The following is a 54,216-nucleotide window of genomic DNA, read 5'->3' as shown; positions in this document are numbered from 1 at the left end:
CGGAGGTCTGATGCTGGGAATCGCCGCCCTCGGAGGCGGGTGGCTCCGGCGGCGGAAGAAGGTGACGAGTGCGGAGATGGCTCGCCGGCGGCTGCGCCCCAGCTGAGCACCGACATCAGGCGGTATGCGCGATCCATGGCCAGTCCAGTCACTTCTTCGAGCGCGGCTTGATCGCCTTTCGCCTATCGCAGCCGAGGTCCTGGGCCTCCATCGGTAGGCCGGCGCGCGCGATTCGCATTGGCTCGGGCTCGCCAGAAATCGTGACGACAACCCTGGTCCAACCGTCGGTCGTTTTCCCGAAAACTGCCGTCCCCTCGACGCCAGGGGTGCGCACGGAACGCAGGATCCTCACGTCGTTGACTTCGAAGTCCTCCGGCGCATAGACGAAGGGAATGGTCTCGGTTGCGCTCATGGGAACCCGACTACGAGTGCGGTTGGGACCATCTGTTCGATTTGCCGGGGCTCCATCTGCCGCATGCTATGCGACGTTTCAGGGCGTGGAAAGTGGACGAATTCCGCCTCTAGCGCGGAGAGGAAAAACATGGCAAGTTCCCCTTTCCAGCGGCCGGATTGCGCCGCCGACACGAGGAAACCATGGCCGCTCGTTCCATCGCATCACTGTCGCTCAGCTTCGGCCTGGTCTCGATCCCGGTGAAGCTCTACTCTGCGACCGAGTCCTCGGAGGCCATCCGCTTCAACATGTTGACGCCTGAGGGCGGGCGTGTGAAGCAGCAATACGTGGCCGAAAAGGACATGAAAACGGTCGTGCAGCGTTCGGAAATGGTCAAGGGCTACGAGTTCGAGAAGGACCAGTACGTCCTTTTCAAGCCCGAAGAGCTGAAGGCGCTCGAAGAAGGCACAAGCCATGTCATCGAGATCGTCGCCTTCATTCCCGAGAAGGAAGTCGACCCGATCTATTACGACAAGGCCTATTTCCTGGCCCCCGACAAGCGCGGCGGCAAGCCCTACAGCCTCCTGCGCGCTGCGATGCGCGAGAGCGGCCGGTGCGCGCTGGCCAAGTGGTCCTGGAAGGGCAAGCAGTACGTTGTCCAGGTGCGGGCTGCCGAGGATGGGCTTGTCCTGCAGCAGCTGCTGTACGCGAACGAGGTGCGCTCAATGGCCGACCTTGGCATCGAGAACGTCGAACCGTCTTCGGCTGAGCTGAAGCTGGCGCTGCAGCTCATCGACCAGATCTCGCAGGACACCTACGACCCGACGATGTTCGAGGACGAAGAGAAGAAGCGCATCCTGGCCGCCATCGACGCGAAGATCGCGGGCAAGGAGGTTGTCGCTGCGCCGCATGCGGGCGAGCAGGAGACCGCCCAGGTCATCGACCTCACCGAGGCGCTTATGGCGAGCCTGAAGCGGCCCAAGCCGGAGACGAAGGCGCCTGCGGCTAAGACCGCCGCCGCGGGCAACGTTGCCGACCTGGGCGCCAAGGAGCGCAAGGGCGTGCGCAGAGCTGCGAAGACCGAGGAAGCGGTGGCGACGCCGGCCCGCACCCGCGCGAGGAAGTAAGCTCGCCCCTCAGTCCGTTGACGGGAGGTTGGTCTGGAGTCGCACACGCTTCGCAGCGTTCAGGAGATGCTTGGCCTCTCCCGCAGCGCGATCGTTCGCCTGGTCGAGATGGGCTTCGTGAAGCCCAGGAGAGGGCCACGCCTGGCCTATCTATTTTCCTTCCAGGACGTCGTGGTGCTGCGCACGGCGCACGAGTTGCGCGCCGCGAGCATCCCCACTGCCAAGATTCTTCGCTCACTGCGCCGCCTGAAAGACGAACTGCCCGCAGAGGCTCCTCTCTCTGGCCTGCGCATCACCGCGGTGGGGAACGACATCGCCGTGCGCAATCGGGATGCTCAGTGGGCGGCCGACACCGGTCAGCTGCTTATGGACTTCGAGATCGGCGCGGACAGCAAGGGCGGGGGCGTGACCGTGCTGCGGCACGTGGAGGCCACCAAGCCGTCGGCCACGGCAGCTTCACCGGAGGAGTTGTACCTCCGGGGTGAAGCCCTGGAAGGCATCGACGACGCCGAGGCGATGCGCGCCTACAGGCAGGCGCTGGAAGGAGCTCCAGACTTCACCAACGCATCCCTGAACCTGGGCGCGCTGCTCTGCGAGAGCGGTGAGTGCGACGAGGCCGTGCGCCTGTTCACCAAGGCGATCGCGCAGCGCCCCGATGAACCGCTCCTGTATTACAACCGCGCCGTGGCGCTCGAAGATCTGAACCGTTTCGATGAAGCGCTCGACAGCTACGACAAGGCGCTGCAGCTCGATCCCGAACTCGCAGACGCCCACTACAACGCGGGCCGCATACACGACGAGCTGGGCCACGGGCAGATGGCCATCCGGCACTGGAGCGCGTACCGGCGGCTGTCCCGGTAGTGCCGGTCACTGCGCACGAACCGAGTCAGCCGGGCGGAACAGATAGGTCCACGACGACCGGAAAGTGGTCCCCGATGGAATTCCATGGCTCGCCCCGCTCGACGCTGGCGGTGATTCCTTCATTGCACCAGGTCTGCGGGACGAAGCAGAAGTCGATGTGGAACGGGCGCTCCGGATTTCTCAGAAAGTGATGGGTCGGGTAGAGCTCGCCACCGTAGTCGACCTGCCTAGCGTGGTGATAGGCGCTCACAGACCCGAGGTCGTTGATGCGTGTGAACGTGTCATCCCACTTGTCCCGTGCGAAGGGCTTGTCGTGGATCGGGTTGCCATTGAAGTCGCCAGCCACCACCGTTGGACCTTCAGTAAAAAGCTCCGCATAAGTCTCGATGCCGTTCGCGATCGCGCCCAAGTACGTCGGTGCTGGCCAGGTCCAAACTGCGAGCAGGTTGAACGCGGTTGGGCCAGACACCCTCACAGGGTTCACGCAGGCAGGTAGCCCCGCCGCGCGCGGCAGCCGCTCGATCCTGTATGGCCCATAGGAGCGAACCTGAATGCCAAGCTTTGACTGTCCCTCTTCGGTGGGGAACCAGAGGACGCGGTCGCTCGGATCTGGTGGCGCTGGCGTTTCGCACACGACCGCGATGTCTGGGTGGAGCGAGTGCAACGCGGTCAGTTTCCTGTCCAGAGGACCACGAGCGCAGTTCCAAGAGACGATTCTCATCGGTTGTTCTTTCGCAAGCATCGCTTCGGAAGCCCGCAGGCCACTCGTACGCCTCGGCTCCCGATCTCAAGGGCTTGCTGGCCGCTTATCAGAAAAAAGCGGTGCGAACGTGCGAACATTTCAAAGCTTGCATCCCATGCGATCGGCGATTTCCATTTCCCTCACCCACTCCAGTCGGATGCTTTTGGTGCAGTCGAAACGCGGGTCGAACTCGAGCTTCCGGACTTTGACCATCTGGCGGTAGCACGCTGTACCTGGCTTGTTGTTGTTGGTGTTCAACTTCGGATCGACGGGGGCATAACACTTCTCCGCGTGGCTATCCGCAGGAGTAACCACAGCAGCTATGAATAGAGCCGCGATCGCGAACACCGCCGGAAAAGCAAGCCTTGTAGCCATATGTGCCCTTCGAAAAGTTCGGTCAGGCTACTGCGAATCGCAATTGCATTCATGGTACTTCTGTCATGTTCAATGCAGGATCTTTCGCCCGGCACAGATTCAGCGGTCCTTCCCTCGTAATTTTCGGGAGCTACGACGACGAGACGCGCGGGCCCGTTACTGGCGATGCCTTGCCCAGGGCCATCAGGCGCTCGGTCCCTTGCCGCAGCGCATGGGTCCAGCTGTCGTAGCTCCCTTCAGAGGCCTCCAGCTCCTGGTAGACGGATGCGTCTTCGGTGCTTTCCATGAGCACCCAGTGGAAGACGCCGGGGTCCGGCTCGTCAACGGTCACAGCGATGGATCGAAGGCGGTCGGTCATGTGCGGGGAGCCTCTGCGAAGTAGGTTGATGGGGGACGGCTAGTCGCCGCCGAACCCCATCCTACTTCTGAGGCCCGCGTGCGCGTGGTGCTGCGTCCTGCCCGGGCGGGAGTCGTGGTTGGTATTCGTCAGTCCAATGTCGCTCAAAAAGGAACGCAGGTACCGATGTAGGCCTCGGCGTTGTCCGTGAAGAGGAACGGCTTCTTCGTCGCGGCATCGAAGGTGTTGACCACCAGGACATACACGTTCGAGCCTGCGCCCGCGCCTTGGTCGCGCCGCATCGTGGTGACCACCTTGAAGCTGTTCTGGTCGCCGCCGATGTCGATGACCTGCGGTTGCGTCGTCGAGTGCATCTTCTTCACCCCCGCCATCACCCCCGTTTTGCGCTCCACCGTGAATTCCTTGCCCACGTAGGAATGGCGTAGAAAGTCCAGTTGGGCCTGAGGGAGTGCGGGAGCGGGCACCACGCGATCGATGGTGCAGCGGAAGTCCGTCAGAGCCTGCGCTTGCGCAGCCGTGCCGACGAATGCCAGCACGAGGCACGCAAGCTGCCCAGGAGCGTAGATCCCGCTGATGTTCATGGTCCGCTACCTTGAGTTTGTGACGGCGGCGATTCTTGCACGTCGCCCCGGGCCGATGCCGCCCGCCGGCTCGCCGGAACCGGATCCGCTCGCTAGGCTTGCCGACCCTTCATAGCGCATTCCGCCTGCATGGGACCACCTCTGCGGTCGTACATTCCGCGAATGGCCGAGCCGATCCCGCTTTCAAAGTACAAGGCGAAGCGCAACTTCGCCGTCACGCCCGAGCCGGCTGAAGGCGGCCAATCAGCGGCCGCCGGCCTGCAGTTCGTAGTCCAGAAGCATTGGGCCACCCGACTGCACTACGACTTCCGACTCGAGCTGGACGGCGTGATGCTCAGCTGGGCGGTACCGAAGGGCCCGAGCTACGACACCGCCGACAAGCGCATGGCAGTGCACGTCGAGGACCACCCCATCTCGTACAACGCCTTCGAGGGAACGATCCCGCCGAAACAGTACGGTGCTGGCAAGGTAGTGATCTGGGACAAGGGCGTCTGGGTGCCAGTCGGCAACCCGCGGGAGGGCTACAAGGACGGCAACCTCAAGTTCGAGCTTCGCGGCCACAAGCTCCGGGGCAAGTGGGCGCTGGTGCGCATCAAGAGCAGGGACGAGAAGCAGAACGCCTGGCTGCTCATAAAGGAGCGCGACCAATTTGTCCGCCCCGCCAGCGAGTTCAGCGTGGTCGACGAAATGCCGGACAGCGTGGCCGGGCTCCCGCCTCCCGCCGGCGCGGCCGTCCCGACCGAATCGACCGGCGTTCTGGAAGGCGCCAAGAAGACCGCCCTCCCCGCCAAGATGGCGCCCGAGCTCGCCACCCTGGTCGACGGACCGCCGAGCGCGGGCGACGACTGGATCTTGGAGATCAAGTTCGACGGGTACCGAATGCTGGCGCGCGTGGATGACGCTGGCGTCCGACTCTTCACGCGCAACGGCCACGACTGGACGAAGAAGCTGCCGCACCTGGCGCGCGACCTGGCCGCCATGAAGCTCGCGCCGTGCTGGCTAGACGGTGAAATCGTCGTCCTCAACGAGCAGGGGCTGCCTGACTTCGGCGCCCTTCAGAACGCGTTCGACAACGCCAAGGCGAAGGACATCACGTTCCACTTGTTTGACCTGATGCATCACGATGGCTTGGACCTGCGCCAGGTGCCGCTGGTCGAGCGGCGCGCTCGGCTGAAGTTGCTTCTCGAACACGCGTCCGATTCGCTACGGTTCAGCGAGGCCTTCGCCGGTTCGCCGCGGGATGTTGTCGCCTCGGCCTGTAAGCTGGGCTTGGAGGGGATCATCGGGAAGCGCAAGGACAGTGCCTACACGTCGAGTCGCTCCCCCGACTGGATCAAGCTCAAGTGCCGGCAGCGCCAGGAGTTCGTGGTCGGCGGCTGGACCTTCGTGCGTGGCACAAAGTCCGGCATCGGGGCACTCCTACTCGGCGTGCACGACACTGCAGGCGACCTGGTCTACGCGGGCAGCGTGGGCTCTGGGGTCAGCGGCAAGGTCATCCCCGTCCTCCAGGAAATGCTCGCTCCGCTGGCTGCGCCGAAGAGCCCATTCAAGGGTGCGACGGATGCCGCAGCGCGCGGCGCCCAATGGGTGAAGTCCAACCTGGTGGTCGAGGTGAGCTTTGCCGAATGGACGAAGAGCGGCCACGTTCGGCATCCAGTCTTCCACGGCCTTCGGGAGGACAAGCCGGCGAATGCCGTCGTGCGCGAGGTACCCCAGCACCTGCGCCCGGCCGCCGGCGCCGCGGTACAGCACACGCTGCCTGCCAAGTTCCGAGTCTCGAACCCTGAGCGGGTGATCGATCCCTCCACAGGCGTCACCAAGATCGAGCTGGTGCGCTTCTATGGGCTGGTGGGGCCGTTGATCCTCGAACACCTGAAAGGCCGCCCTGTGTCGCTTGTGCGCGCGCCGGCAGGCATCACGGGCGAGCTGTTCTTTCAGAAGCACCTCGATAAGGGTGAGATCCCCGGTGTTCGCCAGCTCGATCCAGCCCTCAACCCAGCGCACGCCCAGCTGCTCGAGGTGGCCACCGCGCAGGGGCTGCTTTCGGCGGCTCAGCTCAACGTGGTCGAGTTTCACACCTGGAACGCGGTCAAGACGGCAATCGGCAAGCCAGACCGGATGACCTTCGATCTCGACCCGGGCGACGGCGTGAAGTGGGCGCAGATCCAGCAGGCGGCCGAGCTCGTGCGCGTGTTCTTGGAGCAACTCGAACTCGCGTCGTTCGTGAAGACCAGCGGGGGAAAGGGGCTGCACGTCGTGGTGCCGGTCAAGCGGCTGTACGACTGGGACACCGTCAAAGATTTTTCGCAGGCGATCGTCGTGCACCTGGCGCGCACGCTCCCTCAGCTCTTCGTGGCCAAGAGCGGCCCGACGAATCGGGTGGGCAAGATCTTCATCGACTACCTGCGCAACGGATTCGGCGCTACGACGGCCTCCGCCTGGTCGGTGCGCGCGCGGCCGGGGCTGGGGGTGTCGGTGCCGATCGCGTGGAACGAGCTGGCGAAGGTCACCAGCGGGGCGCATTGGAACGTGCGGAACATCCACGCTCGGCTAGATAAGGGGAACGATCCTTGGGCGGGGTATGCGAAGTCGGCCCATTCGCTCGGCCGCGCTATGCAAACTCTCGGGTGGGTACCTTAGAGACGTCCATCACCTTACGAATCCGGCGATAGGAGTTCTGCGATCCGACGAAAGTCGTTCGCCAAGCCATCGTACAACCTGTCGATCGCCAATCCCCAGCCTGCCGCATGCGCCTTCACGTCAATTGAGAAAACCTCACACTGCGGCTGCATCTTGTCGGAGATGCCCCTGTCACTGCGATGTGCATCCAAGTTTCGTAGCTGACCTAGTGCAAACAAAGTCGCCATAGCGGGTATGCGGCGGGTCGAATCCCATTGAGCTATGACGGCATCGGCGTCACCGGGCCATTCATGCCCACCCTCTTTGGCGAGCGTTGCGACCTGGCACAGCGTTCCGAGCAATTTAAGGGATGCGAAAGCCTTGGCGTCGCTTTTGGGTATGCCAACGGCCAGCACCATGTTGCGGAGCGGCGCTGGCTGTAGCGCCTCCACTAGTTTCTGCAGCAGGACGCAACGGCTGAGGAAGTCGTCCTGACTTGCGCTCAACGGCGCAGTCAAGCCGAGCTCCGTCAAGCCTGGCGTGCCCCACCAACACCTGTACTTCACCTCGGCGCCGGTGTACCTGCCTATGTCGCCCTGCGAGAAGGTCAGCGAAAGACGATCGCCGGCTGCCTCCAGAGCCGTGGTCATTGCAAGATACCCATCGACCAAGTCGTGGGCTCGGGTGCCGATGTTCGCGGTGCCGAAAGCATCGCGGTCCGCCTCGGCCGTGGCTTGATCAACGGCATACCGATGCCAGTTGGCAATGACGCCCGACGGACATCCCTCGTACAGTTTCTTCAGCTCGACGCGGATGAAATTTCGTCCGATCCGGTCGGTGTTCGTGACTGCCCACTGACCACGATAACTCACAGCGCCGGATTCAGGATAGATGTCGAACTCAGGTCGGCTCTGATAGTCGAGAAGGACCTCATCAGACACGTACCCGTACAGCCAATCGGCGGCTGCTCGCTGAATTGTCATGATCCCTGAATGACCTGGCCACGCCAGGGTTGGTTCCGGCGCCGCGCTGACGTCGCGTTCGCCGGTCCTGAGGACAATCGTTCGACCCCAAGCTTGGGCGAAAAGGCCACTCGGTGTACGTCCGCCTGAGTGGCGCTGCATGTTCAGAAGCCTTCCCGGAAGATGGAAATCGCGCGAGCTTTCGCTTCCCAAGGCAGTGAGAATTGACTCGTCACCGTCCGACCAACGTTCCTCGAAGTAGAACGCCACGGCTGAGCACCCCTTCAAGCTGCAGTAGTCGGATAGATACTCGCGGCGAATCTCAACGAAAGCTCTAACCTCTGCCTTTGCCCAAGTGCCAAGATCGACGGCGCTTCGAACGCGAAGGACGTCGTAGACCGGCCCGTAAGGGTCGTCCCAACAAACGATGCCACCGTCGAGGTGGCGCGGGACCAAGCCGTAGACCATCAGGAGGTTGTTGTCCGGCATGATCACCTCCCGGTTGTCCGCGGACCAGGCATTAACCAGTGGCTCGAACCTTTCGTCCCTGCCCTCCCCTTCAATCCAGAAACCAGCGTTGTGAACCTCCCCCGGATCGACGATCGGGCGGGGCCCGTGGGAATCGACTTTCCAGCCTGTTGCCGCAGTCCCCTGAACAAGTTCAACGGCGCGGGCCTCGGGCACAAGGGCGACCGAGACAACTCGCGCTCCTTTGGACTCTCGGCAAGGCAGCGTGCTGTATTCGCCGATGACGACCCAGGGGCTTCCTCCGTTGTCATATGGATCGCCGAGATGAGCCAGAGCCCGGGGCCAGTACGAAGCTAGTTCTGAGGCGCCGTCGATGCTGGACAGCCCTGGCTTGTTCTGGGAGCGCACTGATAGTTCCTTTTTCATCGCGCCGAGTGTGCCGCCTTCGGACGTTGCGCGCTGGCTGAGATTCCTCGGGACCGAATACCTATGCCCACTGGATCAGCTCGCTCGCGCAGCCTGGTCAAGCAAAAGGCGCGTCAGGCCGCTCGGCGTCGCGAGGGATCTTGAGACTGTCGAACTGACGAGTGGCGGTGAGCACGCCCGGCATGGTAAGTCGAGTGCCGCTTTTGTCCATGCCACGGCCTCCGGTCGCGGCCCTAGCGACCTCCAGAGGAAGGCGATCAACCGATCGCTTGACGATCGTCTGCGTCATGGGCCTCCCGATGCTGACGGTAATCCGCGATCATCTAAGGGTTCAACTCTGAACGCCTTCTATGGGCGAAGCCGAAGAATGAAAGCAAGTTACACCTTCCGATCAATCGCCGAACTTGCGCAGGTCGCCGAGGCGGATCTGCCGTCGTGCCTTGCGGCGCTCCATCGGAGCCTGGTAGAGGCTCGGAGACAACACGCTGCGGCGTTGCGAGGGCAGTTGATCGCACCGAACGCCCCGTTCGAATTCCCGGCGTTTACCTGGAAGCCCACGGGCGCTCGCAGCGATCCGTTCCCGGCGTTGGCAGCAACGCTCGGCCCGGAGACGCCGATCAATGAGTTGCCAGTGCGACCGCGCGTCCGTTTCGTCCTTCATCAGCGGAACGTGTTCTGTCTTGAGGACCTCGCAGCGATCAGCGAGAACGAGTTGTTGCGCGGTGACGGGGTCGGGGTGAAGACGGTCGGGCGCCTGAGGGAGATGCTGCAGGCCGTCGGGCTGAACTTCCTGCCGAACCCAGATGAGCGTGGTCGTGAGTTTGACGAAACCCGCGCCCTTCGAGCGCTACCCGAGGAAGCTCGGGACGCGACGCTTCTGGGGCTTGCCGATGATGCACCTGTGTCACAGCTCGCCCTGCGCCCGGTGACCTTGCGTCGAGCGCAACGTGCCGGCTTCAGGACGGTGGGCGAACTGCGCGCAACGAACCCAGTTGGACTTGCGGGGCGCTTCGGCCCGGCTGAGCGGCGCGAGATCTACGGGCGCCTCCTCCAAACGGGTCAAGCTTTTCGAGAGGGACATCCGGTCGCGGAGTTGTGGCGCTACGGCCTGATTGAACGCGACAAGATGCAGTTCCCCGAGGACCCGGGCACACCCCTATCCGAGCTAAGGCCCTGGCTCGAGGGGGCGTTCAAGCCCCTGAAGAAGCGCGGCGTCGCGGATCTTGGGACTTTGCGAGCCCTCGCCGAACAAGGTGAACTCGCGGAGGTCAGTGGCATCGGCGAGTTCACCGCGACGAGGCTCGCCGTGATGTTGGGGATGGCGGCGCCTTCGACGGCCTCCAGCGGACGTCAGACGGCTCAAAACGAGCTATGGAAGGTACTTTCTCACGATCCTAAGGCTGGTCGGCGCTGACGCAGCGACTACCATCACCGCAAATCAAAATGAGGAGCGGGAATGAGAAGGTCACTTGTAGCGCTTGTCGGAGTCGCAATCCTGGCCGGCTGCGCTCCGATGGTATGGAACAAACCCGGCGCAGGCCAGGACGACTTCAGTCGCGACCGGTACGCCTGCCTTCAGGAGTCCCAGCAAAGGGTCGGCAGCGCGGCGGTGAATCAGTTTGGTGGAATTGCGTCGAACACGGTGGTGACCAACAGCGGCCTCTTCGGGTCGTGCATGAACGCCCATGGGTGGTACCTGGGGCCGCGGGAGACTGCGCGGCGTTCAACTATGGAGGCGCCGGCGGATATGGCGGTTTCTCGCAAGCCGGAGAAAACGCCCCTGGACATCGAGCTCGGCCAGCTTGATATTCAGTGGCAAGCGCGTGAAGTAACGCTCTGCTTCGACGCCAAGTATGCCTCCCTCTATGCGAAGGGCAGCTGCAAGGTAAAGGACATCACGCCGACGCAGATCCTGGACACGTCCAAGGCGGACCCTGCGGAAAAAATGCTTCTCGTCCAGCTTAGGAGCGACCTCGGCGCTTCAATCAACAAGCTGGCTGGCGCGTACCGTCAGGCCGGGCGCCCGCAGGACGTCGCGATGGCCTCAGCACTGGACGCCATCCGCGGACGAGCGGACGGCAACATCGACGCCTTGATTCAGGAATCGATCAATTGGGGGCAGTACAACAAGGCGCGAGCTGAGAACGCCAAACTCGCCGAGGATGATCGCAAGCGGGCGCGCCCGAGTTCCTGAGACATCGCGGAGCACAGGAGGGCCTGTGGCCCCATGTTGCCAAAACGCCTCGAAGCCTCATCACACAACGACGAACTTCAATGCCTCACATCCTTGCCAATCTCTCACTTGCTGGCGCGACGCTCACCGCGTCAGCGGTAGTTGTCGCTAGCGGCGCCGATGCTTCGCCCTCCGAGTACCAAAAGCTCGAGCGTGGCGCTATGGCTGGAAACTACCAGGACCAGCGCAATCTAGCTTACTGGCTCACTGGAGGGTACGGGGGCGCAGCGCCGCAGAATGCGATCCTCGCATGCGCGTGGCGGCAAGTCATCCTAGCTTCCGGCGATCGCCAAGTCGATCAAGGAGACGTGTCCAACAAGCAGCTCTACTGCGACAGGCGGCTAGATTCGGATTCTCAGAAAGCGGCGAAGGCACAAGCTGAGAAGCTGATGGCGCAGATCAAAAAGCGGAAATAGATATCCGGAGCTAGTACTTTCCGGCCATCGTGGCCCGCTTCTTCTTCAGGTAGTTGGCATACGCCCAACGGTTTCTGATCTTTGGCTTCCGCGCGCGCGAGGTCGAAGCCTTGCGTGGCGCGCGCGCCTTTGACGTCCCCGAACTGGTGGTCTTCGATCCGCGCTTGGGTTTCGGCGCGGAAGCTCCTATCCAGCGCAGGTCGGTCGGTGCGAGCCCGAGCACTTCGCGCTTCAAGGTTCCTGGTGTCAGCGTATCGAATCGCGCCACAACGCGCGCAGCGGATGCCGCGTACCCGTCTCGGATCGCTTCGGGCTGACCCACCAACCACTGAAGGTCGGCGAGCGCATGGACGTTTGCTATCTCGATGCCGAGTTCGCGCGCCAGCTCGAACGCCGGTCGTTGGTCCGGGCCAGAGCGCATCGCTTCGAGCAAGTCGTAGGGCATCCGCTCGTCCGATCCCGTGCACCAGGCGATTACGTCCTGCAGCGGAACGCCCGAGAGAGCAAGCGACATGATCTCGACCCATTCCTCTGAGCCGTACTCGAACTCGAAAGCACCGATGGCGCTGACGCGCCGGAGAACCGATACCGGCTCGCGTTGCAGTTCCTCAGAAATGTCGTGAACGCTCAGTCCGCCGTTGATCGCGGTGAGGAGCTTCTTGTCATCGGCCTTGATCCAGGCATTGAGGGTGCGTGGGCAATCGAGAACATCTGCATTCATGCGAACCATCTTGCGGAAGCGGCTCTTCATTCGTCAAGGACAGACGAAAATAATCCGCTGCCAACCGTCCTCTCCTCTTCAAGAATGACCGCTTCCTCTCCGTCGAACACCGAACCAGACGAAGGTGGAATCGCGGGCCTTCTCGAAGCGGCCTTTGAAGCCGAAGGCTCCAGCGTCTTCGGAGCGATCGCGCGCGAAGTGGGCCTCGCGGACGTGGCGCTCACGATGAAGGGCCTGCAGCTCTTGTACTGGCTTCGGTCTCAGCATCCGCTGACCAGACCGGTAATGGTTAGGGGCCTTGCGCAGTGGCGCGGCAGCGGACGAAACGAAATCGCCCAGTTCGAGCCCGCGCATTCAGCGCCGGCGCTGCTGGACCGCATGGTCAAGGACGAACTGCTGTGGGAGATGGGCGGGCCCACGAAACGCGTTCTCGTCTCGCCGAAGTGCATCGCGCTGTTGTCGCGGCTGCACCCGGCCTGCGAGGATCTGGACCTGCCGTGGCGGCTCGCACGCTGGGAAGGCAATTGGCCTGCATCGGAGAACGAAGCGGAGCGGTACGTCAGATCGTTCGTCTCGAGGCAACGGAGCTACTTATCTCCGTAGGATTGTTCAAGCGGTGCGCATGAGCGAGCACTAAGCCGTTCAGATAGTTGCGCGCGGCGCGATGGGCGGATCTTCCTCGGCAACGGGGTCCTCCTCACCGATCTCGTCGGCCATGAGTGCCTTGATTCGCATCGCATATGTTTGGCGGATCGTTGCATCGACTGCGGCCGCGTAGTCGTCGACCATCCCACGGACCGCAGCTTCGTCGAGCCCTGCGGGAATCGTTGCGAAGCTGGTGGACAGAGCGTTGTTCCCCTCGCTCCAGTACTCGGCGGTCAGCAGGTGATTTCCAGGGTGGTCACTACTGGGCCTGCAGTAGATCACTGCGGTCCGCCCGCCGGCGGCAGTGTCGTAGTCCCTGCTCGCGACGTCGCGGCACACGCGGTCTGCATACCAGCCCCGCGAGATCAGCTGACCGACGACTTGGGCTTGGATGGCCGTGGCTTCAGTGCGATTCATTCTCGAAGTTTCCTCAGTTCCAAAGCCCCAACGATGCCATCGGGGCTCGCGAATCGGGGATATTTTTGAGGCGACTGCGATCGTGCACCCTTCTGCACGACGCCATGGCCGGCGACGGTTGCCCGCTGGTAGTGCTGGAGGTGCGGCAGCTCTGATAAGAGGGCGAAGCTGGACCGACAAAGTGAATCAGACTTGTCATCGAAAGTCTCGGCTCGGCGCTCGTAGTGTTCCAAGTAGCTTCGTGTGATCTACGAGCTTCATGGCCACAAGCGACTGCACGCCCTTCTCGCTCTGCCAGGTTCCTTCCACGCTCAGCAGCTTGGCGCCGAGCAGCACGCCGCGCTGCTCCTCTGCCACTTGCGGCCAAACGATGATGTTCACGGTACCGGTCTCGTCTTCGAGCGTCGCGAACACGACCCCCTTTGCGGTGCTGGGCCGCTGCCGGTGCGTCACGAGCCCGCTGGCGCGAACCTTCTGGCGATCCTTCGCGCGGGTGCGCAGTTCCTCGGAGGTCTTGATGCCCCACTCGGCGAGCTGGGGCCTGATGATTGCGAGCGGGTGCCTGCGCAGGCTCAGTCCAACGGAGCCGTAGTCATCGGCGATCTCGGAGCCCTCCTCGGGCGTCGCGAACGTGATCGCGTCCTCGAAGGTCCGTGCCTCGCGCAGCATCTTGGTGGGCCGGGTGTCGACACCCTTGGCCGCCCACACCGCATCGGGCCGCCGGCCGGCCAGGCTGAGCAGTGCGTCGGCACTGGACAGGCACTTGAGATCGTGCGCATCGAGCTGCGCGCGCATGGCCAGGTCCTCGACGGATGCGAAGGGCGACTGAGCGCGCGCGGAGACGATGCGCTTCGTTGCCTCCTCGCGCATGCCGTTGATCCGCGACAGACCCAGGCGTACGGCGCGCAGCGGTTGCTCGTAGGTGCTGTCCCAGCGGGGCGATGCGGCGCCCTGAGAGGGCTCTTCAAGGGTCGATCCCCAATCGCTGATCGTGACGTCGACCGGCCGAACCACGACGCCGTGCTCACGCGCGTCGCGCACCAGCTGTGCAGGCGCATAGAAGCCCATGGGCTGCGAGTTGAGCAGACCTGCCAGCATCGCGTCCGGATGGTGCCGCTTCAGCCAGCAGCTCACGTAGACGAGATGAGCAAAGCTGGCTGCGTGCGACTCAGGAAATCCGTAGCTGCCGAAGCCTTCGACCTGCTTGGCCAGGCGCTGCGCGAATTCCTCGCTGTAGCCCTTCTTCAGCATCCGGTCGATGAGCTTGCGCTGGTGAACCTCGAGGCCCCCGCGCTTCCGCCAGGCTCCCATCGCGCGGCGGAGCTGGTCGGCCTCGCCGGCGGTGAAGTCTGCCGCCAAAATTGCCAGTGACATGATCTGCTCTTGGAACAGTGGGATTCCGAGCGTCCGTTCGGTTGCCTGGCGGAACTCATCGCTTGGGTACTCCACCGCCTCTTCGCCCATGCGCCGGCGCAAGTAGGGATGAACCATGCCGCCCTGGATCGGACCTGGCCGCACGATCGCGACCTGGATGACCAGGTCGTAGAAGGTGCGCGGTTGCATGCGCGGCAGCATGCTCATCTGCGCGCGACTTTCGATCTGGAACACGCCGACGGTGTCGGCCTTGCAGATCATTTCGTAGGTGGCTGGGTCCTCGGGTGGCACGTCCTGCATACGCATCGGCGGGCCGCCGACCTTCTCGCCGGCCATGTCGAGAGCTCGGTGTATGGCGCTCAGCATGCCGAGCGCGAGGATGTCGACCTTGATCAGGCCCGTCGAATCGAGGTCGTCCTTGTCCCATTGGATGATGCTGCGGTTCTCCATCGCAGCGTTCTCGACCGGAACGAGGCGGCTCACCTTGTCGCGTCCGATGACGAAGCCACCTGGGTGCTGGCTGAGATGGCGCGGGAAGCCGCGGATCGTATCGGCCAGCGTGAGCCACTGGATCACGGCTGGATCGTTTGGGTTGATTTCGTTCTCGATGAGGCACGCCTCGCTGATCCACTTCTCATCGGTGCCGTAGGCGGTCTTCGCGAGAGCCTCGACCTTGTCCATCGGGATGCCCAGCGCCTTGCCCACGTCGCGCAGTGCGGACTTCGTGCGATAGCTGATGGCGACAGCTGTGAGCGCGGCGCGGTCGCGTCCGTACTTGTTGTAGATGTACTGCATCGCCTCTTCACGTCGCTGGTGTTCGAAATCGACGTCGATATCGGGCGGCTCTTTCCTTTCGACTGAGATGAAGCGTTCGAAGAGAACGCTCATTCGATCCGGGTCCACGTTTGTGACCTCGAGGCAGTAGCAAACTGCGCTGTTGGCCGCCGAGCCGCGTCCCTGGCAGAGGATGTTCCGGTCGCGCGCCCAATGCACGATGTCAGCAACTGTCAGGAAGTAGCTGTCGTACTCCAACTGCGCAATGATGTTGAGCTCGTGCTCGATCTGCTTGCGCACCTTGTCGGGCAGACCCTTCGGATATCGGCGCGTCGCACCCTCGTAGGTGAGCTTGCGCAGATGCGACGTGGGCGTCTCGCCATCAGGCACGACTTCGCGCGGGTACTCGTACTTGAGCTCTTCCAGCGAGAACGTGCACATGCTGGCGACCGTGACGGTTTCTGCCATCCACTCGCCGGGCACCTGGGCCATCAGCGCCGCGCGGCCGCGCAGGTATGCCTCAGCGTTTGTCTGGAGCGCGTACCCTGCGGTCGCGACCGTCTTCCCAATGCGCACCGCGGTGAGCACGTCCTGGACCTTCTTGCGCTTGCTGGTATGCATGACCGGGCTCGAGCTGGCCAAGATCCGGATGCCGGTTCGCTGGGCGACCTGCTCGACGATCCACAGGCGCAGCTCGTCGTCCATCAATAGCGGCCGCGGCGCCACGAGCCAGGCGCGGTCCGGGAACCAGGTCTTGAGCCACATCGCCTGCGCGAACAACGATTCGACAGTAGCGTCGGGCTCAGGTAACAGCAGCGCCAGGCAGCCGGGCATGCCGGCCAGGTGCGGCGCCTGGATGTTCTTGCCCTCGATGTCCGTCACCAGGGCGCTGTAGCTGCCCTTGGCCGCCCGCCGGCGCGCGAGCGTGATGCATTCGCAGAGGTTGCCCCATCCGCTTTTCGTTTGGGCCAGGAAAACGATCCTGGCGTGCTTGTGTCCGCTCTGCGTGGTGAGCTGGATCTCGCTGCCGCAGATGAAATGGATGTTGGCCTCGCGCGCCGCCAGGTGGCCACGCACCACGCCCGAGACGGAGCATTCGTCCGTCAGGGCCAAGGCCGAGTACAGCTTGGCCGCGGCACGCTCCACCAGTTCCTCGGGCTGGGAGGCGCCCACAAGGAAGGTGAAGTTCGACCGGCAGTGGAGCTCGGCGAAGGGCGGCGGCTCGGTACTGTACATAAAACCAGTATCGCAGAGAGTCCCTGTCGCGTTTTTTGACCCGGTTGGCGTCCTGCCTATGCCAATGTCGGGGTTTTTTCGCCCCGATTGCTCGGGATGCGCTCACTGCGAACCGTGGTTTAAGCTTGATGAAAACATTGCATATCAGGCGTAAACATAGATAATGCTTCCTATGGCAAGTATTCCAACCTCAGATCCCGATGCGGTCGTGGACCGAGTCCAGCGCCTGGGTCAGCGAATCCGTGCGGCGCGCACGCGCCGGCGGCTGCGGCGCGAAGACTTTGCCCAGCGTGCGGGCGTTTCCCGATCGACCATGGAAGCCATCGAGCGCGGAGAGCTGAACACGGGAATCGGCGCATACGTCAAAGCGCTCTGGGCGCTCGGTCTCGACGAAGAGGTTGATCTCCTCGCGGATCCGGGATTGGACCGCGACGGCCTGGCGTTGGAACTCTCGACCCAGACCAAGCGGGTGCGCGTGGGAACGAAGGTCGACAATGACTTCTAAGCGCGATCAACCCCCGTCGAATCAGGCATACGTTTGGGTGTACCTCCCAGGCGACGTCCATCCAACCTTGTGCGGGCGATTCAACAATGAAAAGACCTCCGCCGGCGGCGTCGGCAAGTTCGTTTACGCCAAGTCCTATCTGGCCCTAACCCACGCGCGTCCGATCGATCCCGTGATGCTTCCGCTTCGGGACGGCGAGCATCCGACAACCGCGCAGCTCGGTTTCTTTGGCGTGTTCGTCGACGCATCGCCCGACGATTGGGGCCGCGGGGTGATCGACCTGATGTACGGCAAGCCCGAGTCACCGGTCGGATACCTATTGCGCAGCCAGGGCGACCGGGTGGGGAATCTCGATTTCAGCGAAGCGCCAGACGTGCCGCCAGTGCAACGCGGCCTTTCCGGGCGCGACGTGCTCAAGGCCGCGGTCGGTGTTCTTGCGGGGATCGAACGTGGACGCAAGGAAGACCCCGCGCTCGAGAACTGGGTCCGCCCGAACACTGCGATGGGCGGAGCTCGACCAAAGCTGACGATCGCGGACGATGCGTTCCAGTGGCTTGCGAAGTTTCCCTCACGCCACGATGACCCGGAAATTCCGGTGGCTCGCCTCGAGCATGCGATGCACGCGCTCGCCAAGCGCTGCGGCATCGATACGGTGGATTCGGAGATCGTCACGATCGACGGCGCCGAGCTCCTACTCGTGAAGCGATTCGACCGAACGGCCGTGAAGAACAGGGACGGCGTCACAGCGTGGTGCCGCGACGCATTCGTGAGCGGACGGACGGTCCTCAGGTCCTCAGGCGTCAACGAGAACTCCTACACCGGAAGCTATCCCGGCCTGGCGCGCGATCTGACGCGGTGGAGCGCCAAGCCGCTCGCGGACAAGCACGAACTGTTCGGACGCATGGTGTTCAACTGCGTCGTGTCCAACACGGACGACCACGACCGCAACCACGGCTTCGTCGCCGATGAAATGGGCGTCGGCTTCCGTTTGTCAGGTGCTTACGACATGGTCCCTCGGATTCCGACAACGCAGAGGCGCGTTCAGGCAATGCGCGTGGGCGACGACGCGGAACCGACCCGCGACAACATCCTCAGCGAGTGCGCGAGCTTCGACCTGTCGCGAACACAGGCAGCCGAAATCCACGACAGAATCCAGGCGGCCGTTCGACAGAACTGGCGAGAATGCTTCGCCCAAAGCGGCCTGAGTGAGGCCGCGATGGAGAAGTTTTCCAGTTGCTTTCCGCCGACGCTGAAACAGGTCGTCAGCCGAGCGGCTCGCTCTAGCCTGGCAGATGCCGAGGAAGCTGAAGGAAGTCCAAGAGAGGAACGCACGAGCGGCGGGTGAGTACTTGAACGCCCATTGGCGTGAACTTCTGCACGCTCAACCTAGCGCGATCAGCATCGGAGGTGACAGACTCGTCGGATCAAAACTCTGAATCCTGATCGATGAACTCGAAGTCTCTCGTGTTGGTTGCTGCGGCCTCCATTCTGTTCACCGGCTGCACCATTCAACCCCGAGCCGCGGCGCCAGCTCCCGCAGCACCGGTGGCGACTGCACCCTCCTCCCCCGGCCCAGCTCCTGCGCTCGCACCCACATCGAAGGCCGATGCCTCGAAGAACGCTCGCCAGAAGGGATCAGCTTCTGCCGGCGCTCCCGGCACGCTGGACTATCAGGCGATCAAACTGGCGATCAAGAAGGAGAAGGGGGGTGGAGGCTCGGACTGGCTCCGTGGGAAGGTAGCCAAGCTTGATGCCAAGAACCTGGGCAAAGAGGGCTTCTTTCACATCAACAAGCGCGACAAGATCTACTTCACCTGCACCACTCGCGCTCCTGGCTTCAAGGCCGGCCTGATGACTGGCACGATCCTTGGCCCCGAGTTCTATGACGACGGCTCGAACGCGGTCGTGGTTTCTCTTCAGAACTGCGCCGCGGCTTGATCCGATTCCGAAGCTGATGCCGAAGCGCGTGTGGCTACGATCTTAACTTCTGCGAACTCGTGCGGGCAGACGGACGGGGCGCGGATCGGCAGAATGGCTCGATATGAATGAACCCTCTGAAGCGTTCGCCGCCCACCCGTACATGCTGAACCTCGAGCGCATCGTCCGCATGGCCCCGAACATGACTGTCGAAGAGCGCGACGCGCTCGCCGAATGGGCAGAGGAAGCCCTCGAAAGCTCGAGCCCGTTCGACACGACGACCTGGCCAGGATGGCGCGCCGTCGCCAGACGCCTCTCCCACTGAACGAAGCAGTCATCATGACATTGAACGAACTGGCCGCGGCCATCTTGGTCGGTACCACGGGAACCTGCGTCTGGTCGATGCTGAAGGACAGAAAGAGCTTGGCGATTATTCAGGTGCTGCTCGGCGCGGGCTGCGCGCTTGGCGTGCCGGCTTTGAGGTAGGCCATCGGGCGTGCCTGCAAAGGTTCACCTGGCCGACCCCTGAGCAACCCCAGCTCGTCCGTAACAAAGCTGGCTTGCCGCGGGCCTCGATGCACAAGCAAAATGTCGCGCATGTGCTATTCCGCCCAGATCCGAGCCGAGTACAAGCAGTTCGTGCGCATGTTCGGCGGCGTGCTCAGCATCCGAGCCTTCTCGAAGCTCTACTTCGAGCGGCAGAGCGACCCGAAGATCAAGATCCCGAAGGCCGTCGACGCGCTATTCCTGGATCCGCAGACTGACGAAGAGCGCGAGATCAAGGGGCTCATCGACGCCTTCAACGCCGAGCAGGCGACGAAGCTCGAGCAGGAGCTCTTCAAGCAGCGCAAACGCCTGGCGGATGCAGAGCGTAGCCTGCTGGTCAAGACCACGAAGAAGGCGACCGACGACGTGCGGATCGCCACCGACAAGATCGAATGGGCCCGCGGCAAGCTCGCTGACCTGAATCGCGTGGAACCTAAGGAACGCGACGCCCGGATCTTCCCTGGCGTGTATGCCCCAGTGATGATCTGGGAGGATGGCCAGCGAGTCATCAAGCCCATGCGGTATCAGTGCAGGCCGGCTGGCAAGCCAGTGCGATATGACAGCGCCTATCCGGGCACGTATAACGCCAGGCGTGACAACCTTGAAGGCTTCTGGAAGGACCTGTTCGGTTTCTCCCACGGCATCATGGTCGTGAACGCCTTCTACGAAAACGTGGATCGAGATGGCAAAAATGTCGTGTTGGAGTTCAGGCCCCGACCCGAGCAAGACATGCTCGTGGCATGCCTCTGGTCACACTGGCGCGCGCCCGATCAGCCCGACCTGCTGTCCTTCGCCGCGATCACCGACGAGCCGCCGCCCGAGGTCGCAGCTGCTGGCCACGACCGCTGCATCATCCCGATCAAGCCCGAGAACGTCGACGCCTGGCTGAATCCGGACCGGTCGAACCTGGCTGCCCAGTACGCGATCCTCGACGATCGCGCGCGGCCGTACTACGAGCATCGGCTGGCGGCATAGAGCGCGCGTCAATTCATCGCGGCGGAGAGTGATCAGGGCTCCAGCTGGTCGTCGAATTGCCGATACCACTCATACGTCCCTTTCTGAGGCTCGATCGCGTAGCGTCCAAACTGCCCGCCGATTCGAACTGCCTCCGACTCGTATCGAACATCTTTGGTCTCCCAGACGGCCGGCGGCTCGCCGGACCATTCGACGGGAAATACAGCTTCGTCAGCAGAAGAATCGCTCGCTCGAAACAGCACGATGTTCACGCCCTCGGCGCGCTGCACCGAGTTAAACATAAGGCCGTCGAAACCAGGCCGGCGGACGAATGCAAGGTACTCGGCTAGGGCCTGCGTAATCAAGTAGTCATGGTCTCTGTCTGGCAAGACGGGGCGCGCGATCTGATGGTGTAGCTGGTTGAGGAGCAAGCGGTCGTGGGCCTTGGTTGCAAATTCGGGATCGAGGTAGCTCAACGGAAGCGTGGATTCGGCGAGCCCGAAGCGGGTGAAGTTCAATATGCGCAGGTGACGCGCAGCACGGTATCTCCCGATCACAACCCTCTCCCCAATGCCTGGCCGCATCTCTGCAAAACAGGTTTCGGGATCGCCCGCCCCGTAGAAGGCAGGGATTCCCTTCGCATTCATCCGGCCTGCGGACGCGAGATGAGCTGGGGGCGCACCCAACCAGGTCGGCGCTGCATCGAAGATCCCCTCCATGGACCTCGTTTCCGACGATAGACGTCTCGCACGAAAGATGCTGGCGCCGGCGGTGATCTCGTGTACCACCGGCGATGGCGTATCGTCGATCAACCCGATGGGCGGCGTTTCCATGACCTCCAGATCTGCGAAGAGCCGATTGAAGAGGCTCAGGATCTCTTCGCTGAAGAATCTCTGCCTGTGTTTCAAGGCGTCAGTAGCCCGTGCCCACGGTGCGAGCGCGGTCCCCACGTGCAGCAACATCGGTTGGTAAGTCGAGCCGAGCTCGAAAAGGGAGCCCTCGGTGCCTTCGCGTTCCACGAGAAGATCTGCAATGCCTTTCTCGAGCCCGGTTCGTTGTCCAAGTACCTTCGCCACAACTTCTTCAAGCGGCATCCCGTGATGCCGTTCGTAAACGTCAGGGAAGAGTCTGAAGTGCTTCTCGATGAAGACTCGGGCGTACAGGCTCAGAGACGCCGCTCCGAGCGTCCGCGGACTGTCACTGTTGCAGATCGAGCAACGATCTGGAACTCCAGCTCCCTCAATGGCCGTCCGAAGGAACGGGTCCACTGCGCACGATGAGCAAACTGCGGACATAGATTGAATTCCCTTCGCGCAGGATGATCGCAGATCGCTGGCTTGCCGAGCCGCGCTTGGCGCTGCTTACGAGGTGGGCACTTCAGGGCCGCCTGACTTCCATCCTCTGGCGAGACCAGTACGGCCCATCGAGGCGGTCAAGCCTCACTTCCCCGCCCGTCGAAGGCGCATGGACGAATCGGTTCTCGCCAACGTAGATGCCCGCGTGGGTGGGTCTGCCGCCGCCGAACACCACTAGATTCCTTGACCGACTTGAGTTTGTGTTGATTGAGTCAAGTTCTTCTACGCAGCGATGTGAGCCTCGTCGCACCATGAACTGACGGCTGCTTCGGCGGCATGGAAGGTGCGCAATGCGGCCTGTGAATTGGCCGGGGCGGCGGGCACGAGCGGTGCCATGACTGGGCGCAGGATGCGCGAGTACACGCGCGTGTAGAACATCGCCGTTCGCAGCCCCTGTTCGGTGAGTCGATAGCGATGGGTCCTGGGCAGGCGCTCGATCAGGCCATGCAGGCGCAGGCGGCGCAGCTCGTAGCTCATGCGCCCTGGGGTGATGTCCTGGGGCCGCCGTCCGAGCAAGACGGCGAAGGCCTGGCGCAGATCCTTGTTGGTGAATCCGCGCGCGGCGAAGACGAACATCAGCACGGCGTTGAGCAGCGCCTGAGCGTTGGCGTCGCCGAAGCGCAGCGCGGGGACACGCTGACTGTCGATCTGACGCGGCCGTTGCAGGCGCTGGAAGGCGTCGTCGCCCAGCGCACAGTCGTGGCTGATCTGCTCGATCTCCAGCAGTCGCCGGTTGGCGGCCAAGCCGATGCGGCGCAACTCAGGCAGGTTCTTCAGCAGCCGCCCGATGCCGAACTCGCGCGTGTCGTTGATGGTGGTCTCGGTTCTCAGGGCCTGGCCCTCCTTGTGGTACTGCTTGATGCGTGAACGCTTGTAGTCCACATGCAGTGAAGGCGTGACGCCCTCGGTGATCACTCGGGTACGGAATCGTCCCGGGGTGCGCCGGCTGACCCGGCGATCGAAGATGAGTTGCACCTGGCCGGGGCGGCCGATGTCCAGGTTCTCCCGGATCACCTGCTCGAAGAAGATGCGCCCTGCCACCGGCCGATCGAGCACCTGGGTCAGCGCGAACTCGGCCTGCAGGATGGAGATGGCGTAGCGATAGCCGGCGGCGCGGTCGCGCCGATCGAAGGGATGGGGCAGCCGCGCCAGCCATTTGCGCAGAAGCCGATCGATCTTCCCGTCGTCCAGGCCATCGCAGATGCGCTGCAGCGCCTTGGGGTCGGCACAGGACAGCACACCGTTGTCCAGCGCCTCGAAGGCGATGCCGCGCTTGCGCAACTGGCACTTGGCGTACTCGTTGCCGTTGATGCACAGCTTGGCGTTGTAGGGGAAGTAGGAGCAGAACTTCAGGAAGAAAGCACCGAAGTCGCGGTCCACGCAGTAGAAGTAGTAGTGGTTGACCATCGCTGAGCCGTCCACCACCCACGGGTAGGTCATGCCGGTGCGCGCGCAGCGGCGACGCTCGGTGCGCATCACCCGGGCCTTCTCCTGTGCCCGCCCGACGTACAGCACGCCTTCATCGGCGTCGAACTGCTGCAGGTACTGCTGCGTGATGTCGTCCTTGCGCTGGTGCTTGGAAAAGCTCACCAGATCCACCCCGACGTGGGCTGCGAAACGCTCGATGTCGGCTACGAACGCCTCGGTCTTTGGGGCCACCCCCGCCGTTGACGCGAAGCGCTGGCCCAGGTGACCACGCAGGTACCACACCACGCCACCGATGCGCTGCAACTGCGGCACATAGACGTTGAGGTACATCCGGTCGATGCACTCGCTTTCGAGCACCACGTGCTCGCGCAGGACTTCGCAAACGCTATGTGGTAATTTCATGCTCGGCTCCGGTCGTCCACGGGGTCTTCGGACCCCATTGAGCTTCGAGCTCGTACTTCTCTGGGCACGTCCCAGCCGGCTCGACCGGAGCCACCTTACACCCAGCGCGCAACCGCAATGCGACCACGAACATCACTCGTCGGTCTGAGGCGGAGCCTCGTTAGGTCTCCTGTGCGCAGTTCATTGCGCGGTACCGGTTCCCCGAACCCGGCAAGCTGCGCCACTGTGCGCGGCGTGGGCAATCCTGCGCTCTCGCGGTACACATAGCCAATCAGCCCGCTGCAATCGAAGCCACCATCGACGGTGTTGCCGCCGTACCGATAGGGCGTGCCAACGAGTCCCATCGCATGGATCGCTGCATCTATGGATTGCTCGGTCGAGATCAGCGAGGGCCGCGCGCTCCGCGTCGCCAGGGTCGGTGCGCTGCCGCAGGCCGCAAGCACCAGGCAGGTCAACAGGATGATCGTGGAACGCAGGATCAGCATCGACTGTTGCGCCCTGCCCTGATGTCGGCTTTGGCGTTGGCTTGGCTTATTCGTAGTTGGACATGAGCGGCATGCGGAGGCAAGCGAAGCTTACCGGAGCGTGTCCGCTCGATGGGCTGGTCAGGAGCCGCCACCGAGAACACCCTTGAGCCAGATACCGAAGAGCGTGAACACGCCTGCGGTAAGGGCCACAATGAGAGGAATCCAAACGTGCCAGGCCTGTGCTCTGCGGACTTCTCGATCATGAAGTTCTACGGCGAGCTGGAGGAGTTTGGACGTGTGATCCGCAGACAAAGGCGTGCCCTCGGTGGAGACGTGCCTCGCGATTAGCGACACTGTGTGCTCCCCTTCCGGCCTAACACGAAAGAACTCTGGATGCTGTTGAGCGACGAGGGGCCAATTGTTCGCAGACCGAGGCTCCCCTTGCAGCTCAGAGGCAAGACCGTCCTTGCTTCTGTGGCTCTTCTCATCAAGGGCGAGGACCTGGATGAGCGCAAGAACGTCACCCAGACGCCCGGCTGTTTGGTACGCGCTAGTTCCGACGGAGGGCATTCGTTCGGCTCCTACACAAGATGGCTTCGTGAACTCGGGCGGCTCGACTCCTGCGATACCGGTAGGTTGCCGACCAGAGGCAGCAGAGCTACACCAATGAATCCGGCGTGCAGATAATAATCGGCGCTAGGGAAGAAAAATTCGCGGCCGTAGCAGGAAAGCCACGACGGCGAGCCCTCGGCGATATTTGCGAGCCTTGGACCTTGAGCGGCTTAACCTGTGGATGGCGTGGAGGTTCTCATGGAAGGCGGGCCCCGGTATCGAGGCCCCCTCGCGCGCGGATAGGGACGTCCGGCGCCCGCTCATTCGGGCCGCGGCACGCCAATCACTCAGTTTCGAGCAGATCCACTGGGATTCCCAGGACTCGCATGACGCCATCCGCGGCCGTGTAGACACGTGTCAATGATGCATCCTTGAAATATTTCCAACAGGCCGCCGCCGCCTTGTGCTGCGCGCTGCGCGCGCGGCCTACCGGGTTCGCGCGCAGCCAATTGTTGAGGGTCTTGCGCGGATCGCCGATCCGTAGGCCGTCATCCATGGCTGCGTCATGCCGGAAGACAAACGCCAGGTCCGGCTGGTGGCGCATACCCGCCCCACACAGGCAGCGAACCTGAAGACCAGACCGAGGCGCGCTGTCCTCTTCGCTCATGTCTCAGGTCTCAATGGGTTTGCGGGCAAGAGTCCCGAACTCGAAGCGGTGCTCGGGAAACCTGGCGCGCCAGGCGGCCACCTCCTCCTCGAGGTCTAGCTGGGATTGGGGCTGGGGCTCCCCGCGCTGCGACGCGAGGATCGCGCGGTACGCGCTGGCGATCGCGGTTGTCAGGCCCGGGGCCTGGGTCGATGCGCCGCCGGAGGTGCAGAGGCGAACCCCCTCCGTGGCGCGCCCATGACGGTTGGCCACCTGAACGTACCAATCGCCATTGCCGCCCTGAAAGATGACCAGGGTGCGCAGGTCCTCAGGTGGCAGGTCCCTATCGTCGGTGAGGTAGACGGCAGACTCTCTCATCCCGGGAACCTCAGCACGATGCGGCGCGGCTCCGAGTCTTCCGGTGCGGGCTCGACCGTTTCATCGGGGGCCGCGATGAGCTCAGCGCGGCGCTGCGCCAGGAACGCGTGCAGGCGCTCCTCCGCGCCGTCGCACGAGAGGTTGAACACTGGGACACCTCGCTGCGAGGCCAGGCGAATGGCAGTCCCGGTACCGCCGGTCTTGGAGTTCACGTCGGCGGCGGACTGAGCGCCATCCGCCGTCCAGCAAAGAACAAAGTCCGATGGCTCGTCGAGGCTGTGTCCGAGCAGTTGGTGAACGTTCGCGTGAAGCGCCCGAGGACCGCGGGTGAGCATCGCTGCGAGGTCGCGCAGGCGCTGTAGCCCCTTGGGCGGCGTCGAGCGCGAGCCGATGCCTGAGTATGTGCGAGCGACCTTCATTCTTTGGAGTGGTAGAGCGTGGTGCCGCATTGGCCACACACGTGGGACCGAAGGAAGGTCCGGTTCATGAGGCGCTGCACCGACAGGCGCGGACTTCCGCAATTGTGGCAATGCACTCGCCCATTCTTGAGGGCGCCGGGGTGCTCGCCTAGGTACCACTGGTAGTCACGGCCTCGCTCTTTCCTGAGCTTCAATCGATCTGAAATGATCCAAGCGACCAACAGAGCAAGCATGACCAAGGGGACGATGATGAACAGTTCTCGCATGAAGGCTCCTTCACACCGCGACCGGCGCCTTGATGGCCGCGTGGTGCTCGTAGCCAACCACCTCGAAGTCCTCGTACTCGTACTCGAAGATGGAATCAGGCTTGCGCTTGATCACGAGCGTGGGAAACGGGTACGGATTGCGCGAAAGCTGCAGCGCCACCTGCTCCTTGTGGTTGCTGTAGATGTGGCAGTCGCCACCAGTCCAGATGAAGTCACCGACGTCGAGGTCGCACTGCTGCGCAACCATGTGCGTGAGCAGCGCGTAGCTCGCAATATTGAAGGGGACGCCAAGTACGGAATCCGCGCTCCGTTGATACAGCTGGCAACTCAGCTTGCCACGACCGCCGGGCTCCTGTGCCGGCGCGACGTAGAACTGAAAGAACGCGTGGCAAGGCATCAACGCCATCTTCGACAGGTCGGCAACGTTCCAGGCGCTGACAATGATGCGGCGCGAATCCGGGTTGGTCTTGAGCGTGTCGATCACCTGCTGGATCTGGTCGATGTGGCCGCCGTCGGGTGTTGGCCAGCTGCGCCATTGCACGCCGTAGACCGGCCCCAGGTCCCCGTCCTCCCCCGCCCATTCGTCCCAGATGGTGACGCCGCGTTCTTTGAGCCAGTTGTTGCTGCTCGAGCCGGTCAGGAACCACAGCAGCTCCTGGATGATGGACCGCATGTGCACCTTCTTCGTGGTGACGAGCGGGAAGCCTTTCGTCAGGTCAAAGCGCATCTGGTAGCCGAAAACGCTCTTCGTGCCGGTGCCGGTGCGATCACCCTTCTGAACGCCTTGGGTGTCGATGTGGCGCAGGTAGTCTTCGTATTGGGTCTGAATGGGGAGGCTCATCGGTCCGTTCTCAGTGGTTAATTTGTAAGCAGAGGGAAAGCGTGGACGCGGCTTCAGCGCATGAAATGAGCAAGTTGAAGACTCTCGTCTCTGGGTGTGCCCAAGCGATCCCCGATGGCCGCCAGGACTCGATCCCGCTGCACCGCATCGAGGTGGCGTTCTGAAACCCCAACAAACGCCAGGGCCTGTCCGATCGCTTCGCGTCGGTCTTCGGCATCGAGGTCCTCGAAGGGCACGAAGTCGAGGTCGTTCAGCCTGGCATAGTCCTTGGTGAGCGCGATGCGAAGCGCCGATGGCGACTCGCTTGGCAACCCGTCGAAAGCGACGCGCTGCGCTCGCAACTCCTTCAGCGGGCGCACATAGAACTTTGGCGCACCGATCCAATGGACCACTGCGTCCGAGAGGGAAGTCGAATGTGCGGATGAACGCGGTGTGGACTCGCCGCATTTTGGGGCCACGGCGGTCGGGGCCTGTGCTGTGGGAGTACATGTGGCTGGCCCAGCTGTGCCGGCCGCCTGTAGCTCGGCGCGCAGCCAAGCCGGCGCACGGGCGCGCTTGAATCGCACGGTCTTCCAGTACAGGCGCGCCCGCGCGCGCACGTCGTCCAGCTGATAGTGCCAGCCACTAGCCGCTAGCGTGCGCCGGACATCGCCTGCTTCGCCCCACCGGATGAGCGTGGTTGTCGATACGCCCGCCAGGCCCGCCGCCTCGGAGAGGCGCCCCCAATCCGCCGCGAGCCGTAGGCGCTTGGTCGGTAGAAACTGGGCCGCGCGCAACCGCTCGAGCATCGGTGGGGTGAGATAGAGCCGATCGTCCCACTTGTTGCGCTTTACAGTGATCGTGCCGTCGGCGATGCAATCGGTGATCCACTCTGCGGTTGCCCCCAGCGCCTCGGCCGCCTCGTTGACGGTGAGACCCTGTCGGCTCTGGACCCGCTTGATTACCGCCTGCAAGGTGGCGAGGGGAACTCCCTTGGCGCCGCGCCAGTTGACACCCTTGAGCAGCGCTCGCAACTGAGGTACGGTCAGCCTGGCGCGCGCCGCGGCTTGTTCTTCCGTGAAGCCCAGTTTCTCGCGCAACTGAGCGCACTGGTGGCGTGACACGTACCGAATCCCGCGCATGGCTCCGTCCGTGCCGATCTTGCTTTTGAGCACCTCCCGATCGACAAAGTCGTTCAGTTCGGCTCGCGTGAAGAGATATTGCTTCATCGCGGTCTCGATCGAGACCCATGACTTCTCGTTGTCGCCAGTGGGGCACTTGCGCGCGATCCAGCGTGTCGCGTCGGTGCGCGTGATGTGCAGAGTGCGGCCAACCTTCGTCGTGGCCAGCATCCCGTTGGCGATCGCCTGGCGCACCGACTGCTCCGTGCGGCCGGCCTGCTGAGCCGTTTCGGCGATGGTCAGGCCCGGGTTCCAGACCATCGTCAGATGCCGCTTCGCGCCGTGGTCGAGTGCGGGATAGCGAGCGACGTAGTCCTCGAAGGTCCTTGGAGGGCCATCCTCACCCCATACCTGCGCGCATGTCGCGCAACCCCTGGGATGCTGACGCTTCTGCCAGAGACGGAAGGTGACCTTGAGGTTGTCCAGCAGCGGTTTCCCGTGCCAAGGCATTGGCCGTCCGGCGCGGCGGTCTTCTAACAACTGCTCGGCAACTTCCTCGGGCACATACCAGCTGCCAAACTGCGTCGTGCGCAGATTCTTGGTGCCGTAGGGCTTCACCTGCACAGCGTCGGGCACGTAGCCCATGCGGGCAAACTCGCTGAGCTTGTCAGACGCAATCCCCAGGGGCCCCTTCAGTGTGCTCAGCTGTACAGATCCCTCAGGAGGAGCCTTGATCTTCGTCTTCCATTCCTTCCAGGCCTTGTGCGGGATGACCAGGTGGCGACCCACGGTGCGTGCCTTCAGGAGACCGTTTCGAATGGCCTGGTGCACGAGGGTGTATGAGCCCACCTCCCGGCCGGCGGCCGCAACGGTAAGTCCGCCGAGCACGTCAGAGGAGGTCAGGCCCATGCGCGCGATCTGGTTCTGCACGGCCATCCGGTCCCGCTTCGCCATGGCATCGCCCGTTACCTTCTGAAGACGCGTGGTGAGGACTTGAGCGATCTCCACCGGTGCCATTTGACCAACGAGCGTTGCCAGCAGCGCCACTTCGGGCGGCATCCATTCGTAGGATCGCCTGCGCGCGTAGTACGTCGGCGTCGGCCATTCTTCATCATGGGGTGGGCGCCCGTGCCACGATTCGTAGAGATCTTCGAAGCCGGTCCTTCCTTTTTGCGAGGTGCGCCCGCCGCTGCCAGCCAGCGCCTGCTTCGCCCCTTCGATCTCCGCCATGGTGCGGCCCAGCACCACGGCAAGGTCGCGATTCAGCGCACCCTTGCCGTGGATGGCCACGAAGCGCTGCCAAGCCAGCTTGTCGCCAGCGTCAACATCGCCGTCTCGTTCCGTAACCAGCAGGTCCTGATCAAAGCCGCCCCCGTCCTTGGCCATAGTCAACGAACCTCGAGTTCATCCTGCAGCGCGGATTGGCCCGCCAGCATCTGCTTCTGCGATAGCCCCGCCACCTTGCCAAGCAGAGTCATCACCGGGTCGGTCAGCGCCTCCAAACGCTCTTTTGGGATGTTGCGCATGGCGCGATCCCATTGGCTGAAGGTCGCGGGCAGCGCTCGTCTGACGGCCTTGGCCGCGGGCGCAACACGTTTGAGAGCTTCGGCCATCGGCGTCTTGACTTTCTCGATGCCTCGACGGCTGATGCAGAAGAACTCGCCAGGCGCCAATGCGCTCAGATCGCCGAAGTCGATGCCAGAGGCCTTGAACTGCGGCGCCAGCGCCGACCATGCGGCGGCGTCCTCCTGGCATCCGATGAACGTGAGGTTCTTGTTGGCGAAGATCAGCCGGTGCACGCTGCCGGTGTAGCGCAGAGCCGTGACGTACAGGTCAAGTGCTCGCTTGCGGCCTCGGCCGACGAATTCGTTGATGATGTCCGCCGCTTCGCCGATGCTCTCCGAGCGCTTGCGCGACGCACTGAAAAGCTGGCCTTCGTCAATGACCACGAAGAGGGGCTTACGGATGCGGTCCGCCACATCCAAGACGACCCGGCCATAGGGCACGAACTCGGCCGCATTGGCCGCCCGAACGACGACAATCTTCCTGTTGCGATTCTCCAGGCACTGGCGCAGTTCCTCCTCGTCCTTCACTGCGTCGCCGTACATCAATTCCATTTCGCTTTCTGGGTCGAAAACGACGGTGACCCAGCCCTGATTGGCGAGCTGCTCGCCGATCAGCTGCCCGATGTTGGTCTTTCCGCAGCCGCGGGGGCCCACGCCGACGGCCAGTAGACCTGTGGTTGCGTATTCGGACAGGTCGATCGCCTGCCCGCCCACGTTGAGAACGGCGTTCATCATCTCGTCACGCCGAACCAATGAGTGTTTGGTGTCTGGATTCATGGGTTCAGTCCTCCTTCGCGCCGAGCACAATGTCCTTGAGCTCAACCACCTGCTTGGCGTTGAGCTGGAAGACCACCGCGAAGTCGTTGATCACGTGCTCGCTGATCTGGTCCAGCACGCCAGCACGGCGGGCCTGGGCTAGCAGCTTGCGCACGCTGGGCCAGTCACGCCCCAGCGAGGCTGGATCGCCGCCACCATGCACTTCCTGGATGGCTGTGTTGAGCTGCTCCAGGGTGTACAGATCCTCGTCGGACCCGAGATCACAGGTCAGCCGCTCGTTCAGAATGTCGAGCAGCTTTGGCGCCGGCATGAAAGCTCCGATCTTCCGGATGAGGGCGAGGTCTGCTTCGCTGAAGGCCCTAGGCAGCACCGGTACTTTTTTGCCCGTCACCGCCGCGACCATGTTTGCGAAGGGCTGGGTGGCTATTGCACCGTTCAACACCCCGGGCGCGGGAGCCAGTTCTACTGCTTCGGGACTGACCTTGCATGATGCGCACAGTCCCGTGGCGATGTCGTCACCGTCTTCCCGTTTGAGGGAGAAGTGACAAAGGCGGCACTTGTGTCCGGCGCGGCGCAGGCCGGTTTGAGTCCCAAGAAAGTGATTGGCTTTGGTTGCAGCCAAGGTCTGAGGGTGAATGTGATTCATGTTTCGGTTCGTGTCCGTTTCGCGATTCATGATTGCAGTTCGGATCGAGATCGCGCTAGGTCAAACGACTAGTTTTTTTACTGCCCTAGGTTCATCGTGGGCGCTCTGTTTCGGGGGCGTCCCAGTCCGCGCCGTACTCCTCGCTTGCTGGAGCGGGAAGGCGAGCACTTTGAGCGGAGGGGCCCCTTGGCAGATACCCAATCGGTACCCCGAGAGCCTTGAGGTCGCTCACGAGATATGGAGGGACGGATCCTTCACGCGCCTGCCTGCGCGCAACGGATAGCCACAACTGGAGTTCGGGCTCCTCAGGCCCCACGCGCCATGTGCTCTTCGCCGCGATGTACTCCCGCAACTGCGACATACGGAGATGCCAGACCTTTACGTCGATGTCAGCTTCGAACTGGAAGCCCAATGCCTCGAGCAGCATTCGTCTCTTCGGAGCGTAGTCGGGCGAGCGAGCTTCTTGAATCTGGCTTTGAAGCCATGCCTTCAGCGGCAAAAGGGGACCGCCGTACGGCAGCTGAATGTGTCCATGCTCCGCTTGGAACGTCTTCAGACGAGGGTAGTACCGGCGCCACCGGTCGGCGCTCTGGGCCGAGGTCAGCCTCGGAGGGACGCGTCGACTCATCCGCCGTTTCCCTGTCCGGCCGGGATTTCTTCGTGCGCCGCGCTGCCTTTGGCTTCACGCCGAAGCTCGGACCGGATCTCCATCCAAAGCTTGCCAAGCATGTTCTGGCCATCCCTGATCGGGCCCCAGCCCCAGTAGTCGTCGCGCCAGGAGTTCTCGATGAGCTCGCGGCCGCCGGTCGCCAAAAGCTTGCGGCGCACATACTCATGTTGATGGGCTTTGGCGCGCAGGATGCTGCGCATGATGTCCACCTTCACAGCATCCCAGTCGGGGCGGCGAAGATCCTTGTTGCGCTCTGCAACCTTGTACGCCTCGTGTGCTGACGGTGCGGCGACGATGGCGCGGCGCAGCATGTTGCAGCCAGGGAACTTGGCAAAGTGATAGGCGGCCTCAGAGGTATCGAAGCGAATGCCCTCCCACATCAGCGTGAAGCTGCTGAAATTTGACAGGACGTAGAAGTCCTGTTCATAGAACAGCACCTGATGCGCGTTGTCCAGTCCATGGTGTTCAGCAGGCGGCGCGATCGAGCACTCCAACGCGCTCTCAGGATGGGGATCGGCGTCGACGAATGCGGCGAGTTCGTCGTCCTCCTCCAGGGCTTCGGTAGCGCGCTGTCTCAGTTCGGCGTCGTCGTGGGCTTCCCGTCGGATCGAATCCAGCGTTGCGCGCAACCTGGCGATACGCTTGTGGACCACCGCTTCCGGTAGGGGGCCACCCGCCGGGTGCTTCATGCTGTGCTCCCCGCGTCAGCGGATTGCTCTGCCGCCTCATCCTTGTGGACTCGGACCTCGATGCGATCGCAGTTGCCACCAAGCGCCTCGTCGATAGAGTTGTCGAGGATTTCCCACACCATGTGGTGGAAGCCCTTTTTTCCGGTTTCGCCGATGTACATGCCTGGGCGCTTGCGCACCGCTTCCAGTCCGCGCAGGACCTTGATCTGATTGCCGTCGTATGCGGCTGGGGTGCTCGACATCTAAACCTTTCGTTGAGGGTGCACGTTGACCTGTGCGGCTGATCGATGTTATTTTATCGTCCGCGCCATAATACAAACACGAACGAAAAACGCGCGAGGTTGATGGCGTGGAATCTGAATCTTGATGAGCAACACCACACCCAGGACGAAGCGGCAATGCGCCTGAATCGATCCATCGGACTGGTCACCCTGTGCCTGGGCGGCGTGCAGGCGGCAGCCGCGCAGGAGCCGCCGACGTCCGAGGAGGCCCAGGCCGCTTACTCGCGCTTTGCTACTGCTGTCGTCGGACGCCTGATTGCCGCGGGCTTGCCCACCACGCTCAGTGGCGGCAAGTTCGCAGAAATCAATGAGTTCGCGCATCGCCAGCCGCTGCGAGGTTGCGACGAGCGCCGCGAACCCGATCGGGATCCCTTTGCGCCGGCGGATGCCCCGCCGCCACCGGTGGTGTTCCACTGCACCTGGGAGTCCGGCGAGCGGATCAGCCTGACGCGGATCGCGAACACGGGCTCGTGGATGGTGAGCGACGACGCGAGCGCTGCGGCGGGCGCCGGGATGCTCCCGGTTGGCCTGAAACTGGAGGCGCCGCATGTGGCCGCAATCCCGACTGCGCCGATCAAAGCGTCCGCACTAGTCGAGGAGCCGGCTCCAGCAGCTGCGGAAGCCGTGGCCACGCCCCCTGCTGCGGTGACCTATTCGGGAGCGAATTTGCGTGCCATGCCGAGCCCATTCGTACCTCCCGCGCGGGCCGAACCAGTGCGGAGCAGTACCCCTACGCCTGCCGCGCTCGGCCCTATGCCAACGCCCTTCGCCGTCGGGGCCAGGTAGCGGCTTTCCTGGCCGCCCACTGTGGACAACCTGCTGTCCACGCACGTGTAAACAGGCCCTGCGGGCGCCCAGGTCTGCCCACCCGCTCCCCGCGCGCTGTCTTCAGCCTGACGCCCTCTCCCACCGCCGTCCCACCGGCTGCGCCCGCGGATAAGTTGCCCAGGCGTGGCCCGCCCCCCCCTGCGGCCTGCGACCCGAGAGCACCTCCTGGTCCCCCTCGGCGGCCCGCTCCGCGAAGCTCCGAGACACTCCGATTTGCACTTATCGTCCGTCTGCACCTAAGCTCGCTAATTTCGGGGCGATGCCATGCGGCCGCTCCAGTGGGCGAAGCGACCATGAGCGATTCAGCTTTGGCAATTTCCTCTAGGGGGAGATGACATGCTTGGAGATGCCGTTCGAGCCATCATCGATCTGTTGATGCTCCGCAAGACGGAGAAAAGGCTCGATGCGGATATCAAGAAGGCCCCTGTTGATCTCAAGAAGGCCGAACTTGAGGTTGAGAAGACCGTATTGGAAATCGCGAGATTGGAGCGCGAGAATGTTCCTCCTGGCGTCATCATCTCGCCTGATCAAATTAGCGTCCACGACATTCAGACCCTTGATCCGCGTGCTGCTGCGGTCGCCGCGAATGCAAGGCGACTGAGTGCATTTGTGTCGTTTGGGGGTTCCGACTCCGACTACGAACGCGCCCGGGAGCTCAGCGCTGCTCTTACGAAGCAGCATGAAATTTCAGCCTTCACGGGGGACGACGTTCTACACAGCAGGACCCCACGTGGAGCTGAGACAGTGACCGACAGGGCACTGAACCGCGCAGACGTATTCGTCATACTGCTTTCGCAAGACACGGCACAAAGCATTTACGTCGCCGAAGAGCTGAAGCATGCCCTGAGGAAGGGCAAGCTCATCATCCCCGTTTTCGCGGAAGGCTTTGAGTTCGAAGAACCTTGGCCCGATCCTTTTGACCAGCTGAGGAACATTTCCGCCCTCTACTGGGGGTCAATGCGGTTGGAAGAGGTCGCTGACGCGATTGCCGCACGCTTGCAGAATAGGTGACTTTTTGGAGGTGGCAGCAAGCCCTTGAGGGGGCCTCTACGATTGACCCTGCGCCAGGCCGCTCGCAGCTGCGGAGCCGGGCAGGCACGGCGGCCGTTGCTTCAACCCTGATTCCCGCTCTCCTCTGCTTCGGCGGCCGTTTCGGACGCCATCAGCGCGCGGTACGCCGCGATCAGCTGCATCACAGCCTCATCTCCGCCCTGGCGCCGGTCCTCCCATCGACTGCGCTCGTAGTGATCCCAGTCGGTCGGCAGGACGCTGGCGCTCTGTGTCGCGCAGGCATAGCGAGTGGGGCTGCCGCCACCGACTGCCGCCACCTCCAATGCCGCGCCGCAGACCCGGCAAACTGGGACCACAGTGGGCTCGTAGCGCTGGGTCAGCTCTTGCAGGAGCTGCTCATCGATGATGATCGCGTTCAAGCTCTGGGCTCCAGTCCGGTGAGTACGTAGACCACTTCGCCGCGCACCACAGCCTTGGCGAGGCCCTTCCTTGCAAGGGCGTGCACGGCCGCGGTGCAAGGCTGTTTGGTGTCTGCGCGGAAGCAGAAGAAGCCTTTGTCACGCGTGCGCGCCCCTCGCACCACGACACCGGCCTTCATCGCGTCGAACAGCTTGCGCTGGTTCTCCGTCAGTCTCATGAGCGGGGCACCTCGCGCGCGTCGTCGTTCGCTCGCCTCCGTCGCTTCGCCTGCGCCGGAGGCAGCGGCGGCAGCAGCTCGCTGAGCAGCACCCAGGCGGTCGACCGCTGCGTGGATCACGTTGCCCTTGCGATCCCAGAGCGGCTCGCTCGGCAGGCCAGCCTCTCTTGCTTCTTGGCCAGGCAGGGCCTCGGTCATTTCTCTTCCTTCAGGGGGTAGGCGCGATTCAACGCCATGTCGAGCTCCTGCTCGGGCGTGGACCATTCCTCGACCCGGTACCGCAGGTGCTTCCAGTCCTCGGGCGCCAGGCGAACCAGCCACTTGGGCGGGAGGTAGTAGCGGTGCTGCCAGGTCGCTTCGTTGCGGGCATCGCGTTCGCCGTTCGTCAGCCTGCCCCGCTCAACGATTCGGGCCTGCCACAGGCGTAGAGCAACGGCTCGGCACACGCGCTGCTGCGCCGACAGGCTGCTCGGCTTCCAGCCTGCTTCCTCGCACAGCTCATCCATCTGCTCGCAGGTGTCCTCGTGGTTCGAGAACGAGATGCCGATCGGCGACGGGTTGCTGCCGGGGCTGCGATAGGTCAGGTGCTTGAGCATGGCGCGCGCCAGGCGCCGATCGCGCGCCTCGGCCGTCATGCGGGCGCCCCGTCGCCCTGGGCAAGGGCGGCGCGGATCTTGTCGAGCGCTTCGGCATCCGTGCGACCTTCACCCTTGAGGCATGCGTTGCCACGCGTCACGAGCCAAAAGGTATGCGCCTCCCCGCGGAGCCTGTAGTCGTTGTGGACCGCGACGCTCCAGCCGAGGGCGCGCAGATCGTCCGCATTCGTTTCGGAAGGCAGTGTAGCTGCCGGCGCACACTGCACCTTCTCGATCAACTGATTGATGCGTTGGGTGCAGTCGCCCGACAACTCGGGCAAGTCGAGCGCTCCGGTGATGGATTCGTAGGTGTTCCCGCGGATCGCCGCTGCCGGGGCGCGCTCGCGCAGCTCGTCGATCACCGCGACGTGACCCCAGTACTTGCCGTCCAGGCGGTCGATCACGGAGAGCGTCGGGTCGTCGCCCGTGAGGTCGAGCAGCTCTCGCAGCTTCTCCTTCTCCCAGTGCTCGCCAAAATCGCCCGTGTCGGCAATGGGGTGCGAGCCGATGAAGTCGCCAATGCCCTCGGCGCCGTGCGCCAGCAGGATTGCCAGTGCCTCGGCCCGGCCGGCCCGTCGCATGTCCTTAGAGGCCTCGCGGGCCAAGCCCAGAGCGGCCCGCAGGTCGGCAACTTGCTTGGCCAGGGCGATCTCGCGTGACTCGGGCTTCATAGTGAACCTTCCCGCGCTGCCGGCGCTGCGGCGCTGTCCTCGGCGTCCACCAGGTGCCGAGCGCTCAGGATCGCCAGAACATCCGTCCAGACCTGCTCGCGCGACAGGGATGCGTTGACCAGGGCGAACCGGCTCGGATCGGCGCGTACCCGCGAGATGTACCCGTTGTTCACCGCATGGAAGAAGTCGATCGGCTGGCTCTCGAACTTGTCCGGCGCACGCGCACCGGCGAGTCGCTCCGCTGCGATCGCCGGGTCGAGGTAGAAGAAAAGCGTCAGGTCCGGCTCGATCAGGCCACCACGGGTGCCATCGCGCGGCGCGCGACCTGCTGCGGCCAGCATGTCGCCGTTCTGGACCATGGCCTCCAGGGCGCTCAAGGTCGCCAGGTCGAAGCCGCGGCCGCCGCCTTGGTAAGCAAAGGTCGAGTCGGTGAAACGGTCGCAGATCACGACCTGGTCGGCGGCCAGCGCCGGCGCGATCACCGACTGGAGGTGGTCCCGGCGCGCGGCGAAGCACAGGAGCGCCTCGGTCAACGGGTCCATCGCCTGGGTCAGGATCATCGTGCGCAACTGCTCGGCGAGCGGCGTGCCGCCGGGCTCCCGTGTGACCACCACCGTCCGGCCGGCGCGCTCGAAGGCATCGGCGAGGGCCGGAATGTGGCCACTCTTGCCGGCACCATCGACCCCCTCGATCGAAATGAAGAGCCCTGGTCCCACGGAAATCTTCGTGGTGTTCCTCGGGACCGTGAGCTCGATGTGTACGGCGCTCATGGCGCGCACCGCGTGGGTTCGGCCTCGTGCTTCTCACGCGCGAGAACCACCTCACGCTCGATCACCTTCTTCGTCACGATCCGCATCAGCGCGGGCGCGCCGGCCGCGCGGTGGATCTTGTGGAAGGGGTTCTCGTCGTCCCACCGGATGCCCACGTAGGCGAGGCCAACGCACTTCGCGCCCTCCTCCAGCTCGTCGGCGTCGGCCGTGTCCGCAGCGCGCAGGAACTCGGCGCATAGGACCTTGAAGGCCTCATAGGAGCCGCGGATCGACGGCCCGGACGGGGCGGAATCGTCGTGATGAAAGGTGCCCGTAGGGAAACGGTGTGGCGTCGGTGTCGCGGAGTTCATGCAGAAGTTCGAAAAGTTGAAGGTCCAAGCGCTCTAGCGTCTTATTATCCGCATCGATCTTCTTACACGAACAAATAAACGCGCAAGGTTACGCCGTGAGAACACTTCAACGCGCCGCTTTCGGATTTCCCGCCGCCGTGGCCCCGGCTGGTTCGCCCGTTCTGGCGGTTCTGCAGCAGGAATCGACGGCCGAAGTGCGGGCGGCGCTCCTGGCTGCCACCCTGACCGGCATGCCGACCCAGCGGATCTTGCTCAAGGATCTCGAGGCAAATCTGGACACCCGCGCGGCCCTGGCCAACTACACGGGCGAAATCCTTCCGGTGGGCACGGTCGAGTTCGTGCGCGCTGCCATGGGTGTGCGGGGCGTGCCGGAGCCGGACGCCATGGGTTACCGGCCCGTTGCCGACTTCCTGCGCCGGGAGATCCGCGCCGGCGTCCTCTATGAGCTGAAGGCCATCGAGGAGCCGATCTTCGTAAAGCCGGTGGCCACCAAGTCGTTCTCTGGCTTCGTCTACGACCCCCGCGCGGGCGCCGAGCACACGGAGTACCAGGCAGAGCAACTCGCCGCGATCGCCAAGCTGAAGACCAGCACCCGCGTCTGGCTCTCCGAGGTGGTCGAGTTCGTGTGCGAGTGGCGCTACTACGTGGACGCTGCCGGCCGAATCCTCGCCCGGGCCCGCTACGACGCCGATGGTGCGGACGATGCGCCAGAGCCCACCGCCGAAGTCGTCCAGAACGCCATCAACAGCACCGTCTTGTACCTCGAAGCGCGGGGCAACGCTCATCCCTTTGCCGTCGACGTCGGCGTCCTCGCCAACGGGCGCACCGCCGTCGTGGAGCTCACGGACGCCTGGGCCATTGGTCTTTATGGCCACGCCCGCACGGCCGCGGGCACGGCCTGGAAGCCCCAGGACTACATCGAATTCCTCCAGCAGCGCTGGCGCTCGATCGTCGCCTACGCGCAACTGCATGCCGCGAAGGAAACGGCGCAGCGCCTGGTCGAGGCCGGCGCCGCGGCCGATGCTCCAAACAAGGCAGCCAATCTCAGGTCTCTGTTAGGAAATCCAGCTGGGGCAGTGGTGCCCTCCTGAAAAAATCTGCGCAGATTCTGCTTCCATGCGGTATATCATGAAGCAGACCTTCCGCCAGCGCCCCTACCGTCCCGGCCTCACCCCCGTAGACCCTCGTTCCCACCGGAACCCAGCCCCGCAAGAGCCGGGGCCAGGCCGGATCTGTGTCCCACCCGTCGCTCGATTCGAGCCGAATCTGAACTCGCGCGGATCATCCCGCAGGCGAAGCCCACCGCGTGCGTGGCGACACCCACCCTGTCTCACGTACGCGACGACGAGTTGGTGGTCGAGCTGATCTGGCGATTGCTCCCATCCGGATCAGCTCCCTCAGGAACGTGACCCATCTGGGTCGGTTTCGTATCGCTCGACCTAGCCGGGTCACCAAAGCCGTCGTACCAGGCGCCGTCTGCACACACCCCGTCGGCGACCTGTCTCCGTCAGGACACGCCCCTCCTCCCGCCGCGGCGGGCCGGCCGCGCCCTCCATTTGGAATCGGTTCATTCACGAATCGAGCTCGAGCAGAACTGAGGAACCCTGGGGAGGATGTCCCGCGGGGACTTGATCGTGCGGGAGCAGAGGCAGGTGGGAACTGAGCCCACGGGGAGCATGGCCGAGAGGGGGAAAGAGGTCGGCTGGGCTCGCTTTGCTCATGATATACCGCACGGCTTCTGAGGAGAAGGCGGTGTCGCTTCCGTCATCGTGTAAGAATAAAGTTCGTCGATGACAATAAAGATCGTCGGAGAGGCCTGCCTCGGGCCGGCAACTTCGACGAGCCGGTCACCGATTGATAACCGTACGGAACACCTGCCAAGGCGGAGCGAGGGTGTACGGGAAGAATAAAGTTTGTCGATGAAAGATTGTCGGAGAGGCCTACCTCTGGCCCGCTTCGGCTCCTGGTCGCGCCCCGGGCTATTGAGTCAGGCGTAGCCGCTCGCACACGGACTGGCGATGGGCCTCCGACTGAGCTCGGACGTCCAGCGCGCGGTGCACTGCCCCAAGTCTCCCGTCGCGTTTCGCGGTCCTACGCCAATACGCGTGTCGTGAGAAATCGCGAGAATGCGGCCCATGACGATGATCCTCAAGGTCCCGGGCGCGAGCCTGAAAGAGTTGGCCCGCGTCCTCGCTGCAGCCCAGGCTGTGCTTCGACGCCGCTGGCGTTACAGACGTGGAGTCGGCCCGGGCACTTCAAGATCAGGACTTCTGGGACATCAGTTCCTTCAAGGTCTATCGGGACCCAACATCCCAAGGAGATAATCGCGACCGTGGGTTTTTCATCGTTGCCGACGATCACAACGGCTGCCGCATCTAGGCTATCGCATTACCGTGAACGCGGCCACGGCAGCGGCCAAGCCGCCGAGCACGAGCCATTTCTTACCAAGGCGTGAGTTACGGGCCTTACGAAAACCGTCAATCCTCGCTGGCAGCATTCGAACCTCGTCCAAGGGTCTCCCCGGCTCGAAGCGCGGGTCGTCTTCGATCAACGTCAAAAAGTGCGCCAGCACCGCTGGATCGCTTTCGTCCTGCTCGTAATTCGTAGGGGCCATGTCGTTCGCGCGTTGAACGTGGGCAAGGAACACTTTCCCCTTCGATGTGAACCCAATGTCCTCGCCGTTCATCGCCAAAATGCCTCGCTCGACAAGGGCATCGAGGCCGCGTCGCACGGAAGGGCGCTCGCTCACTGGAATGCTGGATTGCAGCCCTGTGCGCGAAGTCTTGCGGCCACTGGCTGTTGCGCAACGCTCACGCACCAGCAGGGCAAGAACGCCAGCCACGGTTTCCCGATCGGTCAGAGCTTGTCCCATTCCAGTCCCATCTCGCTAATGCCTCGGCCCTGGCAGGGAAGCCGTGGAGGCGCCGCGCGTTCGCGTCAGTTTGCGCAAACTATCCCCCTCGCGTGCCCGCGTCAGTGAGCCGGTGGCGACATCGCCAGTAGGATAGTTGCCACACGCACGCCTTCCGAGGACAAACGACCAATTCTCCTCGAGGTACTTTGCGCCTTTTGGCCAGCCTTGCGGAGGCAAGAGAATTCCTTCAAGGTCGCTACGATCATGCGAAGAGACGACGGCGCAGGGGTTGGTTCGGACGTCTATTCGTTGGCAGTGAACGAGAATGCCTCGACGCCGAAGAAGCCTTTCGTTTTCCTGAATGACGGGGCCGTGTAGTCGACGGCCCACAACGCATTCCGGCTTCGCCTCGCGGCCCGGCCCTCCGTTCGTAGGCTGCTATAGCCCGTGAACGATGAACAACTCATTCGGCGATTCCGGGACCGTCAGCCTCGTCTCCCCGACCCGGCCGAACCGGTACTCACGACCATTAATGACGACCGATTTCGCGTTGGTCCAGATGCGGTATTCGTATCCATCCCTCACGCGCGTCACCTGTAGGACACGGTATTCGACAGGAACGATCACCCGGAATCCAAGGCTGGCCGTCGCGCTGTTCGCCGTCGACGTTGACTCCGCGATGCAAATCAGAGGCAGGAGAAGCAATCCGCAGATGAAGGTTCTCATTTGGACCTCATGGGATGGGGTCTGGTGTTCCGTCGCTCACGCAGTGCGCCGTCTACGTCAAAGATGCACTGTGCGGCTTCATGCTCCGCGCGCCCTACGTCGTGGGTGTAGGAGGCCGCCGCTTTCGCTCGGCCAGCGAGGACAATACCGTGTATGCGAGCGAGGGGGCAGACTGTTCGTCATCGCGTTCGTCAACCACTTTTTCGGAGCATCGAGATGCTTTCAGATGAACCAAAAACGATCGACGATGCCCGCGCCGCGATCGAAGCGGTCCTCGCAAATCGGGCGCTTAGCAAGAACCCCGTTCCGTACTTCGCCCCGACTGATTTGGCTGGCCTTCCGCCGATGAAACAGGAGGCGGAATTGCGGGTTCGTGACGACACTGCCCTGTTCAACCGTACACGGGCATCGATCTATATGTGCCTCACTGCGGCGCACGCTGCCCTTGAGGTGACGCTGGCGCTCATGGACGAAGACCTCAACTTGTCCCATCGCGACGGCGCGCGAAAGTTGATGGCGCTTGCCAACGGCGCTGAAGCAGCGAGCGAAGCGGCGCATCACGCAAGCCTGGTGCTGATGGGCCGCGAGACCCCACCTGTAGACGAATCGGTGGAGATCAGGCGCGGCTAAGGACGGTCTCTGCACTCGCCCGTTCCGGGCGCGTGTCTCCCTCGGCGGTTGCGTTGGCGCCACCTCGACGACCCCGAGCTCAAAGACTGCCCGCAAGCGTCGTCCCTGCGAAGGATGGGCCTTGTTCCCGTTCTCTCGCCATCTGGTTGTTGCTCTCTCCAGTCGAGTAAATCAACGTCCCTAGCGCGAGGACGAAGCACACAATCACAGCGGCAATGCCGAACCCGTACACCAGACCCACGGTGATCAGGGGACTCAGGAGCAGAGCGAGAGATTTGTACATGAGCTCATCTTGCGCCGCGAAACTCACAACTCCAAGTGGCAAACCACACGGAATTCCGCTGCTTCTGGCCGCAATCTTCGCCCGCCTGCACTCCCGTCTACCAGCGTCTTGAACCGGCGGTCTCCCCGAGTGCGCGCCGCCGGTGAACCGCTGTCCGTTCTTACCTGGCCATCCACAGATTGCCCGTGCAGGGTTGTAAGGAATGGAGGGCGCAAGCGCCACCATGCAGCGAACAGAGCACCTTCTCACGTCCCCTTCGGCACTTCCTCCTCCGCGAAACGATTTGGGAACAGGATCTCAATGACGTCTCGCAAGAGCTGCACGCCCTTGCTCTTCTCTCCGGCCGCGTAGCACTCATGAGCTGCCACCAGCAGGGCGTCGACGATGTCCAGGCGCTCAGCACCATATTCGGCTTCAAAGTGCCGAGCCCCTTCCCGAAGGTCCCGGAACGCATGCTCCAAGTCCAGTGCGGCATTGCCGGTGAACGGCCCTGACTTCGGAAAATTGTCAGGTGCACCCATCACCACCAGTTGGAGGTAGGCCCTTAGCCTTAGATCAGACAGCCTCTCGGTGCTCATGGTTTCCCTCTGCCGAACGCCTGCGAACCCGTGCGTTGCGTCGAATCGCTTTGCCCTAGAAGCTGGTGACGGCGTCAACGAATGGCGTGGACTTCGATTGCATCTTGCGCCTCAGTCCGTGCCGGACAGTATGAGCGCCGCACGGTAGACCGTACGGCCTGCCACCTTGACCTCATTCACCAGTTTTTTGCGATCGCCCATCTGCTCCGGCAGCGAGCGAGGGGCGGGCCGTTGAAGCAGCGAGCGGCTGACCTCGAGCAGTTGACTCGATGAGGTCAGGCAGCACTGGATAGCTGCCCATTCGGGGCGCGCCCGATGGGCTTTCGCCTCGACGCGCAGCGCTTCATCCTGGGCGGCAGGCGTCAGTGCACCCAGATCGGTCGGGCTGAAGGACGGAACGTGTTCGCGCCCGCCCACGATGTACGCCCTTGCCCTCTCGACCGCTGCGATTGCAGCCTGAATCAAATCTTCTTCAGTACTAATTTCGTCCATCCTTCACCCGTTCAATGGCGATCTCCCAGAAGCTGGGTATTGATCAGATTCCCGGACGCATTGTTATATCTGAGAGCGCAGAGCCAAAGTCAATCGGCCCGAGTTTGGGGTTCTGTCCTACGTCAAAGGTTCACGTCTTTGCGAACCAAAGGCCAAGTCCCAAAGCCATTTCGGAATGAACGTCGTGTGGTCTCGCTCGTGGCGCTCGACACACGCAGCCCAGTCCACCCACTCAACGGTCGTCCGACGCAGCCGCAACTCGATGCACGCACGGCTCTACTTAACGAATGCAATATCTTTGTCCACCAATTCCCCCATATTAATTCTGCAAGCCTCACTATTCAGCCGTGCACGAAGAAGACTCGGCAGCTGCCACCTCCTCTGTGTTGACTCGAAAACTCTCTCTCATTACGTCTGAAAATCATGTTCATGTTTAAACGCTCCCTTCTTGTTCTTGCGATCGTTGCGGCTTCTGCAGCTTCTGTGCCGTCGTGGGCCGATACGCCAACCACCACCTTCAACGTCCAAATGACCGTGACGAAGGCCTGCAACTTCGAAACGGGCGGAACCGACGTGAATTTCGGCTCGGTGCAATCCACGGCCGGCAGCGCAACCGGCGCCGGCAGCCTTAAAGTTAACTGCACCAAGGGCACGACTTACGACATCGGGCTGAGCGCCGGCAGTGGCACCTTGGCGACCGTGACCGCACGCACGATGAAGGGCACCGGCGCGAACACGGATGAGGTGCCCTACGCGCTGTACCGTGAAAGCGGACGCACCACCAACTGGGGCAACACCGTTGGCACCACCACAGTAGGCGGCACCGGCACCGGCGTGGTCCAGACGGTCAACGTCTACGGCTCGGTCTCCGGCACCAACTTCACTGCGGACGCCTACAGCGACATCATCACCGCCACGGTCACCTATTGATCGCCCATCTGTCACGGCGCCAGCACAAGTCGAGGGGCGCCTGGGGCGCTGCCGCAGCGGTGCTGCTGGCCCTGGCAACCCTGACTTCGCCGGCCAACGGCGCCAGCCTGCAGGTCGTACCCACCTCGCTCACGCTGCAGGCACGCCAGAACGCTGATGGTCTCTGGCTGAGCAACACGGGCAGCCAACCCCTGCATGCGCAAGTGCGCGTCTACCGTTGGACGCAAGTAGACGGCGAGGATCGGCTCGAGCCCACGCGCGATCTCACGGTCAGCCCGCCCATGCTGCAGGTGCCCGCCGGCGAGAGGCAACTGGTGCGAGTCATTCGCCTCGGCCCGCCGCCAATGGGGGCCGAAGCCAGCTATCGCTTGATCGTCGACGAACTCCCGGTTCCGGCTTCGGCGCCTGCTGAGGGGTCCGCCGCCGCTGATGGCCGCGCCACCAAGCATTCCGGACTGCAATTCGTGCTGCGCTATTCGCTGCCCGTGTTCTTGCTGCCGGCAACGCCCCGGGCGCCGGGAGCGGTGGGTCCGGCTGAGACCGCGCTCCAGCCTGACTTGCAGATTCGATTGGTGCGAACAGGCGAACAGACCCAACTGGAAGTCGCAAACGATGGCCCTGCACATGCCCAGATTGAAGATCTGGTGCTTGTCGATGCCGCGGGCGAGCGCCAAACGGTACGCGCCGGACTCGCCGGCTACGTGTTGCCGGGCCAGCGCAGGCGCTGGAATCTGCCGGTCACGCTGCATCCGAGCGCGTCCGCCAGCGGGGTGTTCAAAGCCCGCGTCAATGGCGAATTTACCGAACGCACCTTGCTGTCGCGCGACCCCGCCGCGACGACATCCGGTGTCCCACGCTGAACCGCCATACCGGCCCGCCCTTTCGAGGGGCGGCGCCCCTGCTCGCGGCCCTGATGCTTCTGGGCGAGCCATGTGCACAGGCACAGCCACTCGCAGTCGCGACCGAGCCCGCCGCTGGCACCGAGCTCTACCTTCAGGTCACGCTCAACCAGACGCCCACCGGCAAGCTGCTGCCCTTCATCTCTCGCGGCGGCGCGCTGTTCGCCCGCGCGGCCGATCTGCGGCAGTTGGGATTCGCGCTGGCGGACCAGCCCGGCGAGCAGATGCTGGCGCTGGCCGAACTGCCGGGTCTGAAGGTCCGGTTCGACAGTCGGCTGCAACAGATCGACCTGGATGCGCCGCTGGCCCTTCTGTCGCTGGCGACCACCCGTCTCGAGAGCGCACGCACCACGACGCTGCCCCTCAGTCCCACCGCGCCGGGCCTGCTGTTCAACTATGACCTCTATGCTGCGCACGGCCGCGACGGCAGCCAGTTGAGCGCGGCCCACGAAACGCGTCTGTTCGGACTTGGCCCAGGCCTCGTGAGCAACACCATGATCACGCGTCTTCTGAGCAACGGGGGAGGCACCCCCAATGATGGCTGGCACGGCGAGTCGGTGCGGCTGGACACCACGTGGCAGGCCTCGTGGCCGGAAAGCATGCTGACGCTCCAGGTGGGCGACAGCGTCACCGGCAGCCTGGGCTGGACGCGTTCGGTGCGCCTGGGCGGCGTGAGGATCGGCAGCGACTTCGGCCTGCAACCCTATCGCACGACCACGCCTCAGCCAGCCTTCTTCGGCGAAGTCACGGTGCCGTCGACGGTCGAGCTCTACGTCAACGGACTCAAGCAGTACAGCGGCCAGGTGCCGACCGGTCCATTCCAATTGCGCAGCAACCCGGGCATCAGCGGCGCGGGCAATGCGCAGATCGTCATCACCGACGCTTTCGGGCGCAGCAGCATGATGACGCTGCCCTTCTATAACACCCAGCAGCTGCTCTCCGCAGGGCTCACCGACTGGTCGGCGTCGATGGGTGCCGTGCGCCTTCAGTACGGACAAAGGTCCTTTTCCTACGACGGTACCCCTGTTGTAAGCGCGAGCTTGCGCCGAGGCATCAGCGACCGCTTTACGCTGGAAGCCCACGCCGAAGGAAGCACCGATGTTCGCAACGGCGGCCTGGGCGGCCTGTGGCTGCTCGGCACGGCCGGCGTGATCAGCGCCTCGGCAGCCTACGGTGCGGCGCAAGGCAAACACGGAACCCAATGGGCGCTGGGCTACCGCTGGAATCGGGCGAACCTTTTTTTCGACCTGAATACCCAGCGTACACGCGGCGAGTACCGCGACATCGCATCCACCTATGGGCAGAACCCGGCGCGTGTGAGTGACCGCGCCAGCGCAGGCTTCAACGTGCCGTGGATGGGCAGCCTGGGCGTGAGCTATGTTCGGCTGGCCTATCCGCGTGGGGACGACGCTCGCTACGCGGGCCTCTCCTGGTCGCGCCAGTTCGGCAACCGGCTCCTGCTGAACGCCTCGCTCAATCGCAGCCTGACCGGCCGCAAGGACCTCGGCTTGTTCTTCGGCCTGAGCTACAGCCTCGAAGCGCGCGTGACCGCCAGCACCTCCGTGCAGCGCAATCAGGGCCGCACCAGTGTCGGCGTGGATGTTTCCAGCCCCGTGCCGAGCGATGGCGGTTGGGGCTGGCGCACGCAACTGCGCGACGACGGTGGCGATCGCGGCGCGCAAGCCGAAGCCGGCTGGCTGGGGCGCTACGGGCGAGCCAACCTCGGCATCGCGAACTCCAGCGGCAACACGTACGGCTATGGCAATGCCAGCGGCTCGCTGGTGTTGATGAATGGCAACATGTTCGCGGGTCGCGACGTGAACGGCGCATTTGCCGTGGTCAGCACCGATGGCGTTGCGGGCGTCCCCGTCAAGCTTGAAAACCGTGTCATCGGATCGACCGACGATCGTGGGATGCTGCTCCTCACACGCCTGAACGCCTGGCAGCGCAACAAGTTGTCCATCGACCCGATGGACTTGCCCGCCAATGTGCGCGTGAGCCAGGTGGACCAGAACGCCACGCCCAGCGACCGCGCGGGCACCGTCGTTCGCTTCGCCATCAGTCCGGTGCACGCTGCGGTCATCGTGCTGCACGACGCCAACGGCCAGCCGCTGGCCCTGGCCAGTCGCGCGCAAGATGCAGAAGGCACGGGCGCGGAAGCGATCGTTGGCTACGATGGCGAGGTCTATCTGGACACATTGCAAATGCACAACCACCTGCTCGTTCAGTCCCCCGAAGGCCGCGCGTGCCACGTCCGTTTCGACTATCCGGCAGCGACAGACACCATTCCGCGCATCGGGCCGCTGACCTGCACGGTGGAGACGACACCATGATCCGGCTGCGCACCGCCGCCCTGTTTGCGCTGTGGCTGATCGGCGGGCTATTGTTCGCGCCCCAGGCATGGGCCGCGACCACCTGCAGCGCCACCATGAGCAGTCTCGTCTTTGGAAGCATCGATGTCACCGGCTACACCGCCGCGACCGCCAGCTTGTCCGTCACGTGTACGACAAGCGCCTTGCCTCAGTCGGGCAACGCCAAGGTGAGGATGTGTCTGGGCATCGGCAAGGCCGCCGATCCCCGGGCCATGCTCAACGCAACCAGCGACACGCTGAATTTCCAGATGTACCAGAACCCTGCCTACAGCACCATCTGGGGCAGCAGCCTGGGCTCGGCGCCGGCCAACGAACCCCTGCAGGTGGACCTGGACTACGCAGTGCCGATCTCCACGGGAGGAAGCAGCACCCAGGCCTACACCCTGTATGGCCGCATTCCGCCGCAAGTGAGCGTTGCGGCAGGCATCTATACCGACAGCTATTTCGGCAACAACACGGACCTGGCCTTCCAGTACAACACGTCGACCACAGGAGCGGCCACGTATCCCGTGTCGTGCACCACCGGCGGCACAGCGGGCACCACCAGCACGTTCGGCTTCGAAGTCACCTCCACCGTTCCGGCGAGCTGTCAGTTCTCATCCGCGACCGACCTGAGCTTCGGCAGTCATGCCGGCCCGATCACCAGCGCGCAGGACAACACCTCCAGTGTCACCATGATCTGCCGCAACCGCACCGCCTGGAACCTCGGACTGGACAACGGCCAGAACCACGATGGCGGCACGCGCCGCATGCGGCTGGGCGGCACTGGCAACTACGTCAGCTACCAGCTTTTCCGCGACAGCAGCCACAACCTCGCTTGGGGCAGCACCATCGGAACGGATACCGCGACGGGCACCGGCACGGGCAGCGCCCAATCGCAAACCGTCTATGGCCACGTGCCCGCCTCGCAGAACGTGCCTGCCGGCAGCTACAGCGACACGATCACAGTGACGGTGACTTACTAGGGAATGCCGACGGCGCCGCACAACGCGCCGGTGGCTCCTCCTGCCTCTGATTTGCGTCGCAGAGTCATCCGCGACGGATCACCGTGCGTCGACCAGCCTCAAGATCACGGCGGCTATTCCTTCAGTATTTCGGGTTTTGCAGTTGACTCCTGTGAAGGGCGGGAGCGAATACCGCATCTGGAGCGACACGAAATCGATCTTCATTGAAGGTCGTGAGTACCGATTCAGCCAGGTTGGGCAGACGGCGCTGACGGTTCCAGCATCGCCGAACGGACAGCAGTTCATCGTTTCTAGGCCATAGCGGTTGGCGAGCCGAGTCCCTGTACTTCATTGGCGGCTTCGCAACCGGTTTCGCAAGTACGTCTGGCCGCCTAGGCAGCACGTTAGGGCAACGCGGCGTAGACTGAACGGAATGAACATCTACGTAGTCGACGACCATCCGATGATGCGAGACGCCATCACCATGGTCTTGCGAAGGTTGCGCCCTGGGGAAAATATCGTGGAGCTGGATCGCCTCGACAAGCTTGTGCCCGCTGTCGCAGAAAGCGGTGCTCCCGACATGATCTGCCTGGATCTCAATCTTCCAGATACCAAAGGATGTACGGGAGTGAACGCGGTGAGAGCGCATTTTCCGCGTGTCCCGCTGGCCGTGTACTCAGCGTCGCCCTCGAGCGATTTCGAGGAGGCCTGCATCGAGGCCGGTGCCGACATCTACATCGAAAAGGCAGCAGGGTCGACTGAACTCGCCGCCGCGCTGCGCGGACTTCTGTTGGCTGACCCGACCTCGGAATTTGGCGCTGCATCCAATGCAGCGGCAGAAGACCACGAGGCCAGTACCAAGTTGTCCAAGCGTCAAACCCAGCTCATCGTGATGCTGGAACGCGGCTTGACGAACCGGGAGATCGGGGAAGAGCTCGACATCAGCGAGCACACCGTCAAGGTGCACATGTGGAGGCTATTCCGAAGAATGGGTGTGAAGAGCCGCACCCAGGCGCTTCACTTCGCCCGGCAGAATGGCCTACTTTCAAGTTGACACGCCGGCACAAGACGGCGTCGACTGTTTTGTCTCGAATTCCATCACCGAAAGAATGCGCCTTCGCGACTGCCAGCTGGCGGTTTTCATAAGGCCTTGAGCCTCGGGCCCAAAGCGGGGCGAGACGGGCGCGCTCTTCGTCGAAGCGTGCGTTGACACTTCTCTTCTCTTTCGCCCTTTCACTGATGAACCGGTTCTGCGCGGCGAATGCTCTCCTCGTCATTTCTGCGCAATACATCTCGCGCCTTGTGCGGGCTTCGCTTGCCAGGTTGCTGTCCACCTTCCGAAGTATCGAATGACGAGCAACGTCACCATCCCTGTCCTGATGAGGTGCGTGACCCGATCGCGCTATTTGCGTCTACCACTCCACCGCCGGCAATGCCCCGACAGTGGGCCTTGCGAAGAAATAGCCTTGGAACAAAACGATCCCCAGTTCCCGCAGCACATGAACTTCCTCAGGCGCTTCCACGCCTTCGGCAATCACCTTCATATCGAGTTCCTCACAGATGGCGACAAAACCCTTCACGATGGCCCGACGGACACGATCGGTGTGAATGTTGCGGACCAAGTGCATGTCGATCTTGATGATGTCGGGCTGGAAGCCCGCAAAGAGTTCGAAGCCCGCAAAACCGGCGCCGAAGTCGTCGATGGCCGAGGTGAATCCGTACTGCTTGTAGGTTTGGAAAACCGAGACCAGACGAGGAATATCTTCGGTGCGCTCGGCTTCCGTAATCTCAAAGATCAATCGATCAACTGGAAAATTGCAGCGCTCGGCAACCACCATGGCGCTTCTGAAGCACTCCTCGTGGCCGCATACGTCTCTGGGGAGCACGTTGAGACTGAGCTTCGACTGCATACCGAGCATGGCGGCCTGTTCGATCGCCTTGGCGCGACAGGCCTGATCAAAGGCGAAGCGCTCTTCAGGTTCGATGCGTGCGAAAACCGCCGCCGCACCTTCACCCTGAGTTCCACGCACCAGCGCCTCGTGCGCAAAAATTTCCCTGCGCGCCACATCCACGATGGGCTGAAATGCCATCGTGAAGTCCGTCATAGATCCGAGATCAGGCAACTTCATTTCAACGCAATGGCGTGCGGTAGATGGCATCGATCAACTCGGCGGATCGTTTCACACCTTCCGTGAGCTGGTTGAGAACTGGCGCCGGCTCTCCGAGAGCTGCGAGCACCCAACCGACGCCCAGGACCAGGAATCCCCCGCTGAGGTAGATAGGTAACTCCATGAGGCCTCCAAAGTCGTCGAAGAAGTAAACAAGTTTTGCACGTGAAACAGCGGGTGCGTGTCAGTCAAGCTCGACAGATTGCGAGTCAGAGGCTTCTCGCAGCGGACCTGCTTGCCGGCAGCGGCGCCCACGAGCACCCGATCGCGATGAAGCCATTGGTAGTACTCATGTAGACGACCTGCACGACGGTATCGCGGGGAGCAACTTGGCGATGGCGCCCTAGCTGCCGGCGATCTGGTGCTGCTTGGCCTAGTCGTTAACGCGTTCCGCAAAGGCCCCAAGGCGCCCGTCTCTTCGGAGCGTTAGACGACGAGACTTGGACTTGATCTGCGCGGGACTCACATATACCCGTTGGACGCAGCGCTCGGCGCCTCGACCTTCAATCGCCCCAACCAACCGGGGAAACTCGTCCGCTGCGTCACAGGCTTTGGGAGTCGTCAACAAAATCCCGGTCGACGCCCCCGCAAGGCCCGCTCACATCACCTAGCCTCGGCCCCCCAATGCCTGAGATTGAACTGCCTGCGCAAACAGCGGCGGTTCGCTGCATTCTTGACACCCATGGGATTCGCCTGCGTTAGCGCTGCTCAATGACAGGACGCAATACCGATACACGGCCATCTACAAGTTGAGCGGCGATGCGATGCGCGCTGAGCACGTCTTCGACCGCCTCTCTGAAACTCCCGCGCTCACCTTGCGCAGTATTCGACGAACTTTCCGCTGAAGTGTCCAACCGAGATGTGGTTGCTCTGAAACGACTTCATGGACGGTGCATCGACGGTCTTTATTCCAAGCCTTCATGGGGGAAGAATAAAGTGCGTCGAAAAGAATAAAGATGGTCGGGGGAGGCCTACTCGGAACTTCGGCCCGCCGCTGCTGGCACTGCGGGGCCATGCGTTTGGCGACCACTTGCACCCAACTTCGCCAGAGCAAAGGTGCCGCACGCCTCCACCTGCCAGCTGGTGGTGAGCCGACGGACCGACCCCGCATGCTGGTGCACGACGGGGTTGAACGTCAGCTTCCTAGAAATGGGAACAGCGGCTCTGGGCCCGTTCCGGCTGTTCGCAGCCGACCTGCGCTGGGCCATGACGCATGGACAGGCAGGCATCCAGTAGTTTCGAATTCTCCGGAGCACTTGACGGCCCGAGGCTCCCCTGATGCACTCGCCGTATGAAAAAACTTCTCCTCCTGGGCGCCGGCTTCAGCCGCAATTGGGGCGGCTGGCTGGCCAGCGAGGCATTTGAGTATCTTCTGGGCTGTCCGGAGATCGTCGACAACCGCGAGGTGACTCATCTGCTATGGAAGTCCAGGGACGCAGGTGGCTTTGAGGAGGTCCTCGCCGAGATCCGCCGGGCTTGGATGCGGGACAATAGGAAAGAGCAGCCGAACCTGGAAGCGATCCAGGCCGCGATTGGCCGCATGTTCGACGACATGAACGCGGGCTTTTTCAGCCTCGACCGATTCGAATTCCAACTGGCGCAGCCGCGGATGGTTAGCAGTGCGCTCGCTCGCTTTGACGCGATCTTCACGCTCAACCAGGACCTGCTTCTCGAGCACCACTACCTGCCCGAAGGCGCTGCGTCATTTAGTGGCAATCGGTGGAGTGGTGGGTGTACGCCACCAGGCGTGCGCCCGACGCCGAGCCAAGCGCGCGTCCACCTGAGTTCCTTTGCCAAGTACGACTGCGTCCCGGACCCCGCGATATTCCAGGTGGACAGCCAGACACAACCGTATTTCAAGCTGCACGGATCTTCCAACTGGACCGAGAGAAACGGCGGGCCGCTCATGATCATGGGCGCCAACAAAGTCGAGGATATGAAGCTGTTCCCGCTTCTGATGTGGTACCAGCAGGAGTTTGAGCGCTACCTGATGCAGGAGCCAGAGTCACGCTTGATGGTCATTGGCTACAGTTTTCGAGATGCGCACATCAACGAAACCATCTTCCGGTCCGTGAGGGAAAGTGGCCTCAAGCTGTTCATCGTCGACCCCGCCGGCGCCGACATCGCGTGGCAGGTCAACCCGACCCGAAAGCCCTTTGCCATCGGCGCATCGCCCAGCGAGCTCGAAGGGATCTTCCAGGCTGCGGTAATCGGCGCCTCGCGTCGACCGTTGAGTCAGATCTTCGGTAGCGACCAGGTTGAACACGCCAAGGTGATGCGGTTTATCGCTTGAGCGCCGGAGCGGAGGCGTCCCGCAGCAGGCGCGGAGCAAGCGCCAGCGCCCTCCGCTTAACCCTCTTCTCCTGGGGTCGCACAGCGGGCAGCAAAAGACGGCCCCGGCCCGGCCTCCCTCAGTCACAGGGGGGCGAGTTTCAAACTAAGCCGGGGATCGTTGCGCAGCACCGGCCGGCATCGGTCCGGTTGATCGTGCGCGCTCCCGCGCCATTCATGGCGCGTCGTCGAACATCGACGCCAGCTCGGCCAAAACAAAGGCGCCCCCGAAGAGAAGGCCAAGTTGGGCGATGTGACTACCCGCGAGGGGCAGGGAATGAGGGAAGTAACTTTCTAGCATGACGAGGACCACCTCGACGATGCCCGCGAACTTCCAAAACGACAGCTTGCCCATGTTGGGTCTCCAGGAAGCACGAGGCCGCAATCCGCTATTCGCAGATTCGCACGTGCAGTTTCGATTCCTAGAAACCTGTGGGCCAAACGCCACTCGTTCCACCCTCCAAAACCATGTCCTCCAATCGGGACTCGTTTCACGAACCGGTAGCGCCCGCTACGAGGGAAGTTCGCGATAGCATATTGCACGAATGTTTAGCCCCTAGCTGCCCTAAGCCCTCTCCGTCGAAGTTTTGCATCCATAACAGTATTAACCAGTATGAAGGGTCCGATGGACATGGTGCGCTCGCGGGACCACGGCCAGGTAAATCGCGGAGATGGCAAGCGGGCCGGCTGCCGACCTGCTCGGCACCCTGTTCGCCATCGAGCGTCTGCTTTCCGGCACCATCAACATCCGCTGACCGGCAGGAGTGGGCCCATTGCTGCTGTTAGCGAATTTCGAGTCGAACGCCCGCTTGACATTCGAGACCGGCCATTGCCACCCGGTTTCCGCAGAGGGCACGCCGTCGGCTCCACGCGCGCCCACGCAGCACGATGCCTTGACATGGCTTTCGAGGCGAGCGCACGATGTGGCCTCCTTCGATACAGCAGGAGGAAGGCATGTCACAGCTTCCATGGCTTAG

At 63.0% G+C, this 54,216-nt stretch carries 60 protein-coding genes and 1 pseudogene; 23 read left to right on the top strand and 38 right to left on the bottom strand.

Annotated features, from left to right (window positions below; translation table 11 throughout):
* Positions 1–148: 148 nt before the first annotated feature.
* Complete coding sequence (locus ACSQ89_RS41210) at positions 149–412, bottom strand: hypothetical protein (protein WP_436297918.1); 264 nt, start codon at positions 410–412, stop codon at positions 149–151.
* Between the two features lie 182 nt (positions 413–594).
* Here ACSQ89_RS41210 and ACSQ89_RS41205 point away from each other — a divergent pair, with 182 nt between their 5' ends.
* Positions 595–1,518, top strand: coding sequence for a Ku protein (locus tag ACSQ89_RS41205; RefSeq protein WP_436297917.1), 924 nt, complete (start codon positions 595–597; stop codon positions 1,516–1,518).
* 108 nt (positions 1,519–1,626) lie between these two features.
* Entirely contained in the window at positions 1,627–2,379 is a 753-nt protein-coding gene (locus ACSQ89_RS41200) for a tetratricopeptide repeat protein (protein ID WP_436297916.1), read from the top strand.
* A gap of 25 nt (positions 2,380–2,404) precedes the next feature.
* Here the strand turns inward: ACSQ89_RS41200 and ACSQ89_RS41195 are convergent, their stop codons facing one another.
* The 4 genes from ACSQ89_RS41195 to ACSQ89_RS41180 all read right to left on the bottom strand — a co-directional run bounded on the left by ACSQ89_RS41195 (position 2,405) and on the right by ACSQ89_RS41180 (position 4,435).
* Positions 2,405–3,100 (bottom strand): hypothetical protein, encoded by a 696-nt coding sequence (locus tag ACSQ89_RS41195; protein WP_436297915.1) that lies wholly within the window; start codon positions 3,098–3,100, stop codon positions 2,405–2,407.
* A gap of 120 nt (positions 3,101–3,220) precedes the next feature.
* Complete coding sequence (locus tag ACSQ89_RS41190) at positions 3,221–3,496, bottom strand: hypothetical protein (protein WP_436297914.1); 276 nt, start codon at positions 3,494–3,496, stop codon at positions 3,221–3,223.
* A 130-nt stretch (positions 3,497–3,626) separates the two neighbouring features.
* Complete coding sequence (locus ACSQ89_RS41185) at positions 3,627–3,854, bottom strand: hypothetical protein (RefSeq protein ID WP_436297913.1); 228 nt, start codon at positions 3,852–3,854, stop codon at positions 3,627–3,629.
* 143 nt (positions 3,855–3,997) lie between these two features.
* Positions 3,998–4,435 (bottom strand): hypothetical protein, encoded by a 438-nt coding sequence (locus tag ACSQ89_RS41180; protein WP_436297912.1) that lies wholly within the window; start codon positions 4,433–4,435, stop codon positions 3,998–4,000.
* Between the two features lie 162 nt (positions 4,436–4,597).
* Between ACSQ89_RS41180 and ligD the strand changes: the two genes are divergently transcribed.
* Positions 4,598–7,075: a DNA ligase D gene (gene ligD / locus ACSQ89_RS41175; RefSeq protein ID WP_436297911.1), complete on the top strand. Its 2,478-nt coding sequence runs from the start codon at positions 4,598–4,600 to the stop codon at positions 7,073–7,075.
* Between the two features lie 14 nt (positions 7,076–7,089).
* On the opposite strand, the gene ACSQ89_RS41170 is transcribed toward ligD, so the two are convergent.
* Complete coding sequence (locus tag ACSQ89_RS41170; RefSeq protein ID WP_436297910.1) at positions 7,090–8,892, bottom strand: hypothetical protein; 1,803 nt, start codon at positions 8,890–8,892, stop codon at positions 7,090–7,092.
* A 115-nt stretch (positions 8,893–9,007) separates the two neighbouring features.
* Entirely contained in the window at positions 9,008–9,199 is a 192-nt protein-coding gene (locus ACSQ89_RS41165) for a hypothetical protein (protein ID WP_436297909.1), read from the bottom strand.
* 78 nt (positions 9,200–9,277) lie between these two features.
* Between ACSQ89_RS41165 and ACSQ89_RS41160 the strand changes: the two genes are divergently transcribed.
* The 3 genes from ACSQ89_RS41160 (at position 9,278) to ACSQ89_RS41150 (ending at position 11,559) form a co-directional block, all read left to right on the top strand.
* Positions 9,278–10,324 (top strand): hypothetical protein, encoded by a 1,047-nt coding sequence (locus ACSQ89_RS41160; RefSeq protein ID WP_436297908.1) that lies wholly within the window; start codon positions 9,278–9,280, stop codon positions 10,322–10,324.
* Positions 10,325–10,423: 99 nt separating this feature from the next.
* Positions 10,424–11,104, top strand: a complete 681-nt coding sequence (locus ACSQ89_RS41155) for a hypothetical protein (RefSeq protein ID WP_436297907.1) — start codon at positions 10,424–10,426, stop codon at positions 11,102–11,104.
* Between the two features lie 80 nt (positions 11,105–11,184).
* Positions 11,185–11,559: a hypothetical protein gene (locus ACSQ89_RS41150; RefSeq protein WP_436297905.1), complete on the top strand. Its 375-nt coding sequence runs from the start codon at positions 11,185–11,187 to the stop codon at positions 11,557–11,559.
* A gap of 10 nt (positions 11,560–11,569) precedes the next feature.
* Here the strand turns inward: ACSQ89_RS41150 and ACSQ89_RS41145 are convergent, their stop codons facing one another.
* On the bottom strand, positions 11,570–12,310 hold the full coding sequence (locus ACSQ89_RS41145) for a hypothetical protein (RefSeq protein ID WP_436297904.1): 741 nt from the start codon (positions 12,308–12,310) through the stop codon (positions 11,570–11,572).
* Positions 12,311–12,364: 54 nt separating this feature from the next.
* Between ACSQ89_RS41145 and ACSQ89_RS41140 the strand changes: the two genes are divergently transcribed.
* Positions 12,365–12,883, top strand: a complete 519-nt coding sequence (locus ACSQ89_RS41140) for a hypothetical protein (RefSeq protein ID WP_436297903.1) — start codon at positions 12,365–12,367, stop codon at positions 12,881–12,883.
* Between the two features lie 39 nt (positions 12,884–12,922).
* Here the strand turns inward: ACSQ89_RS41140 and ACSQ89_RS41135 are convergent, their stop codons facing one another.
* Both ACSQ89_RS41135 and ACSQ89_RS41130 read right to left on the bottom strand, forming a co-directional pair.
* Positions 12,923–13,342, bottom strand: coding sequence for a hypothetical protein (locus tag ACSQ89_RS41135; RefSeq protein WP_436297901.1), 420 nt, complete (start codon positions 13,340–13,342; stop codon positions 12,923–12,925).
* A 195-nt stretch (positions 13,343–13,537) separates the two neighbouring features.
* Positions 13,538–16,726 carry an error-prone DNA polymerase gene (locus ACSQ89_RS41130; protein ID WP_436297900.1) on the bottom strand — a complete coding sequence of 1,063 codons (3,189 nt, stop codon included), beginning with the start codon at positions 16,724–16,726 and terminating at the stop codon, positions 13,538–13,540.
* Between the two features lie 172 nt (positions 16,727–16,898).
* Between ACSQ89_RS41130 and ACSQ89_RS41125 the strand changes: the two genes are divergently transcribed.
* The 6 genes from ACSQ89_RS41125 (at position 16,899) to ACSQ89_RS41100 (ending at position 20,669) form a co-directional block, all read left to right on the top strand.
* Complete coding sequence (locus tag ACSQ89_RS41125; RefSeq protein ID WP_436297899.1) at positions 16,899–17,231, top strand: helix-turn-helix domain-containing protein; 333 nt, start codon at positions 16,899–16,901, stop codon at positions 17,229–17,231.
* Positions 17,221–18,576 carry a type II toxin-antitoxin system HipA family toxin gene (locus ACSQ89_RS41120; protein ID WP_436297898.1) on the top strand — a complete coding sequence of 452 codons (1,356 nt, stop codon included), beginning with the start codon at positions 17,221–17,223 and terminating at the stop codon, positions 18,574–18,576. Before ACSQ89_RS41125 ends, ACSQ89_RS41120 begins: the two co-directional genes overlap by 11 nt.
* A gap of 101 nt (positions 18,577–18,677) precedes the next feature.
* Complete coding sequence (locus tag ACSQ89_RS41115) at positions 18,678–19,169, top strand: hypothetical protein (RefSeq protein WP_436297897.1); 492 nt, start codon at positions 18,678–18,680, stop codon at positions 19,167–19,169.
* Positions 19,170–19,311: 142 nt separating this feature from the next.
* On the top strand, positions 19,312–19,473 hold the full coding sequence (locus ACSQ89_RS41110) for a hypothetical protein (protein WP_436297896.1): 162 nt from the start codon (positions 19,312–19,314) through the stop codon (positions 19,471–19,473).
* Between the two features lie 14 nt (positions 19,474–19,487).
* Complete coding sequence (locus tag ACSQ89_RS41105; RefSeq protein ID WP_436297895.1) at positions 19,488–19,634, top strand: hypothetical protein; 147 nt, start codon at positions 19,488–19,490, stop codon at positions 19,632–19,634.
* A 111-nt stretch (positions 19,635–19,745) separates the two neighbouring features.
* The gene (locus ACSQ89_RS41100; RefSeq protein ID WP_436297894.1) at positions 19,746–20,669 is read left to right on the top strand and encodes an SOS response-associated peptidase family protein; all 924 of its coding nucleotides are present in this window, start codon (positions 19,746–19,748) and stop codon (positions 20,667–20,669) included.
* Between the two features lie 32 nt (positions 20,670–20,701).
* Here the strand turns inward: ACSQ89_RS41100 and ACSQ89_RS41095 are convergent, their stop codons facing one another.
* The 15 genes and pseudogenes from ACSQ89_RS41095 to ACSQ89_RS41025 form a co-directional block, all read right to left on the bottom strand.
* Positions 20,702–21,742 carry an RES family NAD+ phosphorylase gene (locus ACSQ89_RS41095; RefSeq protein ID WP_436297893.1) on the bottom strand — a complete coding sequence of 347 codons (1,041 nt, stop codon included), beginning with the start codon at positions 21,740–21,742 and terminating at the stop codon, positions 20,702–20,704.
* 283 nt (positions 21,743–22,025) lie between these two features.
* Positions 22,026–22,211: pseudogene (locus ACSQ89_RS41090) on the bottom strand (C40 family peptidase); the annotation flags it as partial.
* A 14-nt stretch (positions 22,212–22,225) separates the two neighbouring features.
* A complete protein-coding gene (locus ACSQ89_RS41085; protein WP_436297892.1) occupies positions 22,226–23,833 on the bottom strand; it encodes a hypothetical protein in 1,608 nt (535 codons plus the stop codon).
* A gap of 95 nt (positions 23,834–23,928) precedes the next feature.
* Positions 23,929–24,318 (bottom strand): C40 family peptidase, encoded by a 390-nt coding sequence (locus ACSQ89_RS41080; protein WP_436297891.1) that lies wholly within the window; start codon positions 24,316–24,318, stop codon positions 23,929–23,931.
* Positions 24,319–25,195: 877 nt separating this feature from the next.
* A complete protein-coding gene (locus tag ACSQ89_RS41075; RefSeq protein ID WP_436297890.1) occupies positions 25,196–25,519 on the bottom strand; it encodes a hypothetical protein in 324 nt (107 codons plus the stop codon).
* Positions 25,520–25,522: 3 nt separating this feature from the next.
* A complete protein-coding gene (locus ACSQ89_RS41070; protein ID WP_436297889.1) occupies positions 25,523–25,876 on the bottom strand; it encodes a hypothetical protein in 354 nt (117 codons plus the stop codon).
* Complete coding sequence (locus ACSQ89_RS41065) at positions 25,873–26,295, bottom strand: hypothetical protein (RefSeq protein ID WP_436297888.1); 423 nt, start codon at positions 26,293–26,295, stop codon at positions 25,873–25,875. The genes ACSQ89_RS41070 and ACSQ89_RS41065 overlap by 4 nt, the downstream gene beginning before the upstream one ends.
* Positions 26,292–26,561 carry a hypothetical protein gene (locus ACSQ89_RS41060; protein ID WP_436297887.1) on the bottom strand — a complete coding sequence of 90 codons (270 nt, stop codon included), beginning with the start codon at positions 26,559–26,561 and terminating at the stop codon, positions 26,292–26,294. The genes ACSQ89_RS41065 and ACSQ89_RS41060 overlap by 4 nt, the downstream gene beginning before the upstream one ends.
* A 10-nt stretch (positions 26,562–26,571) precedes the next feature.
* Complete coding sequence (locus ACSQ89_RS41055) at positions 26,572–27,402, bottom strand: thymidylate synthase (RefSeq protein ID WP_436297886.1); 831 nt, start codon at positions 27,400–27,402, stop codon at positions 26,572–26,574.
* A 53-nt stretch (positions 27,403–27,455) separates the two neighbouring features.
* Positions 27,456–29,888, bottom strand: a complete 2,433-nt coding sequence (locus tag ACSQ89_RS41050) for a hypothetical protein (RefSeq protein WP_436297885.1) — start codon at positions 29,886–29,888, stop codon at positions 27,456–27,458.
* Positions 29,889–29,890: 2 nt separating this feature from the next.
* Positions 29,891–30,844 carry a hypothetical protein gene (locus tag ACSQ89_RS41045; RefSeq protein WP_436297884.1) on the bottom strand — a complete coding sequence of 318 codons (954 nt, stop codon included), beginning with the start codon at positions 30,842–30,844 and terminating at the stop codon, positions 29,891–29,893.
* A 4-nt stretch (positions 30,845–30,848) separates the two neighbouring features.
* The gene (locus tag ACSQ89_RS41040; RefSeq protein WP_436297883.1) at positions 30,849–31,490 is read right to left on the bottom strand and encodes a hypothetical protein; all 642 of its coding nucleotides are present in this window, start codon (positions 31,488–31,490) and stop codon (positions 30,849–30,851) included.
* A gap of 91 nt (positions 31,491–31,581) precedes the next feature.
* Entirely contained in the window at positions 31,582–32,118 is a 537-nt protein-coding gene (locus ACSQ89_RS41035; RefSeq protein ID WP_436297882.1) for a helicase associated domain-containing protein, read from the bottom strand.
* On the bottom strand, positions 32,115–32,849 hold the full coding sequence (locus ACSQ89_RS41030; protein ID WP_436297881.1) for an NADAR family protein: 735 nt from the start codon (positions 32,847–32,849) through the stop codon (positions 32,115–32,117). The genes ACSQ89_RS41035 and ACSQ89_RS41030 overlap by 4 nt, the downstream gene beginning before the upstream one ends.
* Positions 32,846–33,091: a hypothetical protein gene (locus ACSQ89_RS41025; RefSeq protein ID WP_436297880.1), complete on the bottom strand. Its 246-nt coding sequence runs from the start codon at positions 33,089–33,091 to the stop codon at positions 32,846–32,848. The genes ACSQ89_RS41030 and ACSQ89_RS41025 overlap by 4 nt, the downstream gene beginning before the upstream one ends.
* A 102-nt stretch (positions 33,092–33,193) precedes the next feature.
* Between ACSQ89_RS41025 and ACSQ89_RS41020 the strand changes: the two genes are divergently transcribed.
* Positions 33,194–33,916, top strand: coding sequence for a hypothetical protein (locus ACSQ89_RS41020; RefSeq protein WP_436297879.1), 723 nt, complete (start codon positions 33,194–33,196; stop codon positions 33,914–33,916).
* Positions 33,917–34,294: 378 nt separating this feature from the next.
* Positions 34,295–34,969, top strand: coding sequence for a toll/interleukin-1 receptor domain-containing protein (locus ACSQ89_RS41015; protein WP_436297878.1), 675 nt, complete (start codon positions 34,295–34,297; stop codon positions 34,967–34,969).
* Between the two features lie 101 nt (positions 34,970–35,070).
* Here ACSQ89_RS41015 and ACSQ89_RS41010 read toward each other — a convergent pair whose 3' ends face one another.
* The 6 genes from ACSQ89_RS41010 to ACSQ89_RS40985 are packed head-to-tail and all read right to left on the bottom strand — an operon-like array spanning position 35,071 to position 38,032.
* Positions 35,071–35,388: a hypothetical protein gene (locus ACSQ89_RS41010; RefSeq protein WP_436297877.1), complete on the bottom strand. Its 318-nt coding sequence runs from the start codon at positions 35,386–35,388 to the stop codon at positions 35,071–35,073.
* Positions 35,385–35,804, bottom strand: coding sequence for a hypothetical protein (locus tag ACSQ89_RS41005; protein ID WP_436297876.1), 420 nt, complete (start codon positions 35,802–35,804; stop codon positions 35,385–35,387). The genes ACSQ89_RS41010 and ACSQ89_RS41005 overlap by 4 nt, the downstream gene beginning before the upstream one ends.
* Complete coding sequence (locus ACSQ89_RS41000; RefSeq protein WP_436297875.1) at positions 35,801–36,241, bottom strand: hypothetical protein; 441 nt, start codon at positions 36,239–36,241, stop codon at positions 35,801–35,803. The genes ACSQ89_RS41005 and ACSQ89_RS41000 overlap by 4 nt, the downstream gene beginning before the upstream one ends.
* Complete coding sequence (locus tag ACSQ89_RS40995; protein WP_436297874.1) at positions 36,238–36,912, bottom strand: hypothetical protein; 675 nt, start codon at positions 36,910–36,912, stop codon at positions 36,238–36,240. The genes ACSQ89_RS41000 and ACSQ89_RS40995 overlap by 4 nt, the downstream gene beginning before the upstream one ends.
* Complete coding sequence (gene tmk / locus ACSQ89_RS40990; RefSeq protein ID WP_436297873.1) at positions 36,909–37,682, bottom strand: dTMP kinase; 774 nt, start codon at positions 37,680–37,682, stop codon at positions 36,909–36,911. Before tmk ends, ACSQ89_RS40995 begins: the two co-directional genes overlap by 4 nt.
* Positions 37,679–38,032 carry a hypothetical protein gene (locus tag ACSQ89_RS40985; protein ID WP_436297872.1) on the bottom strand — a complete coding sequence of 118 codons (354 nt, stop codon included), beginning with the start codon at positions 38,030–38,032 and terminating at the stop codon, positions 37,679–37,681. The genes tmk and ACSQ89_RS40985 overlap by 4 nt, the downstream gene beginning before the upstream one ends.
* Before the next feature lie 95 nt (positions 38,033–38,127).
* On the opposite strand from ACSQ89_RS40985, the gene ACSQ89_RS40980 reads away from it, so the two are divergent.
* On the top strand, positions 38,128–39,123 hold the full coding sequence (locus ACSQ89_RS40980; protein WP_436297871.1) for an ATP-grasp domain-containing protein: 996 nt from the start codon (positions 38,128–38,130) through the stop codon (positions 39,121–39,123).
* Positions 39,124–40,412: 1,289 nt separating this feature from the next.
* Here the strand turns inward: ACSQ89_RS40980 and ACSQ89_RS40975 are convergent.
* Positions 40,413–40,904: a hypothetical protein gene (locus tag ACSQ89_RS40975; RefSeq protein ID WP_436297870.1), complete on the bottom strand. Its 492-nt coding sequence runs from the start codon at positions 40,902–40,904 to the stop codon at positions 40,413–40,415.
* A gap of 420 nt (positions 40,905–41,324) precedes the next feature.
* Positions 41,325–41,612, bottom strand: coding sequence for a hypothetical protein (locus ACSQ89_RS40970; protein ID WP_436291872.1), 288 nt, complete (start codon positions 41,610–41,612; stop codon positions 41,325–41,327).
* A 216-nt stretch (positions 41,613–41,828) separates the two neighbouring features.
* On the opposite strand from ACSQ89_RS40970, the gene ACSQ89_RS40965 reads away from it, so the two are divergent.
* The gene (locus ACSQ89_RS40965) at positions 41,829–42,242 is read left to right on the top strand and encodes a hypothetical protein (RefSeq protein WP_436291873.1); all 414 of its coding nucleotides are present in this window, start codon (positions 41,829–41,831) and stop codon (positions 42,240–42,242) included.
* A gap of 528 nt (positions 42,243–42,770) precedes the next feature.
* On the opposite strand, the gene ACSQ89_RS40960 is transcribed toward ACSQ89_RS40965, so the two are convergent.
* Together ACSQ89_RS40960 and ACSQ89_RS40955 are read right to left on the bottom strand one after the other, a co-directional pair.
* Complete coding sequence (locus ACSQ89_RS40960) at positions 42,771–43,103, bottom strand: hypothetical protein (RefSeq protein WP_436297869.1); 333 nt, start codon at positions 43,101–43,103, stop codon at positions 42,771–42,773.
* 111 nt (positions 43,104–43,214) lie between these two features.
* Complete coding sequence (locus ACSQ89_RS40955) at positions 43,215–43,595, bottom strand: hypothetical protein (protein ID WP_436291875.1); 381 nt, start codon at positions 43,593–43,595, stop codon at positions 43,215–43,217.
* 429 nt (positions 43,596–44,024) lie between these two features.
* On the opposite strand from ACSQ89_RS40955, the gene ACSQ89_RS40950 reads away from it, so the two are divergent.
* The 5 genes from ACSQ89_RS40950 (at position 44,025) to ACSQ89_RS40930 (ending at position 49,794) form a co-directional block, all read left to right on the top strand.
* On the top strand, positions 44,025–44,525 hold the full coding sequence (locus ACSQ89_RS40950) for a Csu type fimbrial protein (RefSeq protein WP_436297868.1): 501 nt from the start codon (positions 44,025–44,027) through the stop codon (positions 44,523–44,525).
* On the top strand, positions 44,522–45,385 hold the full coding sequence (locus ACSQ89_RS40945; protein ID WP_436297866.1) for a fimbrial biogenesis chaperone: 864 nt from the start codon (positions 44,522–44,524) through the stop codon (positions 45,383–45,385). Before ACSQ89_RS40950 ends, ACSQ89_RS40945 begins: the two co-directional genes overlap by 4 nt.
* A gap of 53 nt (positions 45,386–45,438) precedes the next feature.
* Entirely contained in the window at positions 45,439–47,757 is a 2,319-nt protein-coding gene (locus ACSQ89_RS40940; RefSeq protein WP_436297865.1) for a fimbria/pilus outer membrane usher protein, read from the top strand.
* Positions 47,754–48,761: a Csu type fimbrial protein gene (locus ACSQ89_RS40935; RefSeq protein WP_436297864.1), complete on the top strand. Its 1,008-nt coding sequence runs from the start codon at positions 47,754–47,756 to the stop codon at positions 48,759–48,761. The genes ACSQ89_RS40940 and ACSQ89_RS40935 overlap by 4 nt, the downstream gene beginning before the upstream one ends.
* A gap of 412 nt (positions 48,762–49,173) precedes the next feature.
* Positions 49,174–49,794, top strand: coding sequence for a response regulator transcription factor (locus tag ACSQ89_RS40930; protein ID WP_436297863.1), 621 nt, complete (start codon positions 49,174–49,176; stop codon positions 49,792–49,794).
* Positions 49,795–50,152: 358 nt separating this feature from the next.
* On the opposite strand, the gene ACSQ89_RS40925 is transcribed toward ACSQ89_RS40930, so the two are convergent.
* Complete coding sequence (locus tag ACSQ89_RS40925) at positions 50,153–50,845, bottom strand: EAL domain-containing protein (RefSeq protein ID WP_436297862.1); 693 nt, start codon at positions 50,843–50,845, stop codon at positions 50,153–50,155.
* Positions 50,846–50,870: 25 nt separating this feature from the next.
* Entirely contained in the window at positions 50,871–51,032 is a 162-nt protein-coding gene (locus tag ACSQ89_RS40920; RefSeq protein WP_436297861.1) for a hypothetical protein, read from the bottom strand.
* Between the two features lie 1,167 nt (positions 51,033–52,199).
* Between ACSQ89_RS40920 and ACSQ89_RS40915 the strand changes: the two genes are divergently transcribed.
* Entirely contained in the window at positions 52,200–53,201 is a 1,002-nt protein-coding gene (locus tag ACSQ89_RS40915) for an SIR2 family protein (protein WP_436297860.1), read from the top strand.
* A gap of 213 nt (positions 53,202–53,414) precedes the next feature.
* Here ACSQ89_RS40915 and ACSQ89_RS40910 read toward each other — a convergent pair whose 3' ends face one another.
* Entirely contained in the window at positions 53,415–53,594 is a 180-nt protein-coding gene (locus ACSQ89_RS40910) for a hypothetical protein (RefSeq protein WP_436297859.1), read from the bottom strand.
* Between the last annotated feature and the right edge of the window lie 622 nt (positions 53,595–54,216).

Source organism: Variovorax sp. LjRoot175 (assembly GCF_964253805.1).
Classification (GTDB): Bacteria; Pseudomonadota; Gammaproteobacteria; order Burkholderiales; family Burkholderiaceae_C; genus Variovorax.
Note: the sequence above shows the minus strand (reverse complement) of the source record. Positions and strands in the feature narration are given on the sequence as shown.

Coding starts and splice junctions, on each gene's coding strand:
- ACSQ89_RS41210 (WP_436297918.1), bottom strand. CDS start 412: ATGAGCGCAACCGAGACCATTCCCTTCGTCTATGCGCCGGAGGACTTC.
- ACSQ89_RS41205 (WP_436297917.1), top strand. CDS start 595: ATGGCCGCTCGTTCCATCGCATCACTGTCGCTCAGCTTCGGCCTGGTC.
- ACSQ89_RS41200 (WP_436297916.1), top strand. CDS start 1,627: ATGGGCTTCGTGAAGCCCAGGAGAGGGCCACGCCTGGCCTATCTATTT.
- ACSQ89_RS41195 (WP_436297915.1), bottom strand. CDS start 3,100: ATGAGAATCGTCTCTTGGAACTGCGCTCGTGGTCCTCTGGACAGGAAA.
- ACSQ89_RS41190 (WP_436297914.1), bottom strand. CDS start 3,496: ATGGCTACAAGGCTTGCTTTTCCGGCGGTGTTCGCGATCGCGGCTCTA.
- ACSQ89_RS41185 (WP_436297913.1), bottom strand. CDS start 3,854: ATGACCGACCGCCTTCGATCCATCGCTGTGACCGTTGACGAGCCGGAC.
- ACSQ89_RS41180 (WP_436297912.1), bottom strand. CDS start 4,435: ATGAACATCAGCGGGATCTACGCTCCTGGGCAGCTTGCGTGCCTCGTG.
- ligD (WP_436297911.1), top strand. CDS start 4,598: ATGGCCGAGCCGATCCCGCTTTCAAAGTACAAGGCGAAGCGCAACTTC.
- ACSQ89_RS41165 (WP_436297909.1), bottom strand. CDS start 9,199: ATGACGCAGACGATCGTCAAGCGATCGGTTGATCGCCTTCCTCTGGAG.
- ACSQ89_RS41160 (WP_436297908.1), top strand. CDS start 9,278: ATGAAAGCAAGTTACACCTTCCGATCAATCGCCGAACTTGCGCAGGTC.
- ACSQ89_RS41155 (WP_436297907.1), top strand. CDS start 10,424: ATGGTATGGAACAAACCCGGCGCAGGCCAGGACGACTTCAGTCGCGAC.
- ACSQ89_RS41150 (WP_436297905.1), top strand. CDS start 11,185: ATGCCTCACATCCTTGCCAATCTCTCACTTGCTGGCGCGACGCTCACC.
- ACSQ89_RS41145 (WP_436297904.1), bottom strand. CDS start 12,310: ATGAAGAGCCGCTTCCGCAAGATGGTTCGCATGAATGCAGATGTTCTC.
- ACSQ89_RS41140 (WP_436297903.1), top strand. CDS start 12,365: ATGACCGCTTCCTCTCCGTCGAACACCGAACCAGACGAAGGTGGAATC.
- ACSQ89_RS41135 (WP_436297901.1), bottom strand. CDS start 13,342: ATGAATCGCACTGAAGCCACGGCCATCCAAGCCCAAGTCGTCGGTCAG.
- ACSQ89_RS41130 (WP_436297900.1), bottom strand. CDS start 16,726: ATGTACAGTACCGAGCCGCCGCCCTTCGCCGAGCTCCACTGCCGGTCG.
- ACSQ89_RS41125 (WP_436297899.1), top strand. CDS start 16,899: ATGGCAAGTATTCCAACCTCAGATCCCGATGCGGTCGTGGACCGAGTC.
- ACSQ89_RS41120 (WP_436297898.1), top strand. CDS start 17,221: ATGACTTCTAAGCGCGATCAACCCCCGTCGAATCAGGCATACGTTTGG.
- ACSQ89_RS41115 (WP_436297897.1), top strand. CDS start 18,678: ATGAACTCGAAGTCTCTCGTGTTGGTTGCTGCGGCCTCCATTCTGTTC.
- ACSQ89_RS41110 (WP_436297896.1), top strand. CDS start 19,312: ATGCTGAACCTCGAGCGCATCGTCCGCATGGCCCCGAACATGACTGTC.
- ACSQ89_RS41105 (WP_436297895.1), top strand. CDS start 19,488: ATGACATTGAACGAACTGGCCGCGGCCATCTTGGTCGGTACCACGGGA.
- ACSQ89_RS41100 (WP_436297894.1), top strand. CDS start 19,746: ATGTGCTATTCCGCCCAGATCCGAGCCGAGTACAAGCAGTTCGTGCGC.
- ACSQ89_RS41095 (WP_436297893.1), bottom strand. CDS start 21,742: ATGCCGCTTGAAGAAGTTGTGGCGAAGGTACTTGGACAACGAACCGGG.
- ACSQ89_RS41085 (WP_436297892.1), bottom strand. CDS start 23,833: ATGAAATTACCACATAGCGTTTGCGAAGTCCTGCGCGAGCACGTGGTG.
- ACSQ89_RS41080 (WP_436297891.1), bottom strand. CDS start 24,318: ATGCTGATCCTGCGTTCCACGATCATCCTGTTGACCTGCCTGGTGCTT.
- ACSQ89_RS41075 (WP_436297890.1), bottom strand. CDS start 25,519: ATGAGCGAAGAGGACAGCGCGCCTCGGTCTGGTCTTCAGGTTCGCTGC.
- ACSQ89_RS41070 (WP_436297889.1), bottom strand. CDS start 25,876: ATGAGAGAGTCTGCCGTCTACCTCACCGACGATAGGGACCTGCCACCT.
- ACSQ89_RS41065 (WP_436297888.1), bottom strand. CDS start 26,295: ATGAAGGTCGCTCGCACATACTCAGGCATCGGCTCGCGCTCGACGCCG.
- ACSQ89_RS41060 (WP_436297887.1), bottom strand. CDS start 26,561: ATGCGAGAACTGTTCATCATCGTCCCCTTGGTCATGCTTGCTCTGTTG.
- ACSQ89_RS41055 (WP_436297886.1), bottom strand. CDS start 27,402: ATGAGCCTCCCCATTCAGACCCAATACGAAGACTACCTGCGCCACATC.
- ACSQ89_RS41050 (WP_436297885.1), bottom strand. CDS start 29,888: ATGGCCAAGGACGGGGGCGGCTTTGATCAGGACCTGCTGGTTACGGAA.
- ACSQ89_RS41045 (WP_436297884.1), bottom strand. CDS start 30,844: ATGAATCCAGACACCAAACACTCATTGGTTCGGCGTGACGAGATGATG.
- ACSQ89_RS41040 (WP_436297883.1), bottom strand. CDS start 31,490: ATGAATCACATTCACCCTCAGACCTTGGCTGCAACCAAAGCCAATCAC.
- ACSQ89_RS41035 (WP_436297882.1), bottom strand. CDS start 32,118: ATGAGTCGACGCGTCCCTCCGAGGCTGACCTCGGCCCAGAGCGCCGAC.
- ACSQ89_RS41030 (WP_436297881.1), bottom strand. CDS start 32,849: ATGAAGCACCCGGCGGGTGGCCCCCTACCGGAAGCGGTGGTCCACAAG.
- ACSQ89_RS41025 (WP_436297880.1), bottom strand. CDS start 33,091: ATGTCGAGCACCCCAGCCGCATACGACGGCAATCAGATCAAGGTCCTG.
- ACSQ89_RS41020 (WP_436297879.1), top strand. CDS start 33,194: ATGGCGTGGAATCTGAATCTTGATGAGCAACACCACACCCAGGACGAA.
- ACSQ89_RS41015 (WP_436297878.1), top strand. CDS start 34,295: ATGCTTGGAGATGCCGTTCGAGCCATCATCGATCTGTTGATGCTCCGC.
- ACSQ89_RS41005 (WP_436297876.1), bottom strand. CDS start 35,804: ATGACCGAGGCCCTGCCTGGCCAAGAAGCAAGAGAGGCTGGCCTGCCG.
- ACSQ89_RS41000 (WP_436297875.1), bottom strand. CDS start 36,241: ATGACGGCCGAGGCGCGCGATCGGCGCCTGGCGCGCGCCATGCTCAAG.
- ACSQ89_RS40995 (WP_436297874.1), bottom strand. CDS start 36,912: ATGAAGCCCGAGTCACGCGAGATCGCCCTGGCCAAGCAAGTTGCCGAC.
- tmk (WP_436297873.1), bottom strand. CDS start 37,682: ATGAGCGCCGTACACATCGAGCTCACGGTCCCGAGGAACACCACGAAG.
- ACSQ89_RS40985 (WP_436297872.1), bottom strand. CDS start 38,032: ATGAACTCCGCGACACCGACGCCACACCGTTTCCCTACGGGCACCTTT.
- ACSQ89_RS40975 (WP_436297870.1), bottom strand. CDS start 40,904: ATGGGACAAGCTCTGACCGATCGGGAAACCGTGGCTGGCGTTCTTGCC.
- ACSQ89_RS40970 (WP_436291872.1), bottom strand. CDS start 41,612: ATGAGAACCTTCATCTGCGGATTGCTTCTCCTGCCTCTGATTTGCATC.
- ACSQ89_RS40965 (WP_436291873.1), top strand. CDS start 41,829: ATGCTTTCAGATGAACCAAAAACGATCGACGATGCCCGCGCCGCGATC.
- ACSQ89_RS40960 (WP_436297869.1), bottom strand. CDS start 43,103: ATGAGCACCGAGAGGCTGTCTGATCTAAGGCTAAGGGCCTACCTCCAA.
- ACSQ89_RS40955 (WP_436291875.1), bottom strand. CDS start 43,595: ATGGACGAAATTAGTACTGAAGAAGATTTGATTCAGGCTGCAATCGCA.
- ACSQ89_RS40950 (WP_436297868.1), top strand. CDS start 44,025: ATGTTTAAACGCTCCCTTCTTGTTCTTGCGATCGTTGCGGCTTCTGCA.
- ACSQ89_RS40940 (WP_436297865.1), top strand. CDS start 45,439: ATGCTTCTGGGCGAGCCATGTGCACAGGCACAGCCACTCGCAGTCGCG.
- ACSQ89_RS40935 (WP_436297864.1), top strand. CDS start 47,754: ATGATCCGGCTGCGCACCGCCGCCCTGTTTGCGCTGTGGCTGATCGGC.
- ACSQ89_RS40930 (WP_436297863.1), top strand. CDS start 49,174: ATGAACATCTACGTAGTCGACGACCATCCGATGATGCGAGACGCCATC.
- ACSQ89_RS40925 (WP_436297862.1), bottom strand. CDS start 50,845: ATGACGGACTTCACGATGGCATTTCAGCCCATCGTGGATGTGGCGCGC.
- ACSQ89_RS40920 (WP_436297861.1), bottom strand. CDS start 51,032: ATGGAGTTACCTATCTACCTCAGCGGGGGATTCCTGGTCCTGGGCGTC.
- ACSQ89_RS40915 (WP_436297860.1), top strand. CDS start 52,200: ATGAAAAAACTTCTCCTCCTGGGCGCCGGCTTCAGCCGCAATTGGGGC.
- ACSQ89_RS40910 (WP_436297859.1), bottom strand. CDS start 53,594: ATGGGCAAGCTGTCGTTTTGGAAGTTCGCGGGCATCGTCGAGGTGGTC.